At 34.6% G+C, this 57,671-nt stretch carries 45 protein-coding genes (2 of these 45 running past the window's edge); 41 read left to right on the forward strand and 4 right to left on the reverse strand.

From position 1 onward, the window contains the following. The 8 genes from iolG (R9X47_RS21140) to R9X47_RS21175 form a co-directional block, all read left to right on the forward strand. A protein-coding gene (iolG, locus tag R9X47_RS21140) for an inositol 2-dehydrogenase (protein ID WP_432663070.1) crosses the window boundary here: on the forward strand, positions 1-314 show its 3' portion. Its footprint begins 700 nt before the window's first position; the window shows 314 of its 1,014 coding nt (coding positions 701-1,014); its start codon lies off the left edge, out of view; it ends in the stop codon at positions 312-314. Between the two features lie 163 nt (positions 315-477). Beyond that, a complete protein-coding gene (locus tag R9X47_RS21145; protein WP_432667675.1) occupies positions 478-2,229 on the forward strand; it encodes a sigma 54-interacting transcriptional regulator in 1,752 nt (583 codons plus the stop codon). A 725-nt stretch (positions 2,230-2,954) separates the two neighbouring features. Next, positions 2,955-4,502, forward strand: a complete 1,548-nt coding sequence (gene mmdA, locus R9X47_RS21150) for a methylmalonyl-CoA decarboxylase subunit alpha (RefSeq protein ID WP_432663071.1) — start codon at positions 2,955-2,957, stop codon at positions 4,500-4,502. A gap of 86 nt (positions 4,503-4,588) precedes the next feature. Next, entirely contained in the window at positions 4,589-4,948 is a 360-nt protein-coding gene (locus R9X47_RS21155) for an OadG family protein (protein WP_432663072.1), read from the forward strand. Positions 4,949-4,980: 32 nt separating this feature from the next. Then, positions 4,981-5,376, forward strand: coding sequence for a biotin/lipoyl-containing protein (locus R9X47_RS21160; protein WP_432663073.1), 396 nt, complete (start codon positions 4,981-4,983; stop codon positions 5,374-5,376). A 51-nt stretch (positions 5,377-5,427) separates the two neighbouring features. Beyond that, positions 5,428-6,591, forward strand: coding sequence for a sodium ion-translocating decarboxylase subunit beta (locus R9X47_RS21165; RefSeq protein ID WP_432663074.1), 1,164 nt, complete (start codon positions 5,428-5,430; stop codon positions 6,589-6,591). A 145-nt stretch (positions 6,592-6,736) separates the two neighbouring features. Next, positions 6,737-7,000: a hypothetical protein gene (locus R9X47_RS21170; protein ID WP_432663075.1), complete on the forward strand. Its 264-nt coding sequence runs from the start codon at positions 6,737-6,739 to the stop codon at positions 6,998-7,000. A gap of 130 nt (positions 7,001-7,130) precedes the next feature. After that, positions 7,131-8,480 carry an aminotransferase class III-fold pyridoxal phosphate-dependent enzyme gene (locus R9X47_RS21175; RefSeq protein ID WP_432667676.1) on the forward strand — a complete coding sequence of 450 codons (1,350 nt, stop codon included), beginning with the start codon at positions 7,131-7,133 and terminating at the stop codon, positions 8,478-8,480. A gap of 95 nt (positions 8,481-8,575) precedes the next feature. Here R9X47_RS21175 and R9X47_RS21180 read toward each other — a convergent pair whose 3' ends face one another. Next, positions 8,576-9,340 carry a DeoR/GlpR family DNA-binding transcription regulator gene (locus R9X47_RS21180; RefSeq protein ID WP_432663076.1) on the reverse strand — a complete coding sequence of 255 codons (765 nt, stop codon included), beginning with the start codon at positions 9,338-9,340 and terminating at the stop codon, positions 8,576-8,578. Positions 9,341-9,627: 287 nt separating this feature from the next. On the opposite strand from R9X47_RS21180, the gene iolC reads away from it, so the two are divergent. The 14 genes from iolC to R9X47_RS21250 all read left to right on the forward strand — a co-directional run bounded on the left by iolC (position 9,628) and on the right by R9X47_RS21250 (position 27,374). Next, positions 9,628-10,653: a 5-dehydro-2-deoxygluconokinase gene (gene iolC, locus R9X47_RS21185; RefSeq protein ID WP_432663077.1), complete on the forward strand. Its 1,026-nt coding sequence runs from the start codon at positions 9,628-9,630 to the stop codon at positions 10,651-10,653. Between the two features lie 18 nt (positions 10,654-10,671). After that, positions 10,672-11,511, forward strand: a complete 840-nt coding sequence (locus R9X47_RS21190; RefSeq protein WP_432663078.1) for a class II fructose-bisphosphate aldolase — start codon at positions 10,672-10,674, stop codon at positions 11,509-11,511. Positions 11,512-11,530: 19 nt separating this feature from the next. Further along, positions 11,531-12,319: a 5-deoxy-glucuronate isomerase gene (locus R9X47_RS21195; protein ID WP_432663079.1), complete on the forward strand. Its 789-nt coding sequence runs from the start codon at positions 11,531-11,533 to the stop codon at positions 12,317-12,319. Between the two features lie 127 nt (positions 12,320-12,446). Continuing rightward, positions 12,447-14,381 (forward strand): 3D-(3,5/4)-trihydroxycyclohexane-1,2-dione acylhydrolase (decyclizing), encoded by a 1,935-nt coding sequence (gene iolD / locus R9X47_RS21200; protein WP_432663080.1) that lies wholly within the window; start codon positions 12,447-12,449, stop codon positions 14,379-14,381. 23 nt (positions 14,382-14,404) lie between these two features. After that, on the forward strand, positions 14,405-15,301 hold the full coding sequence (gene iolE, locus R9X47_RS21205) for a myo-inosose-2 dehydratase (protein ID WP_432667677.1): 897 nt from the start codon (positions 14,405-14,407) through the stop codon (positions 15,299-15,301). A gap of 27 nt (positions 15,302-15,328) precedes the next feature. Continuing rightward, positions 15,329-16,342 carry an inositol 2-dehydrogenase gene (gene iolG / locus R9X47_RS21210; protein ID WP_432663081.1) on the forward strand — a complete coding sequence of 338 codons (1,014 nt, stop codon included), beginning with the start codon at positions 15,329-15,331 and terminating at the stop codon, positions 16,340-16,342. Positions 16,343-16,363: 21 nt separating this feature from the next. Beyond that, complete coding sequence (locus R9X47_RS21215; RefSeq protein ID WP_432663082.1) at positions 16,364-17,758, forward strand: aldehyde dehydrogenase family protein; 1,395 nt, start codon at positions 16,364-16,366, stop codon at positions 17,756-17,758. 157 nt (positions 17,759-17,915) lie between these two features. Next, on the forward strand, positions 17,916-19,007 hold the full coding sequence (locus tag R9X47_RS21220; protein WP_432663083.1) for an enoyl-CoA hydratase/isomerase family protein: 1,092 nt from the start codon (positions 17,916-17,918) through the stop codon (positions 19,005-19,007). A gap of 168 nt (positions 19,008-19,175) precedes the next feature. Continuing rightward, positions 19,176-20,267 (forward strand): enoyl-CoA hydratase/isomerase family protein, encoded by a 1,092-nt coding sequence (locus R9X47_RS21225; protein ID WP_432663084.1) that lies wholly within the window; start codon positions 19,176-19,178, stop codon positions 20,265-20,267. A gap of 249 nt (positions 20,268-20,516) precedes the next feature. Beyond that, a complete protein-coding gene (locus R9X47_RS21230; RefSeq protein ID WP_432663085.1) occupies positions 20,517-22,388 on the forward strand; it encodes an AAA family ATPase in 1,872 nt (623 codons plus the stop codon). A gap of 220 nt (positions 22,389-22,608) precedes the next feature. After that, a complete protein-coding gene (locus tag R9X47_RS21235) occupies positions 22,609-24,063 on the forward strand; it encodes a sodium:solute symporter family protein (RefSeq protein WP_432663086.1) in 1,455 nt (484 codons plus the stop codon). A gap of 18 nt (positions 24,064-24,081) precedes the next feature. Continuing rightward, complete coding sequence (locus tag R9X47_RS21240) at positions 24,082-24,573, forward strand: hypothetical protein (protein ID WP_432663087.1); 492 nt, start codon at positions 24,082-24,084, stop codon at positions 24,571-24,573. 88 nt (positions 24,574-24,661) lie between these two features. Next, positions 24,662-26,200, forward strand: coding sequence for an HAL/PAL/TAL family ammonia-lyase (locus tag R9X47_RS21245; protein ID WP_432663088.1), 1,539 nt, complete (start codon positions 24,662-24,664; stop codon positions 26,198-26,200). Next, a complete protein-coding gene (locus tag R9X47_RS21250) occupies positions 26,184-27,374 on the forward strand; it encodes a M20 metallopeptidase family protein (protein ID WP_432663089.1) in 1,191 nt (396 codons plus the stop codon). Before R9X47_RS21245 ends, R9X47_RS21250 begins: the two co-directional genes overlap by 17 nt. Before the next feature lie 147 nt (positions 27,375-27,521). Here the strand turns inward: R9X47_RS21250 and R9X47_RS21255 are convergent, their stop codons facing one another. Both R9X47_RS21255 and R9X47_RS21260 read right to left on the reverse strand, forming a co-directional pair. Continuing rightward, complete coding sequence (locus R9X47_RS21255; protein WP_432663090.1) at positions 27,522-28,922, reverse strand: ATP-binding protein; 1,401 nt, start codon at positions 28,920-28,922, stop codon at positions 27,522-27,524. Next, positions 28,915-29,604: a response regulator transcription factor gene (locus tag R9X47_RS21260; protein WP_432667678.1), complete on the reverse strand. Its 690-nt coding sequence runs from the start codon at positions 29,602-29,604 to the stop codon at positions 28,915-28,917. The genes R9X47_RS21255 and R9X47_RS21260 overlap by 8 nt, the downstream gene beginning before the upstream one ends. A 318-nt stretch (positions 29,605-29,922) precedes the next feature. Between R9X47_RS21260 and R9X47_RS21265 the strand changes: the two genes are divergently transcribed. From R9X47_RS21265 to nhaC (R9X47_RS21325), 13 genes are all read left to right on the forward strand, one after another. Further along, on the forward strand, positions 29,923-30,465 hold the full coding sequence (locus R9X47_RS21265) for a helix-turn-helix domain-containing protein (protein ID WP_432663091.1): 543 nt from the start codon (positions 29,923-29,925) through the stop codon (positions 30,463-30,465). 96 nt (positions 30,466-30,561) lie between these two features. After that, positions 30,562-30,900: a cupin domain-containing protein gene (locus R9X47_RS21270; RefSeq protein ID WP_432663092.1), complete on the forward strand. Its 339-nt coding sequence runs from the start codon at positions 30,562-30,564 to the stop codon at positions 30,898-30,900. A gap of 340 nt (positions 30,901-31,240) precedes the next feature. Next, positions 31,241-33,283: a hydantoinase/oxoprolinase family protein gene (locus R9X47_RS21275; protein WP_432663093.1), complete on the forward strand. Its 2,043-nt coding sequence runs from the start codon at positions 31,241-31,243 to the stop codon at positions 33,281-33,283. Positions 33,284-33,286: 3 nt separating this feature from the next. Next, complete coding sequence (locus R9X47_RS21280; RefSeq protein WP_432663094.1) at positions 33,287-35,044, forward strand: hydantoinase B/oxoprolinase family protein; 1,758 nt, start codon at positions 33,287-33,289, stop codon at positions 35,042-35,044. A gap of 232 nt (positions 35,045-35,276) precedes the next feature. Next, the gene (locus R9X47_RS21285) at positions 35,277-36,602 is read left to right on the forward strand and encodes a purine-cytosine permease family protein (RefSeq protein WP_432663095.1); all 1,326 of its coding nucleotides are present in this window, start codon (positions 35,277-35,279) and stop codon (positions 36,600-36,602) included. A gap of 260 nt (positions 36,603-36,862) precedes the next feature. Next, the gene (locus tag R9X47_RS21290) at positions 36,863-38,029 is read left to right on the forward strand and encodes a TraB/GumN family protein (RefSeq protein ID WP_432663096.1); all 1,167 of its coding nucleotides are present in this window, start codon (positions 36,863-36,865) and stop codon (positions 38,027-38,029) included. Between the two features lie 265 nt (positions 38,030-38,294). Then, the gene (locus R9X47_RS21295) at positions 38,295-40,292 is read left to right on the forward strand and encodes a sigma-54 interaction domain-containing protein (RefSeq protein WP_432663097.1); all 1,998 of its coding nucleotides are present in this window, start codon (positions 38,295-38,297) and stop codon (positions 40,290-40,292) included. A gap of 236 nt (positions 40,293-40,528) precedes the next feature. Then, complete coding sequence (nhaC, locus tag R9X47_RS21300; RefSeq protein WP_432663098.1) at positions 40,529-41,956, forward strand: Na+/H+ antiporter NhaC; 1,428 nt, start codon at positions 40,529-40,531, stop codon at positions 41,954-41,956. A 19-nt stretch (positions 41,957-41,975) separates the two neighbouring features. After that, the gene (iadA, locus tag R9X47_RS21305; protein ID WP_432663099.1) at positions 41,976-43,118 is read left to right on the forward strand and encodes a beta-aspartyl-peptidase; all 1,143 of its coding nucleotides are present in this window, start codon (positions 41,976-41,978) and stop codon (positions 43,116-43,118) included. Between the two features lie 141 nt (positions 43,119-43,259). After that, a complete protein-coding gene (locus tag R9X47_RS21310; RefSeq protein ID WP_432663100.1) occupies positions 43,260-44,417 on the forward strand; it encodes a PucR family transcriptional regulator in 1,158 nt (385 codons plus the stop codon). Positions 44,418-44,586: 169 nt separating this feature from the next. Further along, a complete protein-coding gene (locus R9X47_RS21315; RefSeq protein ID WP_432663101.1) occupies positions 44,587-45,501 on the forward strand; it encodes a DMT family transporter in 915 nt (304 codons plus the stop codon). Between the two features lie 161 nt (positions 45,502-45,662). Then, positions 45,663-47,171 (forward strand): DUF1846 domain-containing protein, encoded by a 1,509-nt coding sequence (locus R9X47_RS21320; RefSeq protein ID WP_432663102.1) that lies wholly within the window; start codon positions 45,663-45,665, stop codon positions 47,169-47,171. Positions 47,172-47,796: 625 nt separating this feature from the next. Next, on the forward strand, positions 47,797-49,215 hold the full coding sequence (gene nhaC, locus R9X47_RS21325; protein WP_432663103.1) for a Na+/H+ antiporter NhaC: 1,419 nt from the start codon (positions 47,797-47,799) through the stop codon (positions 49,213-49,215). 66 nt (positions 49,216-49,281) lie between these two features. Here the strand turns inward: nhaC (R9X47_RS21325) and R9X47_RS21330 are convergent, their stop codons facing one another. Beyond that, entirely contained in the window at positions 49,282-50,787 is a 1,506-nt protein-coding gene (locus R9X47_RS21330; protein ID WP_432663104.1) for a sigma-54 interaction domain-containing protein, read from the reverse strand. 121 nt (positions 50,788-50,908) lie between these two features. Here R9X47_RS21330 and R9X47_RS21335 point away from each other — a divergent pair, with 121 nt between their 5' ends. The 6 genes from R9X47_RS21335 to R9X47_RS21360 all read left to right on the forward strand — a co-directional run. Beyond that, positions 50,909-51,961 (forward strand): ornithine cyclodeaminase family protein, encoded by a 1,053-nt coding sequence (locus R9X47_RS21335; protein ID WP_432663105.1) that lies wholly within the window; start codon positions 50,909-50,911, stop codon positions 51,959-51,961. A gap of 16 nt (positions 51,962-51,977) precedes the next feature. Then, positions 51,978-53,141, forward strand: a complete 1,164-nt coding sequence (locus R9X47_RS21340; protein ID WP_432663106.1) for an aminotransferase class V-fold PLP-dependent enzyme — start codon at positions 51,978-51,980, stop codon at positions 53,139-53,141. Between the two features lie 148 nt (positions 53,142-53,289). Next, a complete protein-coding gene (locus R9X47_RS21345; RefSeq protein WP_432663107.1) occupies positions 53,290-54,159 on the forward strand; it encodes a DMT family transporter in 870 nt (289 codons plus the stop codon). Between the two features lie 301 nt (positions 54,160-54,460). Beyond that, a complete protein-coding gene (locus R9X47_RS21350) occupies positions 54,461-55,996 on the forward strand; it encodes an amidohydrolase (RefSeq protein ID WP_432663108.1) in 1,536 nt (511 codons plus the stop codon). A gap of 1 nt (position 55,997) precedes the next feature. Next, positions 55,998-57,173, forward strand: coding sequence for an AfsR/SARP family transcriptional regulator (locus R9X47_RS21355; RefSeq protein WP_432663109.1), 1,176 nt, complete (start codon positions 55,998-56,000; stop codon positions 57,171-57,173). Between the two features lie 240 nt (positions 57,174-57,413). Beyond that, positions 57,414-57,671, forward strand: the start of a protein-coding gene (locus tag R9X47_RS21360) for a M20/M25/M40 family metallo-hydrolase (protein WP_432663110.1). It continues 1,398 nt past the right edge of the window; only the first 258 of its 1,656 coding nucleotides appear in the window; its start codon is at positions 57,414-57,416; the stop codon falls past the right edge of the window.

Below are 57,671 nucleotides of genomic sequence, written 5' to 3' on the forward strand. Positions count from 1 at the left end.
TTGCTGGTAGAACAGCTCCACATGGATACAATGTTGAAACTGAGATAATCGGAACAAAGGGAATTTTAAGAATAGCTAATGTACCTCAAAAGAATCTTGTTGAAATATTAGATGAGCATGGAGTAAGAAAAGAGTGTTCACAAGATTTCTTAGAGAGATTTGAGCAAGCTTATATAGAAGAACTAAATGAGTTTATAGACTGTATTTTAACTGGAAGAAAGCCAGAAGTAACTGTGTACGATGGAACTAAGACTACTGAAATTGCTTACAAGTGTAAAGAAGCTTTTGAAACTAACGAATTAATCAGATTGTAATTCCCCCCTACTTTTATATATAGACTTTTTATTTTTTAATAGAATTTCTCAACTTTTCGAGAAATTCTTTTTCTTTTTAATATACTTTGCAAGGAATTTCATCTTTATAGGAGAATATATAAAATAATATCCAAAGGGAAAGAAGGTATTACGATTGAATAATATGAGTTTTATCTTAGAAAAGAAGTATTTCGTAAATGTAAGTGAATATGATAAGGCTAAAATAATTGATACCTTTCGGCTAGCCTGCACAGCAGAATTACCAGTTGTTCAAAGTGATAAGGTTATTGGAATATTGAATTTGTTTGATCTTATTAAAGAACCTAATAGTGATAGAAAACTAGATGAAATAATAAAAAGAGATATCATAATTGCTTCTCAAAATGATGATATTCTAAATTACAAAGGAATGTCTCAAGAAATTCTTCCATTTGTAGATGAAACGGAATCCTATATAGGATATATAAAAAGTGAACTAGTAGAAAAGCAAATACTTATACAAAAATATTCTGGAGATATACAGTATTATAAAGACTTACAGCAGGAATATCAGACAATTTTTGACTCATCCTATGATGGGATAACAATCACTGATGGCGAAGGTATAACCCTTCGAATTAATCCTGCCTGTGAGCGAATAAAAGGGGTTAGAAGTGAAGATGTTGTAGGAAGACACTTGCAAGAATTAGTGGATCAAGGGATCTATTCTGAATCTGCAACTGTCAAAGTACTAGAAAAAAAGGCACAGGTTACAATATTGCAAAAGGTACCCAGTGGGAAAGAAATTATAACTACAGGAACGCCAATATTCAAGGATGGAGAGATAATTAGAGTAGTAACCAATTCCAGAGATATTACGGAATTAAATAAATTAAAGAGAGAGCTTTCGGAAGTTCATGAACTTGCAGAAAAATATCAATCAGAGCTTAAACTCTTGCGATCAGAGCAAATAAAAACAAAGGATATTGTAGTTCGCAGCTCGGAAATGAAAAAGATCATGACTTTAGCAAATCGAGTTGCGTCGGTAGACTCTACGGTATTGATCCAGGGAGAATCGGGAGTTGGTAAAGGAGTTATCAGTAAACTAATCCATAGTAATAGCAAACGTAAAACGGGACCTTTTATAAAGATAGACTGTGGTTCTATCCCAGAAGCCTTACTTGAATCTGAACTTTTTGGATACGAAAAAGGTGCTTTTACTGGCGCAAATAGAGAGGGAAAGGTCGGGATAATTGAACTGGCAAATGGCGGGACACTATTTTTAGATGAAATTGGAGAATTACCTCTTAATTTGCAGGTAAAGCTGTTAAGAACCCTTCAAGATCATGAGATTTGTAGGATTGGTGGAGATAGGCCTATTCCAGTCGATATAAGGGTTATTGCTGCAACAAACAGAAATATGGAGAAAATGGTCAAAGAAAAAGCCTTTAGAGAAGATTTGTATTATCGTTTGAATGTTGTTCCTATATTTATTCCGCCCCTTAGGGATAGAAAAGAGGACATTCAGCCTCTTATTATGAATAGTATAGATAAATTTAATTCGAAATATAATTTTCATAAAAGAATAGAATTAAAGGCCGTTGAGGCTCTTATTCAATATGATTGGCCAGGGAACATAAGGGAGCTTGAAAATATAATAGAGCGCTTAGTTGTAGTTACGAACTCAGAAAGTATTGCGATACAAGATTTACCAAATTCAATTGTGGAAGCTAAGAGAAGTAGGACAGAAAAGATATTAGATGTTGGAGAGTCACTATCATTTAGAGAGACTATGAGCGAATGTGAGAAGCGATTACTTGTAGCTGTGATGGAAAATGCAAGAAGTATAAAGGAAATGGCTAATATTCTGAACTTGGATCGCAGTAACGTAAGAAAGAAGCTTAAGAAACATGGAATAGAAAAAGGCTTTAATTAGGAAAAATTATTTTGTAAGTTTTTAGTAAAAAACATATGACAAAAAGGGAATTGATTATTATAATTACTATAATATAAGACAATGATGGAAAAGAAACAAAGGCACAAATACCCCGTGTGAGGTATTTGTGCCTTTGTTTGTTCAAATTGAGTTGTTTACAGGGTTTGGAAAGAGTTGATGCAATTTTGTGGAGTGAATTTACCCCGTGGATTGTGGAGGCAGATTTCTATGAATATTTATAAATGAGTAAACAATTGGGATTCGTAGATTTTGAATGTATAAATATTTTGGCATGATGATTGCATAATAGTTAGTTGGTGATGGGAAAAGCTTTTATACATTGCAAAATAACAACTCTTTTAAAAATTAAAGAGAAAATCGAAAAACATTTAAATATTGAATGGATAGAGTGATAATACTTTATATAACCACTGTACATATGAATAATTGCTTGTTAAAATAAAACTGAATTATACATATTTACGTAAAAAGTCAGAGATATTAATCTATCCTTAATAATCAAATCTTATAAATGTTTTTTTGATGGAATAATGCATATAAGTGGCGAAAAACCTATTACCTTCTGAAGAGTTAACATCCCTGAAAACCCTGGTTGTCAAATCTCTAGAATGTAATATGGCTATCGTATTATATATAGGTAATTATTAAGTTTTTAATTAAGTATAAATGTGTATGATTATTATGCAGAGGAGGCTACTGAAGATATGTCTAATAACAAATTAGAAGATTTACGTAAACGCCGCCAAAAGGTAATGGAAGGCGGTGGCGAAAAGAGGATTGCAAAGCAGCATGAAAAGGGAAAGCTAACAGCTAGAGAAAGAATAGGCCTACTATTCGACGAGGGAAGCTTTGTGGAGCTAGATGCTTTTGTAACTCACAGATGTACAAACTTTGGCATGGAAAAGCTAGAGGCTCCTGGAGAAGGTGTTGTAACAGGCTATGGAAAGGTAGACGGAAGGCTAGTTTATGCATTTGCTCAAGATTTTACAGTGATAGGTGGATCATTGGGAGAAATGCATGCAGCAAAAATCTGTAAAGTACTAGATAATGCCCTGAAAGTTGGAGCACCAGTAGTAGGATTAAATGATTCCGGTGGAGCAAGAATACAAGAAGCAGTAGATGCCCTTTCGGGATATGGAAAGATATTTTATAGAAATACAATAGCCTCGGGAGTAATTCCGCAGATATCAGCAATTATGGGACCATGTGCTGGTGGAGCAGTGTATTCTCCGGCTATAATGGATTTTATCTACATGGTAGATCAAACTAGCCAAATGTTTATAACAGGACCTCAAGTCATTAAGACAGTTACTGGTGAAGAAGTGACAGCAGAAGCCCTAGGTGGAGCGATGACTCACAACAGCAAAAGTGGTGTGGCTCACTTTATGGCGTCGAATGATGAAGACTGTATAGCACAGATTAGAAGATTACTTAGCTTCTTGCCATCAAATAATATGGAAACAGCGCCAAGATTTGAAACAAGTGATGATATAAATAAGATTATTCCAGAGCTTGATACAATCATTCCTGATAATCCAAATAAGCCATACGATGTGAAGGATATTATTTCACTAATAGTTGATGATGGAGATTACTATGAATATCAGCCGTATTTTGCTCAAAATATAGTTACTTGTTTTGCAAGGATAAATGGAAGCACAGTAGGAATCATAGCCAATCAACCAAAGTTTCTAGCAGGATGTCTTGACATAAGTGCATCAGACAAGGCGGCAAGATTTATAAGAACCTGTGATGCATTTAATATACCACTGCTTAACATAGTGGATGTACCTGGATTCTTGCCGGGATCAACCCAAGAATATGGTGGAATCATTAGACATGGTGCAAAAATGCTATTTGCATATAGTGAAGCAACGGTACCAAAGGTTACATTAATAGTTAGAAAAGCCTATGGTGGTTCATATATAGGAATGTGCAACAAAGAACTTGGAGCAGATATAGTATTGGCATGGCCATCATCAGAGATAGCGGTTATGGGACCAAAGGGAGCAGCTAACATTATCTTTAGAAAAGATATATCAGGTGCAGAGGACCCTGTAGCAATGAGACAAAAGAAAATTGACGAGTATACTGCAGAGTTCGCAACGCCTTACAAGGCCGCTGAAAGAGGAATGGTTGATGATGTAATTGAGCCAAATGCCACAAGACCAAGACTTGTTGATGCATTTAATATGTTAGCTTCTAAGAGAGATACAAGACCATCTAAGAAGCACGGAAATATTCCACTATAAATCATATATATAGAACGCACTTATAAATCTACATTGCGATCTCTATAAGCAGATTCTAAAGTAATATAGGAAAAGAGGTGGGAAGATTGTTTGGTGAAAATATCACTTTTGCAGACGGATTACTTATCACAGCCCTAGGTATGGGAGTAACCTTTGCTGCACTAATAGCATTATCCTTTATGTTGGACCTGATGAAGGTGTTATTCTATAAAGAACCAACAAAAGCTCCTGTTAAGGTTGAGCCTAGACCTAAGGCAGCTCCAGAGAGCCCGGCACCAGCAAAAGAAGATGATGAAGAGCTTGTAGCAGTAATTACAGCAGCGGTAGCTGCAAGTTTAAATACATCTACCCACAATATAGTTGTAAGGAATATTGTGAGGTTACCGGACGCAACTCCAGCATGGGGTAGAGCAGGTAGAATTGATCAAATGAATAAAATGTTATAGAAAATCCCATATGAGCAGAAGGAGGAACAATAATGAGAAAATTTAATATAACTGTGAATGGTAAGGCATATGAAGTAGAAGTAGAGGAAGTAGGAGGAGTACAATCGGCTTCAGTATCAAGACCAGCAGCAGCTCCTAGAGCAGCAGCACCAGCGGCTGCACCAAAGCCAGCCACGCCAGCACCAAAGCCAGCGGCAGCGCCAGCACCGGCAGGAGGAAACACTATAACAGCGCCAATGCCAGGAACAATCCTTGATATAAAGGTAAATGTAGGAGATACAGTTTCAAATGGTGATGTACTGCTTATATTAGAAGCTATGAAAATGGAAAACGAAATAATGGCACCGGCAGGTGGGAAGGTAGTATCAGTAAACGCTACTAAGGGAGCATCCGTAAATGCAGGAGATGTTTTAATAGTAATAGGATAGTATACAATATAGGATTAAAAGTCTAACGACGAAAGTGAGGGAGAATACAGGATGTTTTTAGAACTGATTAACAACTTTTTCGCAAGTACAGGATATGTTGCTCTTACATGGCAAGCCCTTGTTATGTTAGGTATAGCTTGTGTACTACTTTACTTAGCTATAGTAAAGCAATATGAACCTTTACTATTGCTCCCTATTGCCTTTGGAATGCTTCTTGCTAATATCCCATTAGCAGGACTAATGGATTATCCAGTTTACGAAGTAGGAAAAGATGGATTACCCCACTTAAAACAGCTAGGTGGTTTATTATATTATCTATATCAAGGGGTAAAGCTTGGAATATATCCTCCACTTATCTTCATGGGTGTAGGAGCAATGACGGATTTCGGACCACTGATAGCAAACCCAAGAAGTTTACTTTTAGGAGCGGCAGCACAGTTTGGTATATTTACAACATTCTTAGGAGCTGTTGCATTAGGATTTACAGGACCAGAGGCAGCATCAATAGGTATAATAGGTGGAGCAGATGGACCAACAGCAATATTTCTAACATCTAAACTTGCACCACATCTACTAGGACCTATAGCAGTAGCGGCATATTCATATATGGCACTAGTACCAATTATTCAGCCGCCAATTATGAAGGCCCTTACAAAAAAGGAAGAAAGACAAATAAAGATGGAGCAATTAAGAGTCGTTACAAAAACAGAGAAAATTATATTTCCAATAGCAGTTACGTTGCTTGGAGCTCTATTACTGCCATCAGCAACAGGGTTATTAGGAATGCTAATGCTAGGTAACCTATTTAGAGAATCAGGAGTAGTAGATAGAATACTTAAAACAGCACAAAACGAATTAATAAACATAGTAACAATATTCCTAGGAATAACAGTTGGAGCAACAGCAAGTGCGGACAAATTCCTTAAGGTACAAACCTTAATGATAATAGGACTTGGATTATTAGCCTTCTGTGTAGGAACAGCAACAGGAACATTATTTGGTAGACTAATGTGTAAATTAACAGGAGGAAAGGTTAATCCACTAATTGGTTCAGCAGGAGTATCGGCAGTACCAATGGCGGCAAGGGTATCACAAGTAGTAGGACAGAAAGAAAACCCATCAAACTTCCTACTGATGCATGCAATGGGACCTAACGTTGCAGGAGTTATAGGCTCGGCTATTGCTGCTGGGGTATTGTTATCGTTGTTTGGATAAAATAATAAAATATAATTCACTTTATAAAGAGGTGCATTTATCATTATGAAGGTAAATGTACCTCTTTTATTTATTATTGTAGTTCTAAAAGAACAATATCAATTTATAGAGAATATATACTATAACCGAGAGAAAGAAGGTATTAATGTTGTTAAATGAAGATTTTACTTTAGAGAAAGAATTCTATTTAGATATGGATGAAGAAAATGAACTTCAAATAATAAATACCTTTCAGTTAGCAGATACCACCCAATTGCCAGTTGTTGAGCAGAATAAACTTATTGGCATATTGGATTTATTTACTTATGTGAAAGCATTAAATCAAAAGGAAAAGATGATAGTATTTTTGAATACCATAGCTTACAACAGAAGATTCTACCAATCCTTGATAATAGGGAATTATATATAGGGTTTATAAAAAAAAGGAAGTAATAGAGAGTCAGCAGCTTCAGAAGAAATACTCACAAGAGACCCAGTACTACAAGGATTTACAACAAGAATATCAAGCTATATTTGAATCATCCTATGATGGTATAACTATTACAGATAAGCATGGGACAATATTGCGTATAAATCCTGCAGGTGAGAGAGTTGAGGGTTTAAGCAGCAAGGATGTTGTGGGTAAATATGTACAAGAACTAGTAGACCTAGGAATATACTCTGAGTCTGCTACTATAAAGGCATTGGAAAAAAGAGTTCCAGTTACAATTTTACAAAAGGTACCCAGTGGAAAAGAGATAATAGCTACAGGAACTCCTATTTTCGAAGATGGTGAAATAATTAGAGTTATAACGAACTCTCGTGATATAACAGAATTGAATAACTTGAAGAGAGAACTATCACAGGCACATCAGCTTGCAGAAAAATATCAATCTGAGCTTGAGTTTTTACGCTTAGAGCAAATGAAAACCGAGTATATGGTTGTACATAGCTCTGAAATGAAAAAAATTGTAACACTGGCTACCCGCGTTGCTCCAGTAGATTCTACAGTATTGATTCAAGGGGAATCTGGAGTTGGTAAAGGTGTTCTTAGCAAGTTGATTCATAATAATAGTAAGAGGAGAAATGGACCATATACCTATAGGGCACCGGTAGAATTTAAGGATGATTCAGAAGCTACAAAATATTATCTTACTCTTTTAAGGGAACAAATAGAATTCGAAGGTCCTGACAAGATTGCTGCAATATTCCAAGAAACAGTAGTAGGTAGTAATGGAATACTAATACCTCCAGAAGGATGGATGCAGGGAGTAAGAGAGCTTTGTGATGAGTATGGTATAATGATGGTTTGTGATGAAGTAATGGCAGGCTGGGGAAGAACCGGAAAATGGTTTGCAATAGATAACTGGAATGTAAAGCCAGATATAATAACCTTTGCTAAGGGAGTAACCTGTGGCTATGTACCCCTTGGAGGAATCATAGTGAGCAAAGAAATAGCAAAGCACTTTGATGAAAATAAACTTTGGTGTGGACTTACTTATAGTGGTCATCCTATGGGATGTGCGGCAGCATGTGCAATAATAGATGTATATAAAGAAGAAAAGTTAATAGAAAATTCACAGGAAATGGGCAAGGTATTAGGAGAAATACTTGAGGGATTAAAGGAAAAGCATCCATGTGTAGGAGACGTTAGATATATAGGACTATTCAGTGCAATAGAACTTGTGAAAGATAAGGCAACAAAGGAGCCTCTAGTACCATATGGAAGAGATCCTGAAGGGACAATGAAGAAGATATTATCAATACTAAAGAGTGAAGGCTTCTGGAACTATAGCCATGACAATGTATTAATAGTTGCACCACCACTTACCATTAAAGAAGATGAGCTTAAAGAAGCTATGGATATAATGGATAAGGTTTTAGATTTTGTTGATGAGATGATTAAATAGTAGTTTTAAGTTCTTTAAAATAGACATATTCATAATTGAAAAATACAAAAAGCGCCCCCTATGTGGGCGCCTTTCTTTCGCGAAAAATAAAAATATTATCTAGAGTTAGAGTAAAGTAATTCGATGTTATTTCGGTTGAAGAAATCAATATATTTCTGAGATGGAATATTATCGGTTATGAAATAGTCAACCTCATTTAAATTGCAGTATCTCATAAAAGCAGCTTTATCTAACTTTGTATGATCGGCCATTACGATTATTTTATCGCTGATTTTGACGATTGACTTCTTTATCTCTGCTTCTAAATAAGTTGTATTTGTTACACCCTTTTCAATGGAAATACCTGTTGTTGCCATAAATGACTTATCAATGTTAAGGCTCTTTAGGAAATTTACTGTAGCGATACCCGCGAAGGAATTTGTTGTTCTTTGTAAAATTCCTCCCGTTGAGATTACATTTAGATTAGGATAAGGAGAGGATTCAACTATCACATTTAAGCTGTTTGTTATGATTGTAATGTTTTGCTTGTCTTTAATATGGGGGATCAAATGTATGGTAGTCGACCCAGAATCAATAAAAATAATATCTCCATCATCTATTAATTGGCTTGCCAAAAGACCTATTTTTGCTTTTTCGCTTATATGTGTAACTTGCCTTTGTTGATATGGAACGGTTTCTTCCTGATAGTCCAGAGTAACTCCACCATAAACCTTCTTTATTACACCCTTGGATTCAAGTTCAGATATATCTCTTCTGATTGTGTTTTTGGAAACATCAAAAACTGAACAGAGAGTATCTAAGGTGGCGGTTTTATGTTCAATCAGGTATTGTTCGATTTTTTTTATTCTCTCAATTTTCAATGATATATACCTCCATCTTTCATATCCCTTAGCTTCTATATAAATTAGTATAGGTACTAAAAAAATTATTTCTAATAATATTATAAAAAAATATATTGAATAGTGCAAGCTGAAATGATAAAATATAACCAAAAGATAACCAAAATTTAATCAACAAATCACAATAAACAAATAATTTATTATGATTCTATCAGGTTCTAATTATATATTATAAACAATAATTTGTTAAGTTAACATTAAGTTTTTATTATATTATTACTAATAATAAATGGAAAAGAGGTATGACTATGAGTTCAAAACTAATTAAATTTCCAGAGGATAGAGCAATTGATATTATTCCAATGGGAAGAATCGGTGTAGACTTAAATGCTAATGAGATCAACAGACCGATGGAAGAAACGGAAACATTTACAAAGTACGTTGGAGGATCCCCAGCGAATATTGCAATCGGAATGGCAAGGTTGGGTAAAAAAGTTGGTTTTATTGGTAGAGTAGCTGATGATCAATTTGGTAGATTTGTTGTTAACTATTTCAATAATGAAACCATCGATACAACAAACATTACCGTTGATAAAGATGGTGCGAAGATGGGGCTTGCTTTTACAGAAATAAAGAGCCCGACGGAAAGTAGTATATTGATGTATCGTGAAGGGGTTGCGGATTTAAAAATTAACCCTGCCGATGTAAACGAAGAATATATTAAGAACTCTAAATCCTTATTGATTTCTGGAACTGCCCTTTCAAAAAGTCCATCAAGGGAAGCATGTTTTGTAGCTATGGAATACGCTGTCAAGCATGGTACCGTTGTTATATTTGATATAGATTACAGACCTTACTCATGGGCTTCTATGGAAGAAGTAGCTGTATATTATTCAATGGCAGCAAAGATGAGTGACATAATTGTAGGTTCAAGAGAAGAATTTGATTTAATGGAAGAATTAGTAGATCCTGAAAATACAAGTGATCAGGTTACTGCTGACAGATGGTTTGAGTGCAAAGCTAAGATAGTTGTAATTAAACATGGGAAAGAAGGATCATTTGGATATACGAATGATGGAGAAGCATATAAAGTTAGTTCTTTTCCAGTGAAATTATTAAAATCCTTCGGTGGTGGAGATGCTTACGCATCAGCATTCCTTTACGGTCTAATGGAAGGTTGGGATGTAGGTAAAAGCTTAGAATTTGGTAGTGCTTCAGCTGCAATGTTAGTAGCGAGCCACAGTTGCTCGGATGCAATGCCAAGCGCAGAGGCGGTACAGGAATTTATGGATAAGGCTAAGGCAGAGCATGGGGATATGGTACAAAAACTATAACCAGAAAGGATAATTACTATGTTAGTTACTTTAAAAGAGATATTAAACGATGCATCAAATAGCGACTATGCAGTAGCAGGTTTCAATGTATTTGGTTACGAAGATGCTGTGATGGTTATCGAAGCTGCTGAGGAACTAAATATACCAGTGATACTAATGACTAATAGAGATGCAGTAGTTCATATGCCGATCAAAATATTGGGTAATATCCTTACTGATCTTGCAAGAGAAGCTAAAGTTCCAGTATGCGTTCATCTAGACCATGGAAAATCAGTTGAAGAGGTTGTATCTGCAATTAAAGCAGGTTTTAGCTCAGTTATGTATGACGGTTCACAACTGCCGTTAGAAGAAAATATAAAGAGAACTAAAGAAATTGCAGATATTGGCCATCATTTCGGGGTTTCCGTTGAGGGTGAAATTGGTTCCGTCGGTTATAGTGATCCATCCATAAAGGCTAAAGCAATGTACACTGTACCTGAGGAAGCAAAACGATTTGTAGAAGAAACCGGTGTAGATGCAGTTGCAGTTGCTGTTGGAACACTACACAGAATGCAGGCACAGGAAGCAAACATTCAATATGATAGATTAGCAGAAATTGAAAAAGTAGTAAATGTACCATTAGTTATTCATGGATCAACAGGCGTAAAAGATGAAGATTTAAGCAGATTAGCCAAGAGTAAAGTAGGTAAGGTGAATATAGGTACCGCCCTAAGAATGGCCTTTGGAAATACACTGAGAGATGAAGTAAATGACAAGCCACAGGAGTTTGATAGAATAAAGTTCTTTAAAAAGCCAATGATAGAAGTTAAGAATGTGGCTAAAGAAAAAATGGTAATCCTAGGTGCAGAAAAAAGATAAAATTTTGGGGGTATAAAATATGTTTAGTAGATTTGGCGATTTAAGCTATGGCTACAATAGTATGGCTGAAATGGATGGTAAACACAGTGATATGCTTATGGATGTAGGTGTATATAAGCTTAAAAATGACGATGTTGAAATTTGTGTAGACGGTGACAAAGAAAGCGCTTTCCTTTTATTGGATGGAACTATCACCCTAGAGTGGGAAGGCAATAAGCAAGAGATGACAAGGAATTCCATCTTTGACGAAGACCCTTGGTGCTTACATGTACCAAAGGGAATAGAAGTCAAAATAACTGCTGCTTCTGAAGCAGAGGTACTTTTAGAAAAGACTACTAACGAAAAGGTATTTGACTCTAAACTATACTCTCCAGAGGATTGTAGAAGTGATATCTTTGGTGATGGAGTACTAGGAGATACTTCAAGAAGAGTTGTGCGTACGGTGTTTGACTACTCAAATGCACCATACTCAAACCTAGTAATTGGCGAAGTTATCAACTATCCTGGAAAATGGTCTAGTTATATACCACACCATCATCCGCAGCCAGAGATATATTACTATAGATTTAATAAGACTCAAGGCTTTGGATGTTCAATAATTGGTGATGAAGTATTCAAGATTAGCCATAACAGTATTGCAGCAATTCCAGGTGGATTAGTTCATCCGCAAGCTACCGCACCGGGTTATGCAATGTACTATTGTTGGATGATAAGACATCTAGATAATAATCCTTGGACAGACAGAATTGATGAAGAGGAGCATAAGTGGCTTTTAGATCCAAATGCAAAAATTTGGCCTGAGAAGTAGTAATGAATAAAAGATAAACAACTTTAAGGTTGAATAAATTTCAAGTGATAATGTTGTTTATTTACAAATAGAATTTAAAGTTAGATATATATTATTAGATTAATAGATGAAAATGGAGGTGCTTTGCTTGAATACAATTAGATTGACCGTTGCTCAAGCATTGGTTAAATTCCTAAACAATCAATATGTAGAATTTAATGGTGAGGAACAAAAATTTGTAAAGGGTATATTTACAATCTTTGGGCACGGAAACGTTGTAGGTCTCGGACAGGCGTTAGAGCAAGATGCCGGAGATCTAGTAGTACATCAAGGTAGAAATGAACAGGGGATGGCCCACGCTGCAATTGCCTATGCAAAACAGAAGCATAGAAGACAGATCTATGCATGTACATCTTCTGTAGGTCCAGGTGCTGCAAACATGGTAACTGCTGCTGCAACGGCAACAGCAAACAATATTCCTGTACTATTATTACCAGGAGATACCTTTGCAACTAGACAACCAGACCCTGTATTACAACAGGTTGAACAATCCCATGATTTATCAATTAGTACAAACGACGCTTTTAGAGCAGTCAGTAAGTATTGGGATAGAGTTAGCAGACCAGAACAATTAATGACTGCTATGGTTAATGCCATAAGAGTATTAACGAGTGCAGCAGATACCGGAGCTGTTACAATCGCACTTCCACAGGATGTGCAGGCGGAAGCGTATGACTATCCAGAATATTTCTTTAAAAAGCGTGTTCATAGAATAGAAAGAAGACCAGCAACAGAGGCTTCTGTAAAAGATGCCGTAGAACTTATTAAGAGAAAGAAAAAGCCTATTTTAGTTTGTGGTGGAGGAGTTAGATACTCAGAAGCTGCTCGGTCACTGAGTGACTTTGCTGAAAGCTTTAATATACCTTTTGGAGAAACTCAAGCAGGAAAAAGTGCACTTGAATGGACACATCCATTAAACCTAGGTGGAATAGGAGTTACAGGAAACCTAGCAGCAAACCTAATCGCTAAAGAAACGGACTTGGTTATAGGTGTAGGAACAAGGTTCACTGACTTTACTACAGCATCAAAAAGGCTATTTTTAAACCCGAATGTTGAATTTTTAACAATCAACATTTCTGAATACCATGCAAATAAGCTAGATGCTACTAAGGTTGTAGCCGATGCTAAGGCAGGTTTAGACTCAATAAGAGCTGAGCTTGAAAAAGAAGGCTATAAATCTGAATATGCTAATGAAATTAAAGAGGCTAAGGATGCATGGCTAAAGGAACTAGACAGACTATTTAATGTTGAGTATAAAGAAGAGGGCTTTGAGCCAGAAGTGGCAGGACATATAGATGAGGTGTTACCAGAGTTCTATAAGGATACTGGATCATGCCTTACACAAACTAAAGTACTTGGAGAACTAGATAAACTGTTAGATGAGGATGCAATAGTTGTTGGAGCATCAGGAAGCTTACCAGGAGACCTTCAAAGAGTATGGTGTCCTAAGAAGCCAAATACCTATCATATGGAATATGGATATTCTTGTATGGGTTATGAGGTATCCGGTGCATTAGGAGTTAAACTAGCGGCTCCAGATAAAGCAGTTTATGCTATGGTTGGAGATGGTAGTTACTTAATGCTTCATTCTGAGCTAGTAACTAGTATTCAGGAAAGAAAGAAGGTTAATATATTACTATTTGACAATATGGCATTTGGATGTATCAACAATCTTCAAATGTCACAGGGCATAGGAAGCTTTGGAACTGAGTTTAGATTTAGAGATGAAGAAACTGGAATGCTATCCGGTGGACTTATACCTATAGATTTTGCTAAATCGGCATCGGGATATGGAGTTAAAACCTATACGGTTAAGACTATAGAGGAATTAAGGGAAGCGATTGAAGATTCTAAGAAACAAAAAGTTTCTACATTAATAGATATTAAGGTTATGCCTAAGACAATGACAAATGGTTATGAGTCCTGGTGGCATGTTGGAGTACCTGAAGTATCAGAAAATGAAAAGGTGCAAAAAGCACATGATGAAATGAAAGAAGGCTTAAGCAAGGCTAGACAATACTAATTTAGGGGGAATTTGAAATGAAAATGGATAAAAGTAAAGTTAAATTAGGAATCGCACCGATAGCTTGGACAAATGATGACCTTCCAGAGCTTGGTAAGGAAAATACCTTTGAACAATGTGTTAGTGAAATGGCTCTTGCTGGGTTTACAGGAAGTGAAGTAGGAAATAAATATCCAAAGGATACTGATGTACTTAAGAAAGCTTTAGAATTAAGAGGTGTGCAAATTTGTAATGCATGGTTCAGCTGTTTCTTCACAACTAAACCAGAGGAAGAAACAATTGAGGCTTTCATAAAGCATAGAGATTTCTTACATGAAATGGGTGCAAAGGTAATTGGTTGTTCAGAGCAAGGACACAGCATCCAAGGTTTAGATAAGCCAATATTTGATGAAAAGCCAGTATTCACAGACGAAGAGTGGGAAAAATTAGCTAAGGGTATGAATAAATTAGCTGAGCTTGCAGCAGAAAAAGGAATGAAGGTTTCTCTTCACCACCATATGGGAACAGGAATTCAAACTCCAGAAGAAGTTGATAGATTTATGGAAATGACAAATGACGATGTTTATCTACTATTTGATACAGGACATATGTATTTCTCAGAAGGAACTCAAGAATCAGTTGATGCAATAATTGACAAGTATGTAGATAGAATTGTACATGTTCATTTAAAGGATGTAAGAGAAGATGTACTGGGCAAGCTTAAGGAAGAGAAATGGTCTTTCTTAAAGGGTGTAAATGAAGGTGTGTTTACGGTACCTGGAGATGGAGCTGTAAGCTTTGATCATACATTTGATGTATTAGCTAAGGCTGACTACGAAGGATGGATGGTAGTTGAGGCAGAGCAAGATCCTGCTAAGGCAAATCCATTAGAGTATGCAATAAAAGCAAGAAAATTCATTAGCGAAAAAACTGGATTATAAAATAAAGCCATTTAGGGGGTCTTGATTATGCTAAAAATAGGTATTATTGGAGCGGGTAGAATTGGAAAGGTACATGCAGAAAGTATAACAAAGTTTGTACCAAATGCTGAGGTAAAGGCGATTGCTGATCCATTCATGAACGATGAAACAAGAGAATGGGCAAAGACAATGGGAATTAAGGAGATTTACACTGATCATAAAGAGATTTTAAATGATTCTGAAATTGAAGCTGTATTAGTTTGCTCTTCAACTGATACACATTCACAGATGTCAATAGAAGCTGCTGAAGCTGGAAAGCATATATTCTGTGAAAAGCCAATAGATCATGATTTAGGAAGAATACACAAAGTGCTAGAAGTAGTAGAAAAAGCAGGAGTTAAGTTTCAAGTTGGATTTAACCGTAGATTTGACCATAACTTTAAAGCAGTTAAAGAAGCTGTAACAGCAGGAAAAATCGGTGATCCACACATTATAAAAATCACATCAAGGGACCCAGAGGCTCCTCCAGCAGAATACGTAAAGGTTTCAGGCGGTATATTCCTGGATATGACTATCCATGATTTTGACATGGTTCGTTATCTTTCTGGTAGTGAGGTAGAAGAAGTTTATGCAGTAGGAAACGTACTAGTTGATCCAGCTATTGGGGAAGCAGGAGATGTTGACACAGCAATTATTACACTAAAGTTTGCAAATGGTGCTTTAGGAGTTATAGACAACAGTAGACGTGCTGCCTATGGATATGACCAAAGAGCTGAAGTATTTGGATCTAAGGGTTCTGTAGCTGTAAAAAATGATACAAACTCAACGGCAGTAATCAGTACTGTAGATGGAGTAAATGCTGAGAAGCCACTTTACTTCTTCTTGGAGAGATACATGCAGTCATTTGCAGATGAGGTTAAGCAGTTCGTAGATGCAATCGTTAATGATACTGAGGTATCTGTTACAGGAATCGATGGACTTAAGCCGGTATTAATTGGTTTAGCGGCTAAGAAATCATTAGAAGAAGGTAGACCAGTAAAGATTAGTGAAATAGAAGAATAAAGACTTAGGGGGAAAGTGACTATGGAAAACATGAATGCAGAAGCTAAAGTATTTATTTCTGGATTAATGGAGAGAGCTAGAAAGGCTCAAGCAGAAATAGAAAACTATACTCAAGAGCAAGTTGATACACTAGTAAAGGCAATAGCATGGGCAATTGTTAAGGAAGAAAATTCAAAAAAAATATCAGAGCTTGCTGTTGAAGAATCACAGCTTGGAAACTATGACGGAAAATATATAAAGCTTCAAAAGAAGGTTAAAGGTAACCTTAGAGACATGAATGGTGCTAAATCAGTTGGTATCATTGAAGAAGATAAAGTAAAGGGACTAATCAAAATAGCAAAGCCAGTTGGAGTTATAGGTGCTTTAGTACCTTGTACAAATCCAGAGGCAACACCAGTAATTAAGGCTATGAATGCTATAAAGGGTAGAAATGCAGCTATATTTGCACCACATCCAAGAACTAAGAAAACAAACACATTGATTATAAATACAATGCGTGAAGCACTTAAGAAATATGGTGCTCCAGAAGACCTATTAATACCAATTGAAGAGCCGACAATGGAAGCAAGTGGCGAACTTATGAAGCAATGTGACCTTGTTGTTGCTACAGGTGGTTCAGGAATGGTTAAGGCAGCTTACAGCTCTGGAACACCAGCATACGGTGTTGGTGCCGGTAATGCAGTAGTTGTTGTTGATGAAACAGCTGACCTTAAAGAAGCAGCTAACAAAATAATGTTAAGCAAGACATTTGACTTTGCTACAAGCTGTTCTTCAGATAACTCTATAGTTGTAGTAGAAAGTGTATATGATGAATTAATGGAAAATCTAAAGGCAGAAGGAGGATACTTAGCTGCTGGTGATGAGAAAGAAAAGGTTCAAAATGCACTATGGGTACATGGACACTTAAATCGTGATATTATTGCACAGCCAGCAGAGAAAATAGCAGAGGTAGCTGGATTAGAGATACCAGAAGGAAAGACTTTCATTATGGTAGAAGAAGAAGGTGTAGGAGCTGACTATCCATTCTCGGGAGAAAAAATGTCAGTAGTATTGACTGTATATAAGGCTAAAGACTTTGATGCAGCAATAGATAAGGTTAATGAAATAACTTCATACCAAGGTTCAGGTCACTCATGTGGATTATACACATATGATGAAGAAAGAGTTAAGGAAATAGGACTTAGAACTAAGACCAGTAGAATAATGATAAGACAGCCACAATGCTATGGTAACAGCGGTAACTGGGACAACGGAATGCCATTTACATTAACACTAGGCTGTGGTACTTGGGGTGGTAATATAGCATCAGAGAATATAACTTACAAGCATTTCATAAATGTTACTTGGGTATCTTCTCCAATAGAGCCAGTTATTCCAACTGATGAAGAGTTATTTGGAAGTATAATGAATGACTAATTAATAAAAGAATAAAAATAGCATGACAATTTACCTTTGTTGTGCTATTTTTTTTAATAGCATATAGGAAATTATGAGGTTTTTTATCTCTTTTTCTGATATTATGGTAGTAATAGACTTATAAGAGAAGATATACAAATATGAGAGGTGATATACGTTGAACAATCCAAATATTTTATTTGAAGTTAAGAATGGTATTGGTTTCATTAGACTTAATAGGCCAGAAAAGAGAAATGCCCTTTCTTATCCAATGATAGAGTGTATGTATAAGAAGTTACTAGAATGGAAGAATGATGATAATGTAGCAATGGTGTTATTAGAAGGAGAAGGTGATAAAGCGTTGTGCTCAGGCGGAGATGTTGTGCATCTTCGAGAGAAAAGATACTCTAATATCGATGAATATGCCTTTGGATTCTTTTATACGGAATACTGTATGAATATGCTTATATTTACCTATCCAAAACCAATCATGTCATATATGACTGGTTTCGTTATGGGAGGTGGAGTAGGTATCTGTGTTGGTACAAGCCATAGAATAGTTACAGAAAAGACAAAATGGGCAATGCCAGAGATGAATATTGGACTTTATCCAGACGTTGGAGGAAGCTATTTTATGAATAAAATGCCAGGTCAAACAGGACGTTACTTGGCACTTACTTCAAAATCTGTTAAGCCAGCTGATGTCCTATATATAGGTGCAGCGGATTATTATATAGATACTAGTTCGTGGGAAGAGCTAAGACAAGCCATTGTAGATAAAACATGGACCCTTGATGGTACTGGTGAGAAACTAGATGATCTAATATCTCAGTATAGTAAGGAGCCACCTATAGCTTCACCCCTTGAACAGTTAGAAGAGAAAATAAACTATTATTTTGGATTCGATACTATGGAGGAAATAGTAGAATCCTTACAGCAAGCCGCTGATAAGGGAGATGAATGGGCAGATGATGTTGTAAAAACAATATTTACGAAGTCACCGACATCCCTTAAGGTTACACTTAAGCAACTTAATGAAGGAAAGAAGAAAACAATGAAGGAATGCTTTAAAATGGAACTAGAAATGAGTATGAACTTCATGCATTACGATGACTTCTTTGAAGGTGTTAGAGCTGTGCTGGTGGACAAAGATAGAAATCCAAAGTGGAATCCTTCTACTTTAGATGATGTAAAACAAGAAGTGGTAGATTCATTTTTCTCATATACTTGGGAAGATGGGAAAAATCCTTTAGAGGATTTTGAAATATAGTTAAGTAAGAATAAGGACAACAAGGGACTAAACTCAGAAGATATTTTTATGAGATAGTCCCTTTATTTTTGTTGACAGTTTCAATAACCAATATTATATTTAAAAATAAGAAATAAAAACAGAATTGTTTCAATAATTAGAAAAAATATATAAGGTGGGATAACAATAGTGGAGAATAGAGAGATTTTATTTGAAGCAAGTAATGGAGTTGGGTGGATAAAGCTAAATCGCCCTGAAAAGTTAAATACATTTTCAGATAATATGATTGAGCTTTTGTATGACCAACTGCTAAAATGGAAGAATGACCAAAGTATTGCCATACTTGTTATTGAAGGAGAAGGTGAAAAGGCGTTTTCAGCAGGCGGAGATGTTAGGCAACTCTATGATCTAAAGGATGGCAATATAATAGAATCGGCAATAGAATCTTTTTCTAGGGAATACCGTATGGATTTAACTATGCATCTATATCCTAAGCCTATACTTTCTTATATGGATGGTTATGTTATGGGTGGTGGAGTTGGTGTATCCGTTCCTGGAAGCCATAGAATAGTTACGGAAAGAACAAAGTGGGCAATGCCTGAAACAAGTATTGGACTTTATCCAGATGTAGGATCTAGCTATTTTATGAATAAAATGCCTGGTTGTATAGGGAGATACTTAGCATTGACATCAAAGTCAATCAATGCTGCAGAAGCCCTCTATTCAGGAGTAGCAGATTATTATATAGATAGCAGTTCATGGGATGACTTAAGAGAGGCAATTATTGAAAGAAATTGGAACACTAAAAGGTCAAAGGAGGAACTTGGTAATTTAATATCTAAATATAATAAGGATCCTAACATGAGTTCACCAATAGTCGATTTAGAGTCAAAAATAAACAAGCATTTTGCTTTTAATACCATAGAAGAAATAGTAGATTCACTTCGGAGCTCAGCCAATAAAGGTGACGAATGGGCTGATAAAACTATAAAAACCATACTTTCAAAATCTCCAACTTCCCTTAAGGTTACACTTAGACAACTTATAGAGGGAGAGAAAAAATCCATTAAAGAATGCTTAATGATGGAACTTACAATGAGTATAAACTTCATGAAATGTCATGACTTTTTTGAAGGTGTGAGAGCAGTACTGGTAGATAAAGATAAAAATCCAAATTGGAATCCACCAACTTTAGAAGAGATAAAGGAAGAGACTGTAGCTTCGTTTTTTACATATCCCTGGAAGGATGGAAATAACCCTTTAGAGGACTTTGAAATATAAAATTGTATTGAAGGACCCTTCTAAAATATAGATGTGTGATTGAGAAATTTAATCTACTTAAGTTTCTGAGTTCATATCTATATCTTAGAAGGGCTTTTAATTTTTAAGCAAGCTTTTCTATTGAAATATATAACTTTATAAAATAAACTAAATTAAAAGGTTTGAATTTTTAAAATATTATGTCTTTGGTTATTAACAAGCGGGTTTAAAAGACTATAAAAACTTAAAATGATAAAGAAGGTGAATAGAATGGAAAAAATCAAAGTCAATTTGCTAGGGACTCCCAGAGTCTTAAAGGACGATGAAGAAATAATATTTCCATATGGAAAAGCTGAAGCTATATTTTACTATTTGATTGTTGAAAAGCAGGCAACAAGAGAAAAGCTATGTCAGTTATTTTGGGATGATATTTCTTATGATACAGCTAAGAAAAATCTGAGGAATGCAATATATTTGATTAGAAAATCCTTAGATAAAAATATTTTAATATCACCACGAAGATCAATTATTAAATTGAATTCACAAGCAAATATTGAAGCCGATGTTGAGTATTTAACTTCTGAAGAAGATATTGAGAAAAACGAGAAATCCTTTAGAAATTTAAGAAACAAAGACTTTCTTGAAGGATTTGTTCTAAAGAATGCTGATAATTTTCAAGAGTGGATTTTTTCAACCAGAGATTATTATAAGGAATTGCATATAAAAAAGATACATGTGGAGATAGAGAAATGCTTAAGAGATGGCGACTTGAAGATTGCAGAGCAGTTTTGTAAAAAATTAATATCTATAGATGAATTCGATGAATCCGCATATAGGAGTTTAATGAATATTTATAAGACGGAAAAAAGGTATGATAAATGCTTAGAAATATATAATGAATTGCTGAATACTTTTCAGAGAGAGCTTAGTATTGTTCCTGATAAGGAAACTAGAGATTTATTCAAGGAAATTGTAGCTGAGAAAGAAAAAAATAGTGGGATTAAAAAAAAGAAATCAAAGAAATTTTTCTACGGAAGAACCAAAGTGCTAAGTATATTAGACGATAATATAAATAATTTTTTAAAGGATAGGAAGGCGAAATCCTTCGCAATCATAGGTGAAGTAGGTGTGGGTAAAACTGCTCTTATGGAAAGAACCCTAGAACTTTTAGACAGAGACGAAATGTACGTATTCAGTTCAGTTTGTTATAGGGCAGAAAAAGAGTTTCTTTTAAAGCCATGGCATAGAATATTTAAACAATTTTATAGTGTTATTGATGAAGACAAAATAGAAATACCACCGCTAATAAATAAGGTTATATCCTATGCATTTCCAAGGTTTGAAAAGGGGAATATGAAAATATATAACAAACTAGTAGAGCTAGCTGACTTCTTGAGATATCAAGTAGTCGAGCAGGGAGTTATTGATGTTTTTCTTCACCTTGCACAAAATAAAAAAATTGTAATTTTTATTGATGATATTCAGTGGATAGATTATATGAGTTTGAAGCTGCTTAAAAATATGTTAATTCAAATTCACAACCAGGAAATTATATTTTTGATCACCTGTAGAAATTCATATAATAAAAATATTGAAGATTTTTTTACAGAAATGGGAATGTATTCTTTAATAGACAGGCTTCGCCTTGAAAGATTTAATGCTGATGAAACTCTAGAGTTTTTTAATAGTCTAGTAGGTCAAGATAACTCCTTCACTAAAGAAATTGAAAGTATTTTGTACAATGAAACTAAAGGAAATGCACTTTTCTTGATTAATTTAGTTGACAATTTGTTGGCAGAAAAGGATGTTAGTAAGCTATCTCCTATGTTGCAGGACATAATTGAAAGTAGGTTGCTAGATGTAAGTGAAGAGGGCTTAAAGTTATTAGATATTATCTCGGTTTTTCCTGACAGAGTAACTATAGGGTATTTAAAAGAAATATTAGGGAATAGTGAGATGGAGATTTTGGATGTTGTGGAGGAGTTGTTGCAAAGAAATCTTTTAAGGGAAGTTAAGGATTTACCTGAAATAGGTTTTGAGTTATCACATCCAAAACTTAAAAAGTATATTTACTCAAAGTTATCCTTTGCTAAAAAGCGGTTATTAAGTAGTAGAATAGATGCTATGACTAGTAAAAGGTAATACCATGAAAATGTAATCTTTTTATAACTCTATAGATGTGTAATTGACAATAAAATTAGACGTTTGATTGACGATATAAGCTAGACCATAGAGTGACGGTGATGATGTAATATTAAATACAACAGAGGGGTTAGAGAGGTTAAATAACTTAGGGAGGAAGTATGATATGTGAACTTCATATCTTTAATCCTTTTGAAAAACTACTTTTGGGAGGTATTTTATGGTAGCTTTAAGTTTCATTGACTGGATCGTCATAATACTATTTTTCATCTTGATAGCGTATGTTGGTAAATGGGCATCGTCAAAGGTAAAAAGCGAGGAAGATTATTTGATCGGAAGTAAGAGTCTTGGGAAGCTTCCAACGGCACTAAGCACAGCTGCCACGGACTTTGGAGGGTCTAGCTTAATAGGTGCCGCCGGTTTAGCCTATACTGCAGGTATAGCAGGGGCATGGTGGAACTGGAGTGCAGTACCGGCATGGATTATACTAGGACTTACCCTTGCCAAAGGATTTAGAAAACTTGGACTAACAACGGTTCCAGAGTTCCTTGAAAGACGTTATAGCGTTAAAACGAGAGTTGTTGCTGCACTTTTATACCTCGGTGGGCAAACGGTTTCAATAACAGCACAGACTGTTGTGGCGGCATTGGCCATTACTACATTAACAGGTATACCGCAGCATTACACATATATCATTGCAACTGTATTATTTGTTACATATACTGCGGCAGGAGGACTGGTAGCCGTTGTTTGGACTGATGTTATAGAATACTTTGTTTTAATGTTTGGTGTTATCATAATGATGCCATTAGCAATATCTAAGGCTGGAGGAATGTCTCATATAATGCAGACGGTTCCAGCGTCGTTTTGGGATTTGGGTGCTATGGGTACAATGGAGCCAGCAGCCTGGATAGCTCTTTGCTTCTTTGCATATTCAACTAATCAGCATGTTGTTCAAAGACTATTTGCATCAAAGGATGAATCAACTGCAAGGTTTGCATATATATTTACAGGTGTAAATTTCATTTTTTATGGATTAATAGTAGCTGTATTGGGTATTGCAGCGTCGGTTATTGCACCAAACCTATCGGATCCAGACATGGCTGTTCCAGTACTTATTCAACAAGTGTTACCAGTTGGGATAAGAGGACTACTACTAGCATCAATCCTAGCGGCAACAATGTCTACAAGTTCATCTAAACTCAACTCCTGTGCAACAATATTTCATGTAGATATTTATAAGCGATTGATTCGTAAGGATATTTCAGAAAAAGAAGGCATATTTGTTGCCCGTGTTACTACGGTAGTTATTGCTCTGATATCACTATTATTCTCTAAGATATTAACAGGGGTAGTAAGTATCATAGTTCTATCTAGTTTGATTTACTCAGCCGGTGTGTTTTTCCCACTGATTTTAGGTATGCGCAACAAGAAGGTTAATGCCTATGGTGCAACATCAGCAATCATATTAGGTGGAGGATTTGCAGTATTATCTAAATTCTATCTGTATAAACATGTTGGTGGGTTCTTTGGAGGACTACACCCAATGTTTGCCGGTTCGATTGCATCATTACTCTTACTACTTATAGTGTCTAAATTAACTCCAGCACCTTCACCAGATAAATATGCTTTTATAGAAAGTTTAAATGAAGAAGAATTGACCAAAAAATTCTAAATAAAGTAGGCTGAAGAAATGGAAATAAATTTATTAGTACCACTAAAGAATGAAGAAGAGATAATTGAACAATATAGAAAGACGAATAAGGGATTTTTGAGACTTAAAAAAAATATTTCTATGCCTCGGAAAATCGAATTAGTTTATAAGCCTTATTATTTTCATCGTTATAGCTATAATGTAAAATCCTTCAAAAAGGCTTTCACAGAAGAAATAGGGACTTTAACCGATGGTCTCAGCAGCATAAGCGCTTTACTAAAAGATAGTATGGAAATAAGTAAAATCAATAATATTCCTAGAGAGAAAGTACTAGAACCTAAGGTTTCGGAAAAGGAATCTGAGGAGAACTCTCTAGGAATAGTACAAAAGAATATGTACATGAGATATAAACATTATTACAAATGTAATCTAGTTGAGAGTCAAATTATTTATAGAGGTTTTTACTTACTTGAGCTTGATGGTAGGAATAAACCAATGATTTTACATGGAGATTTCTATGAAATAAAATAAAGAACTTTTACTTATATTTTCTTAGGATTGTAACTTATATCTAAATTTATCGTTTTTAAGACAAGTTTTTTTGGAAGGAAGATAACTAATGAATGAGTCAAGTATTGTTTTAAATGGTAGAAGTTTATCGATTGATGATGTTTACAGAGTGGCTAAGGATAGGGTAAAGGTTGAAATTAGCTCAGAATCCTTGGAATTATTAGAGACCACAAGAAAGCTTGTATTTGAACTAAGCAATAGTGAAGAAGAAATATATGGATTGACTACAGGTGTTGGAGCGAATAAGGATAATAAAATACTTCCAGAATACTTTTCCACATTTAATCGTAATCTTATACTTGCCCATTGCGTAGGTATAAAGCCTGAAGCAAGTGAAGAGGTCGTTAGAGCTGCTATGGTTGTAAGGTTAAATACCTTGCTGCTAGGAGCAACAGGAATTCAACCTAAAATTGCAATGATGTATAAGGATTTTTTAAATTACGAGATACACCCTGTGATGCCTGAAAGAGGCTCTGTTGGAACTGCCGATGTCACAACTCTTTCTTATATTGGTCTAGCTATGATGGGGGAAGGAGAGGTTCATTACAAAGGGTCTAGGATGAAGGCAGATAAAGCGCTAGAACTAACTGGGCTTGAGAAAATTGTATTTGGACCCAAGGATGGATTGTCTATAGTTAGTTCAAATGCTTTATCAGGAGGAATGGGAGCCTTAGTATTCAAGGAGATTAAAGATCTTCTAGATATGGCTGATGTAGTATATGCTATGTCATTAGAAGCAATAAATATAAACACAATGTTTATAAATCCAAAATCCAATGAATTGAGACCATTATCAGGGCAAATATATTCTAACAATAAAATCCTTGATTACTTAGATGGGAGCTATATATGGGATAACGATAACAGATCTCTGCATGGCAGTATGGTATTTAAAGCGGGATGGGCAATACATGGGTCTGTAAGGGACGCATTAGAATATACTGAAAAGTACTTAAGTGTACAGCTGAACTCTTCTGATGATTGTCCATATGTCCTATTGGACGATAAAGATATTATCTCGACTGCCAATTTTATAGTGATGAGCTTGGCGGTTGGTTTTGAGATGCTTGGTGTTGCATTGAGCCACCTATCAAAGACTATTTGTAATAGGGTATTGAAGCTTTCCCAGCCTAAATACACGGGATTACCAAGATTTTTAAGGCCTAGGGATGATGTGATTGCCTTTTCTACTATGCAGAAATCCTTTACTTCTCTGGATACTGAAATTAGACATATGGCAAATCCGGCAACCTTAGATTATTTTGCAACATCCAATGAAACGGAAGATCATGGCAGTAATACCCCTTATGTTATAAGAAAAATAAATAAAATCGTTGATGACTTAAGATATATTATAGGGATTGAAATGATGCATGCTGCTCAAGGAATTGACCTCAGGAAAGGTATGAAGCTTGGAAAGGGAACAAAGATTGCATATGAAACAGTAAGAAAAGAGATTACTTTTCTAGATGAAGATAGAGATTTATCCGTCGATATTGAAAAGGCTTATAACATTATTAAATCAGGGATCTTATTAAAACATATCAAGGAAGTAAAATATGGGGGAAAAAATGATAGACATTTTTAATGAAATAAGGCAAATAAATAAAAAGATCATATCATGGAGGAGAGAGTTGCACAAAATTCCTGAAATAGGATTGAATTTGCCAAATACTATGGCGTATATATGTAGTAAATTAGATAGCATGGGTGTGGAGTATAGGGTTCATAAGAAGACTTCAGGAATTGAAGGCGTGCTAATGGGTAGTGAGCCAGGGAAGACGATAGCCCTAAGAGCAGATATGGATGCAATACCTATTGAAGAAAAAACAGGATTACCCTATGCTTCGAATAATGGAAATATGCACGCCTGTGGACATGATTGTCATATGGCTATGCTTCTTGGAGCTATTAAAGTATTAAATTTAAATAGAGATAAGATAAAGGGGAATATAAAATTTATATTTCAGCCAGGTGAAGAGGGTTATTGTGGGGCAAAGGAAATGATAAATGAAGGTGTTTTAGAAAATCCTAAGGTTCATGCCATGATAGGATTACATGTTACTAATGCTCTAAATGGAGTAAGCAACGGAAAAATAGGCATTGGATATGGACCTTTAATGGCAAGCAGTGACACCTTTAAGGTAAAGATTATCGGAAAGGGGAGTCATGGAGCAAGACCGGAAATGGGCGTTGATCCAGTAGTTATTTCGGCTCAGGTAATCACAGCTTTGCAAAGCATTGTAAGTAGAGAGATTGGCGTATCGCAAAATCTTGTTATAACAGTTGGTAAAATCCACGGCGGAACAGTGCCAAATACTATACCGGACTATGTTGAGTTCGAAGGTACAGTTCGAACCCTAGATGAAGAACTACGTAGAAACGTAGCAAAACGGATTGAGCAAATAGTAAGTAATGTTACTAAAAGTATGCTAGGAAATTACGAGCTTTCCTATAACTTTAGATATCCTCCAGTGGTGAACAATATCCAGCTTACTAAAGAAATTAAAGAGTCTATAGAAAAGGTAGTAGGAAAAGATGGTGTTGTAGAGATTGAATCACCGATTATGGCGGGCGAAGATATAGCCTATTTCTTTCAAGAGGTACCAGGAACATATCTACATCTAGGCAGTGTGATAGAAAATCAAGAAGAGAAGATTACCATGCATAATCCTAAATTTCAGGTAAACGAGGATGTATTGTGGATAGGCTCAGCAGTATTGGCGCAAAGTGGAATAGATTGGTTGTCAAGAAATATGTAAATAAAAGACTGTTCAATTATATTGCGTAAAAAAGAGGTCCTATTAGATAGACTTATCTAATGGGACCTAAAATAAATATTGATAAATATTTTTCAAACTCTATTATATAGATGATGTAAGATTATGTCAACTTTTGTATTCTATTTTTTAAGTAGTATATGATTTAGGAAGTGATACAATGAATCTACATCCATCCTTATAAGAAGTGTCTAGCTTAATATCTCCACCATGAATATTTATTATCCCCTTACTTATTGCAAGACCAAGTCCAGTACCACCGGTCTTAGAGTTTCTAGAGTTATCGGCTCTGACAAAGGGGTCAAATATACTTTCAGCAAGCTCAGATGGAATGCCTACACCACTGTCTTCGATTGTCAAGAAAACCCTACTACTTGAATCCTCAAGCTTTAACCTCAATGACATATTTTTTTCTCCATATTTTATACTGTTATCTAATATATTATTAATTGCCCTTTCGAGTTTCTGTGAATTCATTTTTATCATAATATCTTTATCAGGGATATCAAAATCATAATCTATACCTTTGTCATCTAGCTCTGGAATATATCCTACTAATATTTCCCTTATAAACTCACTAAAATCCTGATTTTCAAGTCTGATATCAGAAGTACTATTTTCCATATGTGACAACTCAAACAGGTCTTGAATCAAATTATTTGATTTCTTACTATTAGAAATAATTATATTTAAATATTTATTTCTCAAATCTTCTCCTAAGTCGTTATCATGATAAAGTGTCTCGGAATATCCTAAAACATTAGTTAAAGGCGTTTTAAGATCATGAGATATATCCAAAATCAACTTTTTTCTATTCCCTTCTGATTTTTCCCTAAGATTTATTTCATGTTGAATTTTCTCAGACATTTGATTTATGGACTCGATTAAATAGCCTAATTCATTTTTTGATTTATAATTTATTCTTGTAGAATAATCTCCATTACCTATGGTTTTAACCCCTTCTAGGATTTTTCTAATAGGATGTACTAAAGTTTTAGATGTTAACTTTGCATATATTAATAGAACTGCTAGAACGCTTATGGCGAAAAACAATAAAATATATAGTTGTAACCTTTTAAAAAATTTCTTATCCTCGTCTCTAAAAAAAACATCGTTATAGATAAGATTAATAGTTTCCTTTTCGTTAGAGTAATAAAACTGATACCCTGATGAATAGTCTAAGGCTAATTTATTGAATTCCGACTGAGGATAGGTATATCCAATACTATGAGTACTATTATACTGATCGATAACTGTTAATTCTGAATCTAAAATTTCAATATAGGAACCCTCGGCAAGTTTATGCATCTCAAAGGTTTTTTCAGGACCGTAGCTATCTATGTGTTCATCTATACTAGTTAAGTTCATACCGTTAGAATCATAATAATTTTTAATACTGTAGGATGAAATAGCTAAAGTTAAAATTAGAACTAATACTAATAATACAAATAGGAATAAATAATTTAAAAATAACTGAACAGAGATTGATATTTTTTTAAAGGGATTAATATTCAATTTTAGTCTAGTCATTAGACCTTACCATCCTATAACCTACGCCACGTATGGTTTTTAAATACTTTGGCTTTCTTGGATTATCTTCGATTTTTTCTCTAAGATTGCTAATGTGAACCATGATAGTATTATCGTCTTCAAGGTACTCTTCTTCCCAAACTGCTTCGTAGAGCTGTTTTTTGGTAAATGCTCTGTCTAGATTTTTCATGAAAAGAGCAAGCATATTGAATTCTTTTAGCATTAGATCGATGACTATGCCATTTTTTTTAAACTCATAGTTTGTTAAATTAAGCGTTAGTTCACCATTGGTTAAGGTGTTGCTGAAATCACTACTTGAATACTCCATATATCGTCTAAGATGAGCCTCGACCCTTGATATGATTTCAATTATACTAAAGGGCTTTACAACATAATCGTCAGCTCCAAGGCCAAGCCCTAGTATCTTATTAGCTTCTTCCGTTACGGCTGTCAAGAAAATGACTGGGATATTGCTCGTTTCCCTAATCTTCTTAATAACTTCAAAACCATCCATTTCAGGCATCATTACATCAAGTATGAGTAGATGAATATTTTCTCTAGATACTATGTCTAAGGCTTCAACACCATTTGAAGCTTGAAAAATCTTATACCCTTTATTACTAAGATGGAGATTTAAAAGAGCCCTTATATCATCTTCATCTTCTGCAACTAAAATATTAATATCCATAATTAGAACTCCCTTCGCTACTTTTCATACTAATTATATTATATAAATAATAGAAGTTAAATAAATATTTAAGGCTATTTAAGATTTACATAGGAGAACTTAAGACTGATGTAAGTAGGGTGTAGTTATAATATAGACATAAAATCTTTAATTATAAGAGAAAAGTAAATTAAAAATAAAAACGAAAAATTCTGAAAATTGTGTTAACGAAACATGAAATTAGTGATATAATGAAAATAATTACAGTATAACTGTAATTATTTCATAAATACTAAAATCATTACAGTCATTCTATAGAAAAGGAGAAAAAATATGATTGAGATTAGCAAAGAAATTAGAAGAATAAGGAAAATGAAAGATATAACATTAAAAGAGCTGAGTGAAAAAACGGGATTGTCAGTAAGTTTTTTATCACAAATTGAAAGAGGTGTGTCAAGTATGGCGATCACTTCATTGAAGAAAATTGCTGATGCTTTAGATGTTCCCATGAAGAAATTCTTTGATGAAGAATCAGATTTGCATTTTATGAGAAAAAAGGAAGAACAAAAGTTTATAAGTATAGAGAGATCCAATATGCAATATAAGAGACTTAGCGGAATGTTTGAAGGAAGGAAACTAGAGTCTATACTGCTTACCTACAAACCAAATAGTGGAGATACTGAGGAAATTTCTCATGAAGGTGAAGAATTCTACTATGTCTTGCAGGGAGAGGCTACCTTTACAATAGATAGGAAAAAATATGTTATAAAGGAGGGTGAAACAATACATTTTCCTTCTACATTACCTCATTCTCTATCAAATAATTCGGATGTCGAATTAAAGATGCTAAGCATTTTAACACAGTTAGTATTTTAAGCCTGGATTATTCTATTTACAATTTTTCAAGCACTTTATGGATAATCTCGGTTAAATATAATAGAACCTACTAAAAAATTATGAGAGGGGGATGTGATGAAGATTATTTCCGAAAAAGACATGGCTTCAGATATTTTTAAAGGATATGAAATGCTAGAAGTTTTTGTGGATTTTAAAGAAAATGACTGCATAGTGAAAATGGGTAAAGCTGTTATAAAAAGTGGAGCGAGGATACCAGAGGATGGTTTTGGAGTCCATGATGCTGAAGAATTATCTTACATCATAAAGGGCAGTCTTAAATCTGCAACGAAGCAAGACAAAACTACAGTGAAGGCAGGTGATTTTTCCTACATTCCAGCTGGAGAAGAACATTGGTGCCAAAACATTTCAAATGAAGATTGTGAGTTGATTTGGTTCTTACTAAAAAAGGAATAATCGATATATAGAATGCATTTAAAGAAATACTATTCTTTAACAACACTTCAGATTTGCATATCACATAAGAACAACAACTATAAGTAACCAAAGCCAAAAATTATCTTGCCTAGGAGAAGACTATTCTTAAGAAAACTCAACAAATAATTAAATCTATTTTTAAAACTACATATTGATACGTAACATTAAGATTTATAATAAATTTTTGTAGAAATAATGAACGCTTCTACATTTTTCTATGAAAATTTATTTAACCTTGAAGTTGCTTATCTATAACAATAGTGTAGCTTGTATCATCAATAAGATTATCCGGTGTGCTTTTTAAAAAGGGGGAGCAATTATGCGTATAGCAACTGATATTGGTGGAACTTTTACAGATATTGTATATATTACTCAGAATGGAGAAATAGGCATTGAAAAGGCCCATACAACACCACCAAACTTTGAAAAAGGAGTAATTGATGTTATCAAAAAAAGTAAAATTCCTACCGAAGCTGTGATTAGTTTGAGTCACGGAACTACTGTTGTTATTAATTCTTTGACTGAGAGAAAGGGAGCTAAAACTGCACTGATAACAACTAAAGGTTTCAGAGACATACTGGAAATAGCTAGGGGAAATAGACCAGACCTATTTAATGTAAGATTTGAGAAACCAAAGGTGTTTGTTCCTAGATACCTTAGACTAGAAGTTGAAGAAAGGATTAACTATAAGGGGGAAATAATTAATCCTTTAAACGAAGATGATGTGAAAAGATGTATAGATTATTTCAAAAAGGAGAAGGTAGAGGCTATAGCAGTTGTGTATCTACATTCATACATTAATGACATTCATGAAAGAGAAACTGTGAAGCTCATTAAAGAACTGTGGCCTGAAGTTTATGTAACAGGATCATATGAGATAACTAAGGAGTGGAGAGAATATGAACGCTCCAGTACAACAGTACTAAACTCCTATGTTAAGCCTATTGCAGCTAAGTACGTAGATAAGCTTTATGAAGAATTAGAAGAGATTAATATAAGGTCACCTAAGTATATTATGCAGTCGAATGGAGGAACTACAACCTTTGAAAAGGCAAAGGAAAGTCCGATAAATATGGTTGAATCAGGTCCTGTAGCAGGAATTTTCGGTTCAGCTATGCTGGGTAAATTATTGGGAGAACAACAGGTTATAGGCTTCGATATCGGTGGAACTACTGCAAAATGTTCCCTTGTCGATGGTGGAGAAGTGAAGGTTACAACGGACTATAAAATTGAGAAAACCAACATAACAGCAGGATATCCTATTAAGGTGCCTGTAGTAGATATAGTTGAAATCGGGAATGGTGGAGGTTCTATAGCGTGGATTGACGGTACAAATTCTCTAAGGGTAGGACCACAATCTGCCGGAGCACTGCCAGGACCTGTAGCTTATGGATTAGGAGGAGAAGAGCCAACAACTACTGATGCAAATCTTTTGGTGGGAAGATTGTCACCAAAAAACTTTGACATGGAAGTTGATATGGAAAGAGTTAGAGATGCAGTAAAAGAAAAGATAGCTGATTCTTTTGATATGAGCGTTGAAGAGGCTGCCCTTGGAATAATCCGAATAGCAAATTCCAATATGCTCAACGCCTTGAAGCTAATCTCAGTTCGTAAGGGATATGATCCAAGGGAATTTTCTTTAGTAGCCTTTGGTGGAGGAGGGCCTATGCACGCGGCTCCATTAGCAAGGGAACTGGGAATAAAAAAAGTTATAATTCCTGTAGCTGCTTCAGTATTTTCTGCATGGGGTATGTTGATGACGGACTTGAGACAGGATGATATACAAACCTTCAATGTCCGTTTAGATAAAATGAACTTGGATAAATTTAATTGTGAATGGGAACAACTTGAAGATAAGGCTATCGCAGAATATGGCGAAAAGGGAATAGATGAAGATAATGTAGTTTTTGTAAGATACCTTGATATGAGATATTGGGGACAGGAACACACCGTTAAAGTTCAAATCCCAAATGTAGAGATTAGCGAGGGGGATATAAGTGAAATAATTGAGAGATTCCATGTAGAGCACGAGAAAAACTACTCCTTTAGAATAGATGATAGTTTAACTGAAATAGTGAATTTACACCTTACTGCCTTTGGAAAAGTTGAAAAGGTAGAGATTAAGGAATTAGAAATCAAACCTTACTCATTAGATGAAGCCATTAAGGAAGTGAGACCTGTAACATTTGAATCGATCGGGAAAATAGATACAAATGTATATGATAGAGAGAAACTATCTCCAGGAATGAAAATAGATGGGCCGGCTATAATTGAGGAGGTTACGACATCAACCGTTGTGTATCCTGAAATGGAAGTAATAGTTGATAAATATGGAAATCTAATTATTAAAACGGAGGTGTAAATTATGGAAAAGGATAAAAGGGTTGATCTATTTACTTTAGATATTATTAAAGACTCTCTTCATGCAATTGGTGAAGAAATGTTTATATCCGTTGCAAGATCATCTAAAAGCCCAGTTATTTACGAAGTTCTTGATTTTGCATCAGGTTTAACCGATGCAGAAGGAAGGCTTCTAACTCAAGGTAATGGGGTTACAGGATTTATTGGGATGCTGAGCTCTATGGTAAAAGAGGTTATTGATAAGTTTGTAAAGCCAGGAAACATTAAGGAAGGAGATATAATAATTATTAATGACCCCTATGGGGGTGGCGGATCCCATCTTTCTGATGTAGGGCTTGTAATGCCTATTTACTATGAAGGTAATATAGTAGCTTTTTCTGCAAACAAAGCACACTGGACAGAAGTTGGAGGAAAGGATCCTGGTTCATGGACGGTAGATTCAACAGAAATTTATCAGGAAGGGCTACAGTTTCCCTGTGTAAAAATTTGTAATGAAGGGGTAATGAATGAAGCTCTGATTGATGTAATTAAAGCTAATGTAAGATTTCCGGACCTTTCAATTGGAGATATGTGGGCTCAAATATCTGGATTGAAAACAGGTGAAAAAAGAGTTGTTGAGTTGTGTGATAAGTTTGAAAAAGAAATTGTCTTGTTAGCAATTGAGAGGCTTTTGAAAAACAGTGAAGAATTATCAAGAAAACAAATTATGGCACTTCCAGATGGTGAGTATGAAGCAGAGGATTGGATCGATGATGATGGAGTAGGAAATGGCCCATTTAAAGTAAAGGTAAGGGTGACTATCAAGGGTGATGAATTTATTGCAGATTTCAGAGGCAGTCAGCTACAGGTTCCTGGACCTATAAATGTTTCTTTTACAGGATTGTTATCGGCTGTTAGGGTTATATTTCTTGCTGCAACAAATCCATCCCAAGACGTTAACGATGGAGTATTTAGCCCATTAAAAATCATAGTAGATGATGCTTCAATATTTAATGCAGAAAGACCAGCAGCAGTTTCGACCTATTGGGAAACTATGCTTTACGGCATTGATCTAATCTGGAAAGCCTTAGCACCGATTTTACCAGACAGATTGACAGCTGGACATTTACTTTCAGTATGTGGGTTTGTACTTGCTGGTACACATCCAGATACAAAGGAACCATATATAGCTGTAGGACCATCACTAGGGGGATGGGGAGCTGGTAAGGGTAAAGATGGAGAAAATGCACAGTTTTGTGTTGCTGACGGTGAGACCTTTAATATTCCAGTAGAAGTGCTTGAAACAAGATATGGGTTCTTTGTAGAAGAGTATAGTTTAAGAGCCGATGGAGCAGGAGCAGGAGAGTATAGAGGTGGTAGTGGAGTTGTAAGAACATATAGAATGCAAAACGATGGAAACTTCTTTACAGGAACCTTTGGAAGATTTAAATTCTTACCATGGGGAATGGCAGAAGGTAGAGATGGTTCAAGGAATGAATTTGAGATTTTAAAAGCCGATGGCACAATAGATGGTCCCTTTGGAAAGTATGCTAGATATCCAATAAACAAAGGCGATGCAGTTAAAATGTCTACTGCAACAGGTGGAGGCTATGGAAACCCATTTAATAGGACCGTAGAGAAGGTTATATTAGATGTAAAAAATAATTTCATCACCTTGGATCAGGCAAAGGAGGATTATGGAGTAATAATTGATCCAATATCCTTTGCAGTATTAGATGTGACAGAAGCAAGAAGACATAATGAAAATATAGATATTATATAAAAAAAGAGATAGGGGTGTCTCAGAATGGCGAATTTCTGCGTTGTTTGAAATGTTCACCGACTTGGCACGTACATTAGTACTAGCCAAACCGTTGAAATTTCAAAACCTTGAACTTCACTCATTCTGAAACACCCCGGGGCTGAACTCATGAGAAACCTTTATGAGACAGCCCCACCAAAAATAAATATTGATAAATATTTTTCAAACTAAATTATATATAGGAGGTAAGATTATGTCAACTGAAAAAACTACAAAGGTAAAATCGGGAGATGAACCTTTGAAGTCTGTACCCTTGGATCAAAGACAGCATTGGTTGACACCGGCAATGATATTTGGAGGCCTTGAATTTTGTATTCCTGTGTTAATGGTTGGATCTATGTTAGTAGGCGCCTTTGGAATAAAAAAAATATTTCCTGTATTATTTGTTGCATTCATATGTGTTCAATGGGCAGGTAATGCTTTAAGCGGTTATATAGGGGCTAAAACAGGTCGAACATCTTCAGTTGTAGCAAGATCTGGATTTGGAGCAGACCAAGCTAGATTTATAATAGCTATTGTAATATTCATTGCTTGTATGGGATGGTGGGCTGTTCAGACATCTGTTGCAGGAAATGCCATATGCGCAATGCTAAATATTGACTATGCAAATAATTGGGGCGTGTGGGCATTGATTACTACAATAGTTGGCTTGGTTTTTGCAATTCCATCAATAATAGGATATGCGTCAATGAAATGGACTGATTATATAGCTGTACCAGCAGGACTTTTACTATGTATATTTGGAATATATCTAGCGTTTACGAATTTTGGATGGGATACAATAAGAAATTTTCAACCCCAGGCTCAGAGTATGACCTTCTTGGGGGCAGTTAGTTTAGTAGTGAGCCTAAATGTATCTCAATGGGTAATAGCTGCTGACTATACAAGATATGCTAAACCAACAATCAAAGATAATATTCTTATTCCAATAGGAATAATAGGTATCGGATTTCCTCTTATGTATGTTGGAGCAGTAATGGCGGTAGGACAGGGAACAGCAGATATTGTTCAGGTTATGTCCAGTTTAGGCTTTCCTTTTTGGGGCTTTATAGTGTTGTGGTTATCCACATGGACCAGCCAATTGGTTAATAATTATACCATGGGGTTATCCTTCTCAAATTTATTAAACGTATCTTCAAGTAAAGGACGTTCTATATTAACTCTAATAGGTACAATTATTTCTATAGGTTTGGCGTTATCGGGAATACTTAATCATTTTATGGATTTTTTATATCTTACCGCCCTTTGCTACCCATCTATGGCAGGTGTTATTTTCGTAGATTTCTTTATAAGAAATAAAGAGTGGCAGGATAACAAAGGATGGAACTGGATGGCCACAATTGCCTTTGTATCTGGAATAATTGTAGGTTATATAACTACCTATGTAAGTCCTATGGGATTACCCGCAGTACAGTCTCTTATTGTAACAGGGGCAGTTTACTATGGTGCTATGAAGATAAAAGCACAGATCTCGCCGGATCATTTTACTCCTGAAAGCTTTAAGGTAAAAGAAGTGTAAATAGTACTCTTAGTAAGAAAATAGTTTTGAGGTTTTAGATAAAGTATCCATGGACTGTTAATAAAATTAAAGAAAGGTGAGGCTGTCTCAAAATAGAAAGTAAATTCTAGAACGAGGCAGTCTTTTTAATTAAGATTCTATTACGTATTAAATTATTGAATTGATAGATTAATTTATTTCATGTAAAATATTATAGTAGATGCGAATATATGAATAACCATTCAGATATATTTAGAACATATGAAAAGGAGGGCAATTTTATGGCAAAGGGTAATGTGCACGAGATAGATATAGATGATAAAAAAATTATCTTAGTTGGAACAGCTCATGTATCAAAGCACAGCGTAGATGAAGTAAAAGAGATTATCGAAAGAGAACAACCTGATACCGTTTGTGTGGAATTGTGTAAGTCAAGATATGACTCGATATTAGATAAAGATAGATGGGCCAATATGGATATAGTTAAGATTGTTAAAGACGGAAAGGCACTATTGTTTTTAATAAACCTTATCTTGTCAGCCTATCAGAAAAAAATGTCTAAGCAACTGGGGGTTCAGCCTGGACAGGAGATGATACAAGGAATCGAATCGGCAAAAGAAGTTGAAGCAGAGCTTGTTTTAGCCGATAGAAATATTGATATAACCTTTAAGAGAATTCTTGCAAGTATTAGTTTGTGGGATAAGATTAAGCTATTATTCCAGTTGATCTTTAGTATATTTAAAGATGAAGAAATTACTGAAGAAGATTTAGATAAGATTAAATCAGAAGATATGTTAGATTCAGCTTTAAAGGAAATGTCTGAAAGTATGCCTAAGTTAAAAACACCTTTAGTGGATGAAAGAGATAAATACCTTGCCCAGAAGATTAAAGAAGCTCCAGGTGAGAAAATAGTAGCAGTTTTAGGTGCAGCACATATTCCGGGGATTAAGAAAGAAATAAAAAATGATAATGATCTAAAAGAATTAAGTAGAGTGCCGGATAAATCAAAAAAGATGAAAATTATCTCATGGATTATTCCGATAGCGATTATTATATTTATCGCATCTACCTTTACGATTAATAAGGATATGGGAACACAGCAGATAATGAGTTGGATTCTATGGAATGGTACCTTATCAGCTATAGGTGCAGTACTTGCACTTGCCCATCCACTAGCAATACTTACAGCCTTTTTAGCAGCTCCAATAAGCTCACTAAATCCGCTTCTAGCGGCTGGATGGTTTGCAGGATTGGCTGAAGTATTAATAAGAAAACCTAGCGTAAAGGAGTTTCAAAATCTTACAGATGATATTCTAAGTCTAAAGGGCTTTTGGCGCAATAAGGTAACGCGTACTTTACTAGTAGTTGTTTTAGTTAATTTAGGTAGTGTTATGGGAACGATGATTAGCGGTACAGATATTGTTAGAATGTTTATTCGCAGTTTGTAAGGTAGTTAAAATAACATGTTATAAAAAAGGGGGTGTCTTTAGACAGCCCCTCAGATTGTTGACAAAGTCAACAAGATGGTAGGCTTTTGAGAAAGTCGAAGTTCGAGGCGTGCTGAGATCAAGAGACCGCAGCGTATACAGACATACGTAAGGGTTCTTGCTTGAAGCAGTAACGAAGAAATTTGAGCTTATCAATAGCCTGAGGGGGGTTGTCTTTAGACAGCCCTTTTATTCTCTTCTTATAAACCAAATATGGAGGAACTCTATGAAGAAACTAATAGTAGTCAGTATGGGAAAAACCACAGGGGATGTAATAGCAAATCAGATTAGAAACCTTTTAAGCGATCATATTACAGTGGAATCAGTCTTCATACCTGAAATATCTAAGGTTGACATGGAATGTGACATGGTTCTCTTTACAAGTGAATTTACTGCAAAGCTAGCTCTCAAGTATCTTGACGCAAATATACCCTACTTGATTGCCTATAGAGTAATAAATCACAAAAATATTGAAAGGGTAATATCACTTCCTGTTGGAACTGAAGTACTTCTTGTAAATGATGATATAAACTCTGCTTTAGAAGCTATAGAGCAGTTGATTGAATTAGGCCTTAACCATGTTAAATATTATCCAGTCTATCCTGGATGTAAGCAGTACCCGAAGATAGAAACGGCTATAACTCCTGGGGAGGCACCCATTGTACCTGAATCAGTAAGCAATATTATAGATATTGGTACAAGAATACTGGATATAAGGACTATACATGAGTTAATCTCAAGACTTGATATCAAGGAAACTTTAAGAGAGAGTCTTGTTACGAGATATATAAAGGACATCATTGAAATTTCTAGATCGATAGATGAAAGCAGAAGATCTGCAAGGGAATCTCAAAGACTTCTTGAAACCATATTTGATAGTGTAGAGTATGGAATAGTGTATGTTGATTCCCTTGGGAAAATTGTAAGGGTAAATTCAAAATTTGAGTCAATTTTTAACAAGAAGAAAAAGGATATCCTAGGTAAAAGTTTTTTTAAAATCATAGACTCTATAGATATTTTTTCGAAGGAAAGAGGCTCACTAATTACTGAGATAGAGGGAAGAGAGGTATTAATTGATACTGATCAGGTAAATCTGGAGGACGACTTAGGTTACTTGGTTACTATAGAGTATACCGAAAAGATATCAAAGCTTGACCATGAGATAAGAAGAAATCATGAACAGCGTATAAAAAGGAAGCTATATACCTTCGAAGATTATCTAACTGTAAATAAAGAAGTGAAGGATATGCTTAGAAGGGCCGAAAAATTTGCTAAGAACGATGCCACAATAATTATACAAGGGGAAAACGGAACGGGAAAGGAAATACTAGCCCAAGCTGTCCATATGAGCTCCTTTAGACGAAAAAATGCATTTATTCCTGTAAATATTGCTGCTGTAACGCCAAACCTTCTTGAAAGTGAGCTTTTTGGATATGAAGAAGGAGCTTTTACAGGAGCACGAAAAGGAGGAAAGATAGGACTCTTTGAAATAGCCAACGGAGGCACAATATTTATAGATGAAATAGGAGATGCACCCCTGGATTTTCAAGTAAAACTCCTTAGGGTTCTTCAGGAAAAAAGGATAAGAAGGGTGGGCGCCCTTGAGGAAATACCCGTTGATGTAAGGGTCATTGCAGCAACAAATAAGAATTTAATCAACTTGATAGATGAAGGAAAATTCAGAGAGGACCTTTTTTTCAGACTTAATATTTTGCCGTTAAAGACAATTCCTTTAAGAAGGAGAAGAGACGATATAAAACATTTGCTTATGTACTTCATAAACATCTATTTCGGTAAAGGGAAAATTAAAACCTTAGATGAGCTTTTAAAGGTAGAGACAAAGGAATTTCTTTTAGATTACAGATGGAGAGGAAATGTAAGGGAACTTATTAACTTAGTTGAATATATGTCATTCATATACGAGAACAAAGAGTTAGAAATATCTGCTCTCCCATATTATATGATTGAAGATGAACACGATAGGGCAAGGATACTCCTTGATAGTAATGAACTATGGGTTCTTGAAGAAATTGAGAAGAATAGAGGAATAGGAAGAAGTAGTCTGGCCCAGTATGCTAAAAAACAGGATATTGGCCTTGGAGAAGGAAAAATAAGAGGCATAATAAAAAAGCTTAAGGAAAAGGAACTAATAGATTATAAAGAAGGAAAACGAGGATGTGCAATTAGCGAAAAAGGAATGAAAACTTTAGAAAATTATAAATAGAAGGATAAAATTATCCGTAATGTGGTCGTTTTTAGCCTTAAGGTTTCCTTTGGGCTTTTATTTTACTTAGTAAGTAAGAAGGTGATAATAGTTTGATTTGTACGAAAATTCACTAAAATACCAGTGTTGGGCACGATGCATACTTTTACCTTACTATATGTAGAGAGATTTGGCACATTAATTGCTTATATAATGAGCGTCAATATATTACTAAATATTTTAAGGAGGAGTTATACATGAGTTTTAAGGAAAAGAAAAAACCGACATTAGGTCAGGCAATCATTCCAATTATTTTTATGGTTTTAGCATTGGCAGTAGGTTATGGTTACTTCAAACTTAGAACGGAACCGCTTCTTATACTTTCGGCATTTGTTGCGGGTTTGATTGCAATGAGGTTGGGATATACATGGAAGGATATGCAGGATGCAATTATTGAAAAAATTGCTGCGGCTCTACCTGCGACTCTTATTTTATGGAGTGTTGGCTTCCTTATAGGTTCATGGATGTTCTCGGGAACAGTACCTATGATAATCTACTATGGAGTGCAAATAGTTAACCCTAAATTCTTGATTGTTACTGCATTTATTATTACAGCAATAGTATCCACTGTTACAGGTACCTCTTGGGGAGCAGCAGGAACCATTGGTGTTGCACTTATGGGTATAGCTGGAGGACTTGGAGTTTCTCTACCGGCAACGGCCGGTGCAGTAGTTGCCGGTGCATATTTCGGAGATAAGATATCACCTCTTTCAGACACAACAAATCTTGCACCGATAGCAGCAGGAAGTGAGCTTTATGAGCATATTAAACATATGCTATATACAACAGTACCAGCATTTGTAGTATCACTTATAGTATATTTTGTTGTTGGACTTGGCGCTTCAGGAGATGTAAATACACCTGAAACCGTAAATACAATGTTGACTCAACTTGATGGAATGTTTAATTGGAATATTGTACTTTTATTACCAGTTGTTATAATAATAATAGGATCTCTTAAGAGATGGCCTACTATTCCAACTATGTTAGGAACAAGCCTATTTGCAGTTTGTCTTGGAGTATTTGTTCAAGGTTTTACATTTAAGAGCGGATTTACTGCTATCGTTAAAGGTTTTAACGTTTCTATGACTGGTTACGAAGAGGAAGTAATTTGGGAAGTAACTAGACTTATTAATAGAGGTGGAGTGGTTTCGGTTACAGGTACGACTGTTCTGATCTTCTGTGCAATGGGATTTGCAGGAATTGTCAGCAAGGCAGGTATTCTTGATACAGTACTTCAAGCACTAATGTCAAAGGTAAAAACAACTACGGGAATAATTTTATCAACTATAGCATCATGTTTTACTGTAGCATTTGTTACTGGTAGCTCGTATCTTTCAATTTTACTTCCAGGAGAACTTTTCAAGGACGTATATGTACAAAGAAATCTACATCCGAAGAATTTGTCTAGAACATTGGAGGACTCAGGAACAGTTCTTGTTCCATTAATACCATGGTCAGCAGCTGGAGCATATATGGCTTCTACTCTGGGCGTTTCGACAGTGGAATATCTTCCATGGGCAGTTCTAAATTATATGGGAATAGTATTTGCCATTATATTAGCTGTTACAGGAATTGGAATAGCACGTATAGACGATAAAGATAAAGGAAAGAAAGTTATATAGTAAAGGGGAGTAGGGTATCATGATTCTAGTAAAAAATATAGAAATATATGGTCCAGAGTACATGGGAACAAAGGATGTATTGATAAGTGGGACTAAGATATCACTTATAGAGGACAAGATCGATATATCCAGCAGCCGGGTTAAAGTAATTGATGGAACTGGAAGGAAAATGGTACCAGGATTTATAGATCAGCATGTTCATATAACTGGAGGAGGCGGCGAAGGCAGCTTTAAAACAAGGGTTCCAGAAATAACTCTGTCTAAGCTTACAACTGCCGGAATTACAACTGTAGTTGGTCTCCTTGGAACCGATTCAACCACTAGGTGCGTTGAAAATCTTCTTGCTAAGGCAAAGGCATTAAAGGAAGAAGGAATATCTGCCTATGCCATTACTGGTTCCTATGAATACCCTACCAAGACTATTACTGGTTGTGTAAAAAAAGATATTGCATTTATTGATGAAATAATTGGAGCTAAGGTAGCTCTATCGGATCATAGATCTTCGAGTCTTACAAATGATGAGTTAGCTAGATTGGCTTCAGACGTAAGAGTGGCAGCCATGCTTTCGGGAAAGGCAGGAATACTTACAGTACATATGGGAAATGGGGAAAGAGGATTAAGCCCTATAATCGAGGTCCTTAATAATACAGATATACCCTTTAGAACTATAAGACCAACCCATGTAAACAGGAAGAAAGAACTGCTTGATCAAGCTTTAGAGTATGCTAAAATGGGCGGCATAATTGACCTTACCTGTGGAATATACAAGGAGTTAAGTCCTGCTAAGGTAATTATAAAGGCTGAGGAGGCTGGTATACCTCTTGAAAATATAACAATAAGCTCCGATGGATATGGCAGTTGGTCCAAATATGATTCCTCTGGAAATATGATAGAAATAGGAGTATCACAGGTTGATAGTTTGTATAATGAATTTAGAGCTATGGTTCTAGATCTTGGATTCGATATAGATAAGGCCTTAGCATTTGTTGCTACAAATGTATCAAAGGCATTAAATCTTTACCCTCAAAAAGGCACCATAAGGGAAGATTCAGATGCAGATATACTTATACTTGATGAAAATCTTGTTATCCAAAGTGTTATAGCAAATGGAATTCTTATGATTGATGGCGGAGAAATATTGGTTAAAGGCACATATGAATAAGAAAAAAATAGATTAGTATAGAACTAACGATAACATTAAAATTATCGTTAGTTCTTTTTATTAGATAATTTGAGTAAAAATACAGAAAAATCATGTATAATATTATTTAATATATATTTTTACCATTCAAGGAGTGAACAAATGGCGCTAACAGTTCATGAAGCATTAAAGCTAGATGCATTAAAAAGATTCAGATTAATTGCAGGTATGAATGGATTAGATCGAAAAATAACTAGGGCTGGAATATTAGATCATGAGGTAGGAGAACAAGTGCGTGACTCTGTTCAAGTAGGAGAGTTTATTTTCAGTAATCTACTTGCAATAAGGGACCAACCTGAGATGATTGTTGATTTTGTAAGACATTTAATTGATGCACAGGCCGCTTGTTTTGCAATTAAAACAATTTATTTTAAGGAGATTCCAGAGGATGCTATAGAACTGGCCCATAAACATCGGTTGCCGCTTTTTCTATTTGATGAAACCTATGTTGAAACTCTTATTTTAGATATTGACAAAGCCATTAATATTCAAAATCATGAGCAGCATATCAAATTGATTATCGATCAAATTGTAGGAAGTAATTTGAATGAGTTCCGAATAAGAGAGCTGGCTTACGAGATTAATAGAAATTTTAAGAAAAACTTTATTGTGTACTTTGCAAGAGTAGCAGAGATTGATGGAGAGAATAATGCACAGTTATTTAATCCAGTTAACCTTAGACAATTTCTAGGTGAAAGTTGTTTGGTTATTTCCTATAGAGATGGATACTTAATTATTGCAACATATGACAATGATGAACATGAATATATTAAAAAAGCTTCAGAATCATCATTAAAGGTATCTGGGTTATTAGATGGGAAATATAGATTGGGAGTTAGTGAGATTAAGAAAGACTTAGGCGACTTGGGTAGAGCAATTGATGAAAGTAAATATGCCTATGATTTTGCATCCCTTCATGATATGAAAGAAGCAGTATTTTTAAATATGGGGATTTATCAATTCTTGCTTCCAATTATTAATGATCCATGGGTATACTCATTTTATAAAAGGATGATTGATAAATTGATGCATTATGATAGGGATAAAGGAACAGATCTTTTGAATACTGCAATTGCCTATGTTGAATGTGAAGGTAATATACAGTCTACATCTAAAAAATTATTTCAACATACGAACACAATACGTTATCGTGTTCGAAAAATCAATGAGATATTAGATAGTACTCAGCTTAAAGGCATGAGCTATGAAACCCTGACTATGGCTATTCGTTTGCATCTCATTAATTCAAAACTTCTATAAATTAAATGAAAATGATATATTAAAGCCTGCTTATTTGTATATTGTACAAAATAGATGGGCTTTTTTTGTATGAAGTGAAAAGTGAGAACTGATATTAATACTGTATAATTAGTGGAAACTAGAGATTCAGTTCCTGAAAATAGGACGGCTATAAAGAGGAGGAGCGCTTATGAAAAGATGGAAAGCAGAAGTTATTATGATACTAGTTGTAGCACTTTGGGGAGTATCCTTCAGTTTGACTAAGCCAATACTAGAGGATATTGAGGTTTTTAATTTCATGGCATTTCGATTCTTGATTGGAGGATGTCTATTATCTATAATGTTACTACTACTAGGACGTATGAAGATCGAACGTGAGCAACTACTTGGAGGAGCAATCACAGGCGCGGTTTTATTCCTCGCCTTTGCATTTCATACAATTGGATTAAAATACACAAGCATTGCTAAAAATGCATTTATTGTTGGCAGTAACGTTATTTTTGTACCCTTTATAGCAACATTCATTCGAAAGCAGAAACAGACTAGGCTTACTTGGGCTGGAACCTATTTGGCTATACTTGGACTTGCGTTAGTGACATTAGAAGGACGTCAAAGCAATATTAACTTTGGAGACTTAATGACCTTAGTGGGATCAATAATTTTAGCCTACTATATAATTTTGGTTGAAGAATACGTTAAAAAGTATGATGCAACAGTAATTGCAGCAATTCAAATTTGTACTGTAGGAGTTTTGAGTCTGATTGTGTCTTTGATTATAGAAACACCAACTATCAGTCTTTCGCCACAGGCTTGGAGAGGCATGCTGTTTTTAGGTGTCGTATGTACAGCAGTAGCATATTTAGCGGCAAATATAATTCAAAAATATATTCCTGCTACTAAGATGGCTCTTATATATACTTTAGAGCCGATTTTTGCAGCTTTATTTGGATGGATATTTATGTCTGAGGTGATAGGATTACAAGCAATGATTGGTGCTATGCTTATTGTGATTAGTGTTGCGATGCCAAACATGGATATTTTTGTTAAGAAAGTAGATGGTGCTGATCAATCTGAGTTACATAATACAGTAAGAAGCCAAAATTAGAAAATTACTCCAAATATATAATCAATTAAAACTAATATTAGTATTCTTTTAGACAGATTGTGAAAAAATAAAAAATATTGTTAGTTTACTATTACAATTATGTCGATTTGATGGTAAAATAGTCAGAGAATAATTAAGAATAATAGTGAGTGAGGTTGATTATGAAGATAGGATTTGATCCCAAAAAGTACTTAGAAGAACAATCAAAGTTCATACTTGAGAGAGTTAATGATTATGACAAGCTTTATCTGGAGTTTGGAGGAAAACTTTTATGTGATTTACACGCAAAAAGAGTACTTCCAGGTTTTGAGGAAAACGCAAAAATCAAGTTACTACATAAGTTGAAGGAAAAAGTTGAGGTTATTATTTGCGTTTATGCCGGGGATATCGAAAGAAACAAAATCCGTGGCGATTTTGGTATCACCTACGATATGGATGTTTTAAGATTGATTGACGATTTTAGGTCCTATGACTTAGATGTTAACAGTGTTGTAATTACGAGATATGATAATCAGCCTGCAACTACGGTATTTATGAATAAGCTGGAGCGTAGAGGTATTAAGGTATATACCCATCGTGCAACAAAGGGATATCCTACAGATGTAGACACAATTGTTAGTGATGAAGGTTATGGGAAAAATCCTTACATAGAAACTACAAAGCCTATTGTGGTTGTAACTGCACCTGGTCCAGGTAGTGGGAAGCTTGCTACTTGTTTGAGCCAGCTATACCATGAGTATAAGCTTGGTAGAGAAGTAGGATATTCAAAGTTTGAGACATTCCCTGTTTGGAATGTACCATTAAAGCATCCTCTAAACATTGCCTATGAATCTGCTACTGTTGACCTTAAGGATGTAAATATGATTGACTCGTTCCACTTGGATGCCTACGATAAAATCACAGTAAATTATAACCGTGACATAGAGACATTCCCTGTACTTAAGAGAATTATTGAAAAAATCACAGGGGAAGAATCTGTTTTTAAGTCACCTACAGATATGGGTGTCAACCGTGTTGGTTATGGTATTATTGATGATGATGTAATTAAAGAAGCTTCTGAGCAAGAGATTATCAGAAGATACTTTAAAACCGGATGTGAGTACAAAAAAGGTTATGTTGATTTAGAAACTTTTAATAGGGCTAAACTGATTATGGAAGAGCTTAACCTTAAAGGTGAAGACCGTAGGGTTGTAATCCCAGCTAGAGAGAGAGCGGCTAAACTAAAAGAAAATCTATGTAAAAATGAGCAATGCCCTGCAGTAGCACTAGAACTTCATGATGGAACAGTTATAACTGGTAAAAGCTCAAAAACTATGGATGCAGCGGCAGCAGTAATTTTAAATGCTATTAAGCATATTGCAAATATTTCAAAGGAGATTCATTTAATTTCACCAGGAATCCTTGAACCAATAATAAATCTTAAATCAAAAACCTTTGGAAGTAAGATTACGGCATTAAATTGTGAAGAAATTCTAATTGCATTGAGTATGAGTGGAGCAACTAATCATATGGCCCAAGTAGCTATGGAAAAGCTATCTATACTTAAGAATTGTCAGGCCCACTCTACAACTATTTTAACTACAAATGATGAGCAGACATTTAGAAAGCTTGGTATCGATGTAACAAGTGATCCTGAGTATTCTTCAGATAGCTTGTATTATAATAACTAAATAAACTGGAAATGAAACCTATACCTTATCTTATCAGCCTATTAGCTGCATAGAGAGTATAGGTTTTTATTTTGTTTAAAACTCTAGTTTAATACAGGCCTTAGATTAGTACCTAGGGTTTATAATTTTATTGAAAAGATAATTATATGCATAAAGGAAATATTTTTGGTGAAGTTGTCTTCTTAATGAAATTATACTGTTTATGTCACGAGCTTTTATTCCTTAAAAGGCCTGGATTTTTATTTGCCATATTTGCTCGATTATAAGAGGAATAATCGTAGTCCTTCTTTTATCGTTATTTATGAGATTACAATAAAAATCTCCCAAGAAAATTAATATTAGACAGACAATTGGAAAAATGAAATGAAAAATTTTGCTATACGCAAAATTTTTTTGCTTTTTGAATAGTAATTTTGCGTTCTATATAAGGAATTTGTACATATTTCTGAAAATTTAAGTTGGTACTCTTTTTGCGTAATTAATATATGCGACATATATAATTGTTTGTACAATTATAAATCTATGTATTCGGTTTAAGTTTTGACAAAATTAAAAGGTCGATTATAAGGAGGTGAGTTATTTTATAGCTCGAAATTATTTTAAATTACTTTAAGGAGGAGTTTTTATGGAAGTAAAGAAAATGAGTATGGGTAAGGTTTTATTCGCTATTTTATTTCTTGCAGTTTCTTTATACTATACTGTTGTAGTAGCCGAGGGATGGGTTCATGTTCCACTGGTACTGACGACTGCTGTAGTTTGTGCATTGGCTATGCACTCAGGAGTTAAGTGGCAAGAGCTTGAAGATGGCATGGTTGATATGATCTCACGAACAATGGCAGCCGTTATCTTTATTGTTATAATTGGTATGATTGTAGGTATATGGATTCAAGCTGGTATTGTTCCTACACTAATATATTATGGTTTAAAAATAATTAGCCCAAAATTCTTCTTGGTTTCAGCATTATTCACTTGCTCCGTTGTATCTGTTGCAACTGGAAGTTCATGGACAGTTATTGCAACAATTGGTATTGCACTTCTAGGAGTTGGTGGTGGACTAGGTATTCCACCAGCAGTTACTGCAGGAGCTATTATTTCAGGATCTTACTTTGGTGACAAAATGTCTCCTTTATCAGAAACAACTAATCTTGCACCAGCTGTTACTGGAGTATCATTATTTGATCATATTCGCCATATGGCTTATACCACTGGTACAAGTTATGTAATAGTAGCGATTATCTATACTGTTATGGGTTTAAAATATTCAACAGCTGAAGCTGGTGGTGCTAACTTTGATGCGTTAATTGCCACAATTGGTGAAAAGTTTAATATTAACCTTTTGCTTCTGGTTTGCCCAATAATTGTAGTTGTATTAGTTATGAGGAAGGTTCCACCGCTACCAAGTCTATTTGCAGGTGTGATTGTTGGTGGGATATTTGCAATGGTATTCCAAGGAGCCTCACTTACTTCACTTCTTAACGTAGCCTATGATGGTTACCATTCAGCAACAGGTATTGAATATGTTGACAGCCTACTTTCAAAAGGCGGAATCAGATCTATGTATTATACAATAGGAATGATTATATGTGCAATGATGCTAGGTGGTGCTTTAGATAAGTCAGGAATGCTTCATACAATAACCGCAGCACTTCTTAGAAATGCAAAAAGCAATGGATCATTAATTCTTGCTACAATAGCTACTTCTATAGGAGTTAATGTTATAGCAGGTGACCAATATCTAGCAATAGTTTTACCAGGACGTATGTACAAAGAAGAGTATGAAAAAAGAGGCCTTCATCTGAAAAATTTATCTAGATGTTTAGAAGACGCTGGAACACTTACTTCTGTTCTTATTCCATGGAATACCTGTGGTGCATATGTAAGCGGAGTTATTGGAATCCATCCATTTGCATACTTACCATATGCCTTTCTAAATCTACTTAACCCTATTGTATCAGTTATTTATGGATACTTAGGTATAAGTATTGAAAAGGTAACTCCAGATGTGCCAGGAAAAGATTCTTCTGAAAAAAAACTAACTAACTAATATCTAAATATAGAGATCAAAATAAAAGGGGCTGTCTCATAAGGTTTTCTCATGAGACACTCCCTTTTATTTTTTATAATAAGTCATGAAATTATGTTTATCTATTTTCAGCCTTTTCATACGATATTGAAGAGATTGTCTACTCAATCCAAGGGCTTCAGCAGCCTTTGTGATATTGTTATTTGCCGCTACAATAGCATCTGCAATTATCTTCTTTTCGTATTCAGCTAATTGATCATGAAGTGTTTTAGACGTACCACTGTATTTATTTTGCTCATTCAAATTACTTAAAATATATTCTTCAGCTGTTTTCTCGACTGACTGAAGAATATATTTGGGTAAATTGTCTAAGCCAATTCCAGACTCGTTATCCATTAGGCATAATGCCCCTTCTATTACATTTTTCAACTCTCTTATATTTCCAGGCCATTTATACTGTCTAAATAGCTCCACAACTCTATAGTCAATTTCTACATTGCGTTTATCAAATTTCTGAGAAATAGCATCTACAAAATGAAGGGTAAGAAAATCGATGTCCATTTTCCTTTCCTTAAGGGAAGGAATTTGAATCGTTATAACACTTAATCTGTAGAATAAATCTAGTCTAAATTTATTTTCGTTAATTAGCTCTAATAAATCATGGTTTGTAGTAGCAATTATGCGTACATCGGTTTTTATTTCTTTCTTTCCCCCAATTCTTCTAAAGGTACCTTCTTGAAGAACTCTCAGTAACTTTGCTTGGAGTCGGATATCCATAGAATTAATTTCATCTAATAACAATGTTCCTCGGTCGGCTTGTTCGAATAGTCCAGAACGGTCAATAGCTCCTGTAAAACTCCCCTTAGTTGTACCAAAGAGGATTCCTTCCATTAAATCAGAAGGCAAAGCTGCACAATTCAAGGCAATAAAAGGCTCGCTACTACGTATACCATCATAGTGTATACTTTGAGCAAATAATTCTTTTCCCGTTCCAGTTTCACCAACTAATAATACGGGAGAATCTTGTTTAGCAGCTCTTTTACCATGTTCAATAACACTTAACATTTTTTTATCTTGAGTTAATATCTGATTAAAAGAATAGCGTTTTATTCTATCATTTAACCCTATAGAAGCAATGTTTTTAACTTTTTTGTCCATTTTATCAATGGATTTGCCACCATTACCGCTAATTAACTTACCTAGATTATTCAGGTCCCTATTAATATCTAGTGCCGCAATTATTTCTCCATCTTTCAGCAATGGAATTGTTGTATTAATTACAGAAACAGGATTTCCTTTATATGTGAAGTACTTTTCAATTTTATCAACGACTTTCTTTCCTTCTTTGATACATTGATAAATAGTACTGTTCTGTATAGATTTGTCGGGAAAGACATCAAAAAAGTTTTTACCTACTACACTAGAGGCATCCAAAGATTCAATTTCCTCCATATTCTCACTATAATAAATAATGTTAAAATCTCTATCTACAATCATTACACCTTCATTTAAGTCCTCAAGCAGATTAATTATTCCAGTATTATTTTCTAAGTCATAATTAGCTAAAAGTTGTTTAATACTTTCTTGCGGCATCTTAATCCTCCTCATACGACTTAATGATAACTTCGATTAATAGTATTATATCAAAAATAATTGAGTTGGCACAGTAATTGCTTTATTAATATATGAATACATTTTAGAATGGAGGTTTAGCATGTTCGATTTTTATTTGATTAGTAATGACAGAGTTAAAGAGTCTTTAGATATGCTTTCCGTTATTTCACAGGTAGAAAAAGCATATTTGTTAAAGTCTCAAAATGAAGCTTTACTTTTTCCAGTGATAACCCACGATTGGGTGGTTGGAAAAAAAGATATGGATATTAAATCCGGTTGCTTTGGTGGAGAGGTAAACGTTTTTGGATTGAAAGCTCTTACCTACATGGAAGATAATGATGCTTTTAACTTACCACGTTTATCTGGGACTATGATGATTTTTAATTCTTTAAATGGACAGTTACTTGGGTTATTAGACTCTAGGTCTATAACAGGCTTGAGAACTGGAGCAGCAGGAGCTATTGGTTCAAAGTATCTTGCACGTAAAGATTCAGAGACACTTTTGATTATTGGCTCAGGAAATCAGGCATTTTATAACTTAGCTGGAAATCTTCTTGTAATGGATAATTTGAAAAAAGTACTTATTTATGATCCGCTCAATAAGGAAAGTGCCGAAGCATTTGCATCTGGAGTTCGTGAAAGACTTATAGAAGAAATCTTCAATAAGTACTCGTCAAGCGAGAACTATGAATCCCTAATTAAGAAAACCGATGTTAAATATGAAGCCGTTGAGGATTTGAGATCTGCTGCTGAAGTTGCGGATATTATAGTTACTGTTACACCAGCAAGAAGTCCACTTCTACAAAAGGATTGGATAAAAAAAGGAGTTCATATAAATTGTGTGGGCGCAGATATGGAAGGAAAACAAGAGATTGATGAAAATATTTTCAGTGATGCAAAAATCGTTGTAGACGATATGCATCAAGCAACAAGTATTGGAGAAACTGAAGTTCCGATTAAAAAAGGCGTTATTTCTCCAGAGGACATTCACAGTGAAATTGGTAATATAATTTTGGGAGAACAACCAGCGCGAACTTCAGAGGATGAAATTACTGTGTTTGATACTACTGGTTTAGCTCTACAAGATCTTATAGTTGCTAAGCATCTTCTAGATCTTGCAGAAAAAGACAACTTACCAAAATATAAATTATAAATCGGAGGGAACATATATGAAAACATTTGATATTAATAAAATTAGAAAAGATTTTCCTGCTTTAGAAGAATATACTTATTTAAATTCTTCGTCAATATCCATTATGCCAAATCCGGTTCAAGACTCTCTGAAAGCCTTTATGAATAAAATCGCTTATGCTGGAACTGTAAGTTTTGACGAAGAGGCTGAAATAGCATCTGTTGAAAATACTAGAAATTCAGCTTCTAGACTACTTAATTGTTCTGAAGAAAATATTGCTATTATTTCAAGTGCGACTGAAGGGTTATGCCAAGTTGCATGGGCACTTAGACCAAAGGGAAATATCGTTGTAATTGACATTGAATTTCCATCTGGGGTTACACCTTGGGTACGTATTGCTAAAGAAACAAATGCAGAGGTTCGATTTATTACTGTTAAAGATCGTCCAGCTGATTTATTGCTTGAGGAAATCGTTAGTAATATAGATGATGAAACATCAATTGTGTGCGTGGGACATGCTCAATACTCAAATGGTCTAAGAGTTGATCTTAAAGAACTTGCTGCTGCTTGCCATGCTAAGGGAGCAAAGTGTATCATAGATGCAACACAATCAGCGGGTATTGTTCCTATAGATGTAAAAGAGACAAATGTTGATGCATTGGTATCTGGAGGATATAAGTGGTTATGTGGACCTTTTGGTGCTGCTGTTTTATATATTAGTGATAATTTAAAAGAAGCCATTGAGCCTGTGTTTGTAGGTTGGAGATCAATGAAAGATCCATATATTTTTGATGCAACGCGTTATGAGTATAATGATGGACTTCGAGGATATGAATATAGTACAATGAGCTATTCAGCAGGATACGCATTAGGTGAATCTATTAATTATATTCTGGACTTAGGAATTGATCAAATATTTAAGCAAGCAATAAAAACAAGTAATTATCTGATGACTAGATTAGATGATATAGGAGCTACAATACTTTCTCCTCGTGAAGAGAATAGAAGAACAGGATCAGTTCTAGCTCGTTTCCCGGGTTATGATGGAGAAGAAGTTGCACGTGAATTAAATAAGCGAAATGTAATAGTTTCTCCACGTTTTAATGGAACAAGATTCTCATGCCATTTCTTCAATAACGAAGAGGATATCGATAGCGCTATAAAGACACTTGAAAGAATATTATTTGATTTGAAGAAATAGAGTATTTAAGTTTTGTCAACCACTTGTTTGGTTTTGATTTTAGCTTAGTCATTTACGAATAATACTATCCATTCAATGGGGGTGTCTCATAAGTGATCTTTATGAGACACCCCCATTGTTATTTATAGTATAGAAGGATGTGATTATAATGAATCATCTATATTATGAAATAATCTTTTTAATCAATGTTATAGTTTGGAGTGCTTCTTTTATATTAACTAAAACCGTTGTTGAAAGTGTTTCTGCTTTTAACCTAATAAGCTACCGTTTTGTAATTGCGTTTATAATTGTTTCGGTTTTCAGTATTAGAAAGTTTCGAAATATAGATCGTGAAGTTATTAAGTCTAGTGCCAAACTAGGTACTATTCTCTATTTGGCTTATTTATTTCAAACTATAGGACTTAAGTATACAACTGCCACGAAAGCTGCATTCATAAATAGTCTTATTGTGATATTTGTTCCATTGATTCTACTTTTTACTAAAGGTAAAAAATTAAATAAAATTACCTTGTTTATATGTTTTGCCAATATTATAGGTATTGGTTTATTAACTTTGAATTATGATCTTACTATAAATCTAGGTGATTTTCTAATGTTGATAGCGGCAGCTTTTTTTGGACTGCATATTATTGTTGTAGGTAAAGTTTCTTCATTAGGTAAAAATCTTCTTATTGGTACATTACAATTCGGGTTTCTATCTTTGATTAGTATTACATTTTCAATAGCTTTTGAGCCTTTAGAAATATATACTGACTCATCCTTTTGGATACCTATGATGATACTAAGTATATTCTGTACAGCAATTCCTTATATGGTTCAAATATATATACAAAAGGTTGTTGGTGAAGAACGTATTTCGCTACTATTCACTGCAGAACCTGTTTTTGCTGCAATAATTGCATACTTTGTTGCGGGAGAAATTTTAACTCCAAAGGAGTTTGTTGGTGCACTTGTAATATTTCTATCGTTAAATATTGAAAGCATTTATAAGAAATTTAAACTACATGAGGTAGGTTAGCGAATTGGCAGAGTGATTAAATGGTGACATGAGAGTGTTATAATAAAACATTTGATACAGTAGATTTTCTATGAAAAACTGAGATTTAATATGAGTAATAGATATGAAGTCTATACCTTATCCAATAAGCTTATTTGCTGAATGGAGAGTTATAGGCTTTTATACTTTTCTAGGTGTAGGTTCTAAAAGATTAGTAATTAAAATTTGAATAGTGTTACATATTACACGATTAAATAACGGGTTATTATATATAATAGAAAGTATTAAAGTATATATTTGAAAGCTAGGGTGGAGAGATATTATGTATGATTTGATTTTTAATGGCAATATCATTTCATTAGATCAATATGACTCAATATATAACTGGATCTATATTAAAGATGGCCTAATTAAAGATGCAGGCGTATATGATGGCTACATGCGTTATCAAGAATTTTGTAATAAACCTTTGGATTTAAAGGGTAGAACAATTTTACCGAGCTTTATTGATTCTCATGTATATTTAATACAGACGGGGATCAATAAACTAGCGGTTGATTTATCACAAGCGAAATGTTTTGATGATATATTTAATGCCCTTAGGGATAGGGCAAAGACAATACCTAATGGACAATTGATTAGAGGGGTTAAATTTGACGAATTTAACTTAAAAGAGAAGAGGTTTCCAACACGTTATGAACTAGATAGGCATTTTCCTGACCATCCGATCTGGATAAATCGGGTAGAGATGCATACTAGTTTAGTTAATTCATATGCTTTATCTCAATTGAAAGTACCATTTAATATGCCAGGGGTCCACGAAGAGAATGGGAAACCTACGGGGGTCATTTATGATAGAGCCAATGCCTATATAAGAAATAAATTTTATAGTGCAATGACAGACGAACATCGAAACAAAGGTGTATCCTTAGCGATTCAACATGCATTGGAATATGGTGTCACTACTGTGAATGCAATAGAGGCTGGCTTTGCTTTTTGCGACAGTGATGGTGATTTCATATATGAACATCAAAATGAAATGCCGATAGATGTTGTTCTATTTTATCAAACAATAGATTTGGAAAAACTAAAAAGGATGGGCATATCTAGAGTGGGATGTATCTTTCTAGATGGTTCTATAGGCTCTAGAACAGCAGCCGTTTCTATACCTTATTGTGATGAAGATGCAAATTATGGTTCCTTGTATTATTCGGAGCAGAGTATCAAAGAATTTGTTCTAAGAGCTCATAAAATGGATTTTCAGATTGCCATTCACGCTGTAGGAGATCGAGCTATCGATCTTGCTTTAGATGCCTTTGAAAATGCATTAACACTTTATCCGAAGAGGAATCATAGACATAGAATTGAACATTTTGAGTTGCCTTCTAAAAGGGCTATTAGACGTATGTCGGATTTAAATATCATTGCATCAATGGTTCCAAATGCCCCATTATATTGGTCGCATAAAGAAGCTGCATATGGTGTGAGACTAGGTGAAATACGATTAGAATCTAATAATCCATTTAGAGAAATTTTAGATATGGGAGTTAAAATTGCAGGGGGGTCTGACAGTGATATAACTGACATGCATCCATTCTCTAGTATACATGTTCTTGTAAATGAAAGTAACTTAAAGCGAAAAACAACTTTAAAGCAGGCATTAAAAATGTTCACAATTGATGCTGCATATGCAATTTTTCAAGATAGTATTAAGGGGAGTATAGAGATCAATAAATATGCTGATTTTATTATTATCGATCAAAACCCATTTGAGATAGATCAGGCTTTACTAAAGGATACTCAGATATTGATGACGATAAAAGAAGGTAAAGTTTTGTACCAAAGACTGGAGGTTTAAGATGCGTAAACTTTCAATAAAAACCTTTGGAGTTCCTACAATACAATTTGATGATAAATGTATGAATGATTTTCTAAGTCAAAAGGCTATTGGCTTATTAATCTATCTAGGACTAAATAGAAATAGATTACTATCAAGGGAACGACTAGCCAGTTATTTTTGGGAACTAAACGATTTGAAATCGGCACGTTATAATCTTAGACATACCATTTGGAAGATTAATCGTTTAGAGGATCAAATGAAAATAATAACAACAAAAAAAGATGTTTGCAGTATTAGTGAAGAATTTGAAGTTTATGTAGATGCAATAGATCTAGAATCTTGCTCCTCAAACCTTACAACATTAGAACTTAAAGAAATAGAAAGAGTACTTCAAGTATATTCCGATGATTTTATGGATGGTGAGTACTATCCTCATGCATCGGTGATTAATGAGTGGATTATGAATCAGAGACAATATTATCAAAAAATGTATTTTGAAATGACGACCTATGTAGGGGACATCTTTTTAAATCAAAGAGATTTTGATACATCTCTAAAATATTATAAAAACTTACTTTTAATTAACCCACTGCATGAGGACACTTATTTAAAGCTAATGGAAAATCGCTTACTTGCAAATAATCGTGTAGAAGCTATTAGTTATTATATGCAATGTCAGTCTGCCTTAAGAAATGAATTAAATATTGACCCTAATCAGGACATACAGAATAAATATTTGAGTATTATAAGCAACGATTCAACTCAACCTGATGATAAGCTTTCAAATTTTGAAAAGAAACAGAATCTTAATCATCATGCTACACATATCATAAAAATTCGTGGACAATCATTTATTGAATATGAATTGGTTAGTCGTCTTATTGAACAGCTTATTCACTATATTGATTTAAATGTCATACCTGTCAAGGATAGAAAAAACTTATTATTGTTACGTCCCATATACCCTGAAATAGATGAGCATATTGTCATAGAGAACGAAAACAAGTTATCAGTTAAACAGGATATTGGCATTTACTATGGATTGATGTCACTGTTTCAAGCCATCAGAAATTCACAATCTGTAAAAGTAATAATAGAGGGTCATTCAGATGCGGATACATCTTCAAAAGATTTAATTAATGCAGTTAACATGCAAATGAACTTAGAAGATAACGGAATCTTAATATTAAAATAGCTTATAACTTTCGTTATCAACTACTTTATAATAATAGAGTATCAATCTTATACAATTAAAAAGCAATAATAAAAAATACACTTTGGTAAATTAAACCAACGTGTATTTTTAATTTGGATCAAAAAAGATTTTTTTGATTGAATTTTCTAAAAACACACACAGCTAACTACGATCGAAAAAATGAAAGTTAATATAATAAATATAAGCCATGGTGACTAATTATCGTAAAAGGAGGTAAATATGGAACTTCATACATCATTTACAAAAGAGGATGCAGCAAAAATCGAAAAATTATTCGGTCAACTCGTTGAAATTCAAAGTGATACTAGCTCAGTAAAAGAAAATGATATTTCAGAATTTATCTATTCTTGGTTATCAGATTTATCATACTTTAAAATGCATGAAAACTTACTAGGTCGCACTCTAATACCAGATGATCCATTTGGACGTTCTGTTATTTGGGCCTTACTAAAGGGTACTAGTGAAGAGACTATAATC

This window comes from Wukongibacter baidiensis (assembly GCF_050888315.1).
GTDB lineage: Bacteria > Bacillota > Clostridia > Peptostreptococcales > Caminicellaceae > Wukongibacter > Wukongibacter baidiensis.

What these genes read in the sequence shown, in the direction of transcription:
- R9X47_RS21145 (WP_432667675.1), top strand. Translation starts at nt 478, where the DNA reads ATGAGTTTTATCTTAGAAAAGAAGTATTTCGTAAATGTAAGTGAATAT.
- mmdA (WP_432663071.1), top strand. Translation starts at nt 2,955, where the DNA reads ATGTCTAATAACAAATTAGAAGATTTACGTAAACGCCGCCAAAAGGTA.
- R9X47_RS21160 (WP_432663073.1), top strand. Translation starts at nt 4,981, where the DNA reads ATGAGAAAATTTAATATAACTGTGAATGGTAAGGCATATGAAGTAGAA.
- R9X47_RS21165 (WP_432663074.1), top strand. Translation starts at nt 5,428, where the DNA reads ATGTTTTTAGAACTGATTAACAACTTTTTCGCAAGTACAGGATATGTT.
- R9X47_RS21170 (WP_432663075.1), top strand. Translation starts at nt 6,737, where the DNA reads ATGTTGTTAAATGAAGATTTTACTTTAGAGAAAGAATTCTATTTAGAT.
- iolC (WP_432663077.1), top strand. Translation starts at nt 9,628, where the DNA reads ATGAGTTCAAAACTAATTAAATTTCCAGAGGATAGAGCAATTGATATT.
- R9X47_RS21190 (WP_432663078.1), top strand. Translation starts at nt 10,672, where the DNA reads ATGTTAGTTACTTTAAAAGAGATATTAAACGATGCATCAAATAGCGAC.
- R9X47_RS21195 (WP_432663079.1), top strand. Translation starts at nt 11,531, where the DNA reads ATGTTTAGTAGATTTGGCGATTTAAGCTATGGCTACAATAGTATGGCT.
- iolE (WP_432667677.1), top strand. Translation starts at nt 14,405, where the DNA reads ATGGATAAAAGTAAAGTTAAATTAGGAATCGCACCGATAGCTTGGACA.
- iolG (WP_432663081.1), top strand. Translation starts at nt 15,329, where the DNA reads ATGCTAAAAATAGGTATTATTGGAGCGGGTAGAATTGGAAAGGTACAT.
- R9X47_RS21215 (WP_432663082.1), top strand. Translation starts at nt 16,364, where the DNA reads ATGGAAAACATGAATGCAGAAGCTAAAGTATTTATTTCTGGATTAATG.
- R9X47_RS21230 (WP_432663085.1), top strand. Translation starts at nt 20,517, where the DNA reads ATGGAAAAAATCAAAGTCAATTTGCTAGGGACTCCCAGAGTCTTAAAG.
- R9X47_RS21235 (WP_432663086.1), top strand. Translation starts at nt 22,609, where the DNA reads ATGGTAGCTTTAAGTTTCATTGACTGGATCGTCATAATACTATTTTTC.
- R9X47_RS21240 (WP_432663087.1), top strand. Translation starts at nt 24,082, where the DNA reads ATGGAAATAAATTTATTAGTACCACTAAAGAATGAAGAAGAGATAATT.
- R9X47_RS21245 (WP_432663088.1), top strand. Translation starts at nt 24,662, where the DNA reads ATGAATGAGTCAAGTATTGTTTTAAATGGTAGAAGTTTATCGATTGAT.
- R9X47_RS21250 (WP_432663089.1), top strand. Translation starts at nt 26,184, where the DNA reads ATGATAGACATTTTTAATGAAATAAGGCAAATAAATAAAAAGATCATA.
- R9X47_RS21255 (WP_432663090.1), bottom strand. Translation starts at nt 28,922, where the DNA reads ATGACTAGACTAAAATTGAATATTAATCCCTTTAAAAAAATATCAATC.
- R9X47_RS21265 (WP_432663091.1), top strand. Translation starts at nt 29,923, where the DNA reads ATGATTGAGATTAGCAAAGAAATTAGAAGAATAAGGAAAATGAAAGAT.
- R9X47_RS21270 (WP_432663092.1), top strand. Translation starts at nt 30,562, where the DNA reads ATGAAGATTATTTCCGAAAAAGACATGGCTTCAGATATTTTTAAAGGA.
- R9X47_RS21275 (WP_432663093.1), top strand. Translation starts at nt 31,241, where the DNA reads ATGCGTATAGCAACTGATATTGGTGGAACTTTTACAGATATTGTATAT.
- R9X47_RS21280 (WP_432663094.1), top strand. Translation starts at nt 33,287, where the DNA reads ATGGAAAAGGATAAAAGGGTTGATCTATTTACTTTAGATATTATTAAA.
- R9X47_RS21285 (WP_432663095.1), top strand. Translation starts at nt 35,277, where the DNA reads ATGTCAACTGAAAAAACTACAAAGGTAAAATCGGGAGATGAACCTTTG.
- R9X47_RS21290 (WP_432663096.1), top strand. Translation starts at nt 36,863, where the DNA reads ATGGCAAAGGGTAATGTGCACGAGATAGATATAGATGATAAAAAAATT.
- R9X47_RS21295 (WP_432663097.1), top strand. Translation starts at nt 38,295, where the DNA reads ATGAAGAAACTAATAGTAGTCAGTATGGGAAAAACCACAGGGGATGTA.
- nhaC (WP_432663098.1), top strand. Translation starts at nt 40,529, where the DNA reads ATGAGTTTTAAGGAAAAGAAAAAACCGACATTAGGTCAGGCAATCATT.
- iadA (WP_432663099.1), top strand. Translation starts at nt 41,976, where the DNA reads ATGATTCTAGTAAAAAATATAGAAATATATGGTCCAGAGTACATGGGA.
- R9X47_RS21310 (WP_432663100.1), top strand. Translation starts at nt 43,260, where the DNA reads ATGGCGCTAACAGTTCATGAAGCATTAAAGCTAGATGCATTAAAAAGA.
- R9X47_RS21315 (WP_432663101.1), top strand. Translation starts at nt 44,587, where the DNA reads ATGAAAAGATGGAAAGCAGAAGTTATTATGATACTAGTTGTAGCACTT.
- R9X47_RS21320 (WP_432663102.1), top strand. Translation starts at nt 45,663, where the DNA reads ATGAAGATAGGATTTGATCCCAAAAAGTACTTAGAAGAACAATCAAAG.
- nhaC (WP_432663103.1), top strand. Translation starts at nt 47,797, where the DNA reads ATGGAAGTAAAGAAAATGAGTATGGGTAAGGTTTTATTCGCTATTTTA.
- R9X47_RS21330 (WP_432663104.1), bottom strand. Translation starts at nt 50,787, where the DNA reads ATGCCGCAAGAAAGTATTAAACAACTTTTAGCTAATTATGACTTAGAA.
- R9X47_RS21335 (WP_432663105.1), top strand. Translation starts at nt 50,909, where the DNA reads ATGTTCGATTTTTATTTGATTAGTAATGACAGAGTTAAAGAGTCTTTA.
- R9X47_RS21340 (WP_432663106.1), top strand. Translation starts at nt 51,978, where the DNA reads ATGAAAACATTTGATATTAATAAAATTAGAAAAGATTTTCCTGCTTTA.
- R9X47_RS21345 (WP_432663107.1), top strand. Translation starts at nt 53,290, where the DNA reads ATGAATCATCTATATTATGAAATAATCTTTTTAATCAATGTTATAGTT.
- R9X47_RS21350 (WP_432663108.1), top strand. Translation starts at nt 54,461, where the DNA reads ATGTATGATTTGATTTTTAATGGCAATATCATTTCATTAGATCAATAT.
- R9X47_RS21355 (WP_432663109.1), top strand. Translation starts at nt 55,998, where the DNA reads ATGCGTAAACTTTCAATAAAAACCTTTGGAGTTCCTACAATACAATTT.